We start from the raw sequence: 56,402 nt of genomic DNA, 5'->3' as shown, positions 1-56,402 counted from the left end.
CCCGAAACCAGGACGATAGAGTAACCTGGAAGATAGGGTTGCACTGTTTTCCGGCGACCGCGCGACCCTGCGCAACAGGGATGCATCTTTCTGGAAGACGAAGGACGTCCGCAAAACCCGACACGCGAGCGCAAGTTTTTGAAGGCATGTCGCCGCACATGTCGTTCCGGAGCTTGGTTCTCTGCGGGAACTGCATTATCTGAACCGGCAAACGCCTGGGAAAAAGGTCATGTCCGTCAGCAAGGAAACCGTTATCGAGCGCCTGAAGACGGTCAACGGACCGGATTTCACCGGCAATATCGTCGACCTCGGCCTGGTCTCGGAGATTTTCATCGCCGATTCCAAGGTGTTCTTCTCGATCACCGTTCCCGCCGCCCGCGCGCAGGAGATGGAGCCGCTGCGCGCCGCCGCCGAGCGCGTGGTGAAAGCCATCCCCGGCGTCGCCAGCGCCGTCGTCGCGCTGACGGCGGAAAAGAAGGGCGGCGGCATGGAAGCGCCGGTTCGGCCGCGCCCGGCTCCGCAGGCGGCGCCGCCGCGCCCAACTCCCCAGGTAGCGCCGCAGCGTCCAGCGCCCGCTTCGCACAGTCACGGCAAGCGCGGCGTGCCCGGCATCGATGCGATCATCGCGGTGGCCTCTGGCAAGGGCGGCGTCGGCAAGTCGACCACAGCCGTCAACCTGGCGCTCGGCCTTGCCGCCAACGGACTGAACGTCGGCGTGCTCGATGCCGATATATACGGGCCGTCGATGCCGAGGCTGCTCAACATCCATGGCCGGCCCCAGACCGTCGATGGCAAGGTCCTGAGGCCGATGCAGAATTACGGCCTCAAGGTGATGTCGATGGGCTTCCTCGTCGACGAGGAGACGCCGATGATCTGGCGCGGCCCGATGGTGATGTCGGCGCTCACCCAGATGTTGCGCGAGGTCGAGTGGGGACCGCTCGACGTGCTGGTTGTGGACATGCCGCCCGGCACCGGTGATGCCCAGCTCACCATGGCCCAGCAGGTACCTCTCGCCGGCGCCGTCATCGTCTCGACGCCGCAGGACCTCGCCCTGATCGATGCGCGCAAGGGCCTCAACATGTTCAAGAAGGTCGACGTGCCGCTGCTCGGCATCGTCGAGAACATGAGCTATTTCCTCGCGCCCGACACCGGCAAGCGCTACGACATCTTCGGTCATGGCGGCGCGCGCCGCGAGGCCGAGCGACTGGGTGTCACCTTCCTGGGCGAAGTGCCGCTCGAAATGGGTATCCGTGAAAGCTCGGACGCCGGCTCGCCGGTGGTGGTGGCCAAGCCGGACGGCGCCGAGGCGAAGATCTATCGCGACATCGCCAAAAAGGTCTGGGACAGGGTCCAGGAAGAGCGCGGTGCGTCGGAAGCTGCCGTGCCGTCGATAGTCTTCGAGTAACGCGGCTGTCCTCCCTCAAGGGGGGGAGGGTCAGCCCGCCACTTTCTCACCGAATGTCGAGAAGAACTGTCCGGCCAGCTTCTTTGATGTCGATTGGATCAGCCGGCTGCCGAGCTGGGCGATCTTGCCGCCGACATCAGCCTTGGCGGCATATTTGAGCACCGTCGTGTCCGCGCCGTCGGCGGTCAGCGTCACGTCGGCGCCGCCCTTCGCAAAGCCGGCGATGCCGCCCTTGCCTTCGCCCTGGATGGTATAGGAATGTGGCGGCTTGAGGTTCTTCAACGTCACCTCGCCGTTGAAGGTCGCCTTGATCGGCCCGATCTTCAACACCACGGTCGCGGCCATCTCGGTGTCCGATTTCTTTTCCAGGCTCTTGCAGCCGGGAATGGCCTCCCTGAGGATGTCCGGGTCGTTGAGGGCGTTCCAGACTTTCTCAACGGGTGCGGCGATCCGTTCCTCGCCTTCGATCACCAAAGCCATCAAGACCTCCGGATTGCTGATGCCGATTGGTCGTAGCGCGTGGCCCTTAATCTGTCTATCGCACCAAAGTGCGGGTCTGCGGCGCTCGTGCCTCTTGCTTGCGTGAGCGCGTTGTCATATCGATTTGTCATACAAATACGGAGACCACCATGGCAGGCGCCCCCACCAAGAAGAAGAAATTTCGCTCGCAGGAGTGGTTCGATAATCCCGACAATCCGGGCATGACGGCGCTCTATCTCGAGCGCTACCTCAATTACGGACTGACACGCGCCGAGCTGATGTCGGGCAAGCCGCTGATCGGCATCGCGCAGACGGGCTCCGATCTCTCGCCCTGCAATCGGCACCATCTCGAACTCGCCAAGCGTGTGCGCGAAGGCATCGTGTCGATGGGCGGCATCCCCTTCGAGTTCCCGTGCCATCCGATCCAGGAGACAGGCAAGCGCCCGACCGCGGCGCTCGACCGCAACCTTGCCTATCTCGGCCTCGTCGAGGTGCTCTACGGCTATCCGATCGACGGCGTGGTGCTCACCATAGGCTGCGACAAGACCACGCCCGCACTCTTGATGGCGGCGGCCACCGTCAATATTCCGGCGATCGCGTTTTCGGTCGGTCCGATGCTCAACGGCTGGCACAAGGGCAAGCGCACCGGTTCCGGCACCATCGTCTGGGAATCGCGCCAGCGGCTGTCGGCCGGCGAGATCGACTATGACGAATTCATGGACATCGTCGCCTCATCGGCGCCGTCGACCGGCTATTGCAACACCATGGGCACCGCCACCACGATGAACTCGCTGGCCGAGGCGCTCGGCATGCAGCTACCCGGCTCGGCCGCCATCCCCGCGCCCTATCGCGAGCGCGGCCAGATGGGCTACGAGACGGGCAGGCGCATCGTCGAGATGGTGCATGAGGACCTGAAGCCTTCCGACATCATGACCCGCAAGGCGTTCGAGAACGCCATCGTCGTCAACTCGGCCATCGGCGGTTCCACCAACGCGCCGATCCACCTCAACGCCATTGCCCGCCATCTCGGCGTGCCGCTCGACAACGACGACTGGCAGAACGTTGGCCTCAATATCCCGCTCCTCGTCAACCTGCAGCCGACGGGCGAGTATCTCGGCGAGGACTACCACCGTGCCGGCGGTGTGCCGGCGGTGGTGGCCGAGCTGATGAAGGGCGGCCTGCTGCCGCATCCCGATGCGATCACCGCCAACGGCAAGACCATGGGCGACAATTGCAGGGATGCCGTCAACGAGAACCCCGAGGTGATCAGCAGCGCCGCCAGGCCGCTCAAGGCCAATGCCGGCTTCATCAACCTCAAGGGCAATCTGTTCGATTCCGCGATCATGAAGACCAGCGGCATCTCGCCCGAATTCCGCGAGCGCTATCTCTCCAACCCGAACGATCCGGAGGCCTTCGAAGGCAACGCCATGGTCTTCGACGGTCCGGAAGATTACCACGCTCGCATCGACGATCCGGCGCAAGGGATCGACGAGCACACGATCCTGTTCATGCGCGGCGCCGGTCCGGTCGGCTATCCGGGCGGCGCAGAGGTGGTCAACATGCAGCCGCCGGCCTACCTCATCAAAAAAGGCATCCATTCGCTGGCCTGCATCGGCGATGGCCGTCAGTCCGGCACGTCCGGCTCGCCGTCGATCCTCAATGCCTCGCCGGAAGCCGCCGTCGGCGGCGGCCTCGCGCTGCTAAAGACCGGCGATCGCGTCCGCATCGATCTCAGGAAGGGCACTGCCAACATCCTGGTCAGCGACGAGGAGATCGCCAGGCGGCGGGCCGAGCTGCAGGGCAATGGCGGCTATCACTATCCCAAGCACCAGACGCCCTGGCAGGAGATCCAGCGCGGCATGGTCGACCAGTTCTCGGCCGGAATGGTGCTAAAGCCGGCGGTGAAGTACCAGGACGTAGCGCATACCAGTGGCGTGCCGCGCGACAATCACTGAGGTTTCCTGCTTAAAGCATGTCTCCCGAAAGTGGGAACCGGTTTGGGACAAAGACATGCGTAGAATCAAAAACCTAAAGCGCAGGGAGCGAATCTGAAAGATCGCGACGCGCTTTAGGGAATCGACGGGCGGCTTGCGAAGCGCGGGCCGCCCCTTTTCTTACGCCCTTGTTTCAGCCGCTTTGCCAATCCAGATAGGCGTCATCTCGGCTGGACAAGACCATCATGGCGAAACGGCGCTCTTCCCTCGGCTTCCTCGGCATGTTCGGTCGCTCGGGCGACCTGCGCCAGCTCGATGATGCTCTGCGCCAGGCGGACCTGCATCCCGCCTTGGTGCCAGAGGGCGTGAAACTCACCATCGTCAATCTGATGAACGACCGCTGGCCGGAAGAGCCGCCGCCGCAGGCCTATCAATCGGTGGCGCAACTCTGCGGCTATTGCATCGCCGGGCCTGAAACCTTTGAGCGCGCCAATGGCAGGGAACGCACGTTGGAGGCCGAGCACCGCATCGAGGCCGCGCTCGAAGCCGGCGACAGTTTCGATGCGCAGATCGTGCTGATGACGCTGCACGCGAAGCTTATCAGTGCCGAAGTCGTCGAGCGCTACGGACTGACTGCCGAGTGATCTGCGGGATAGAGCTTATCCGCCCATCTTGTTGCGCGGCAGTTTGATCATCTCGCCGAAGCGGGCGCGCAGCTTGTCGTCGACGAGCCGCGACACATGCCGCGGAAAACGCTCGGCAAGCACGCGCTTCTTCTCGGCGATCGCCCGTTGCAGGATGTCGGGCCGGCCCTTCTCGTTCCATTCCTTGGGCGAGAACCGGTCGCCGACCGCGGGATAGAAATATTCCGTCTGCATCAGCTTCAGCGTCTGCTCGTTGCCGAGATAGTGGCCAGGTCCCTTCAGGCAGACATCGGTAATGGTGTCGATCGACAGCGCGTTGTCGGTTACCTCGATGCCGCGCACGCAGCGCAGGCAGTGGCCAAGCATGTCGTTGTCGATGATCAGGCTTTCGAGGCAGAAGCCGAGCAGCGAGGCATGCATGCCGGCCGATTCATAGACGAGGTTGAGACCTGACAGCCCCGCCATCACATTGGTGATGCCCTTTTCGTAACCGGCCTGGATGTCGGGCAGCTTCGAGTCCGTCATGCCGGCAGCCGAGCCGCCGGGCAGGTCGTAATATTGCGCCATCTGCGCGCAGGCTGCGGTCAGCACCGACTGCTCGGCCGAGCCGCCGGACATAGCCCCGGTCCTGAGGTCGGAGACGAACGGCCAGGTGCCGAAGATCGCCGGATGGCCGGGTTTTATCGCGTTGACATAGACCAGGCCCATCAGCACTTCCGCCACTGCCTGCACGACAGCACCAGCGATGGCGGCGGGAGCCGTGGCGCCGGCCTGGCCGGCCGAGAGCAGCAGGATCGGGATGCCGCCCTCGACGCAGGCTTCGAGCACGCCGCAGGCGTCCTCGGCGAATTTCATTGGCGGCACGACGAAGCAGTTCGAGTTGGACACGAAAGGCCGCGCCCTGAAATTCTCCTCGCCGCCGGCGATCGCATAGAGCATTTCCAGAGCCGGCTTGACGTTCTCGCGCACCGTGAACGATGTGCCGACATGTTTCGATGTCCCCATCACGCAGGCATAGAGCGTGTTGAAATCCATCTCGAGCGGATCGGGGATGTCGCGCGGCACCATCGTGCGCTGGAAGAAATGGATGTTGTCGAGCCCGTCGACGAGGCGGGCGGCGTCGTAGATGTCCTGCAGCTGCGATTCGCGGTATTCGCGCTTCTCGACGTCGACGAGATGCACCGCCGCACCGGCCGTGCCGTAGTGCACGCGCTTACCCTGGATCACCATGTCGTGTCTGGGATCCTGGCCGTGAAGCGTGAAGTGGCGCGCCGCTTGTCTGATCGTGTCGAGCACCAGCGCCCGCGGCAGGCGGACGCGCCCGTCATCGCCATAGATTGCGCCGACCCTGGTCAGCGCTTCGATGCAGGAGGGAATGGCGTTGGCGAAGCCGACCGTCTCCAGAAGCGTCAGCACCGCCTCGTGGATGCGCTCGCAGTCGTTCTGGCTCAATGGGCCGTAGCTGCCGCCTTCGAGGCCGGGCCGCACCGGACGGATATCGTCTGCGAGCGGCGCTGCCCGCATCGCGCGGCGCGCTTCGCGCCCGCCGGACCGCCGCGAACGCTGGTCCGACGACGCTTCCTGCTTCTCAAGAGCCACTGACATGGAAAGCACTCCACCTTTGGTTTTTCAGGGGCAGGGTGTGTGGCGGTTGGTCCACCATCGGCCTGCCTCGTCCCCTATAGGCTGCGACTATGCCGCCGGCATTGGCACAGCCTATGGGCCAACCAACTCCGTCGAATATGCCAGAATGCTAAAGCGATGAAACGCGCCAAAATAAAGAGAGCCGGCGAAGCGCCGGCTCTCTTTTCGGTAGTTCGTAGCGATCAGGCGGCAGCAGGCCTGCGTCCGGCCGCGGTGGCGAGCTCCCGGATGCCCGGCTCGATGTGCTGCAGCGAGATCGAGGAGATGCCCAAGCGCATGAAACGCGAGGGCTTTTCGCTGCGTTCGAAGAAGCGGTCGCCGGGCTCGATGATGACGCTGCGCGATGCGGCGGCCTCCGCGAGACCACGTGAATCGGTGCCGCGCGGCCCCTCCAGCCAGAGCGATGTTCCGCCCGCCGAGTCGGTCGAACGCCACTCTGGCAAGAAAGCAGAAATCGCATGGACCAGGCGCTTGCGCCGCTCGTCGAAAGCGGCGGACAGCCGGCGCACCAGCGCCTCGTGGTGACCGAGCGAAAGGAACAGCGCCACCGCGCGCTGGTTGTTCGCCGGCGGGTGCCTGAGCATGAAGCGGCGAAGCGCGCGAAGCTCGGCGATCAGCCCGGCCGAGGCGACGATGTAGCCAAGCCGCAGGCCTGGCGCCAGCGTCTTCGACATCGAGCCGACATAGATGACGCGACCTGAGCGGTCGAGGCTCTTCAGCGCCTGCTGCGGCGCCTCGTCGAGGAGCTGGCTGTCGTAGCCGTCCTCGATGATGATCTGGTTGTTGCGGTTGGCCCGCGCCAACAGGTCCTGCCGCCGCTCCGCCGACAGCGGCACCATGGTCGGGCAATGATGGCTGGGAGTGACGAAGACGAAGCCTGAATCGCTGGGGATCGCCGAGGTCACGATGCCCGACTGGTCGACCGGTACCGGCTGGATGTCGGCGCCGGCGAGCCGGAAGATCGAGCGAGCGTCCGGATAGCCCGGGTCTTCCATCGCCACCTTCGAGCCCTTCGTCATCAGCAGCGAGGCGAGCATATAGAGTGCGTTCTGCGCGCCCAGCGTCACGATGATCTCGTCCGGATTGGCGAAGATGCCGCGGCGCGGCAAAAGCCGGGCCTGGATCTGCTCGATCAGCAGCGGATCGTCGCGGTCCACCATGTCGGATGCCCAGTTGCGGATCTCGAGCACCGCGAGCGCCATGCGGTTGCATTCGCGCCATTCGGCGGTCGGGAACAGCGCCGGATCGAACTGGCCGTAGACGAACGGATAGGAGGACTTGATCCAGTTGTCATGCTTGGCCGGCGGCGGCATGTCGCTGGCGGCGATCTGCCGGCGCGCCTTCCAGTCGATCTCGTTCTGCTGGTCGGGTGCCTTCTGGTGTGGCTTGGCGGGGGTGGCCAGCACGTCGGGGTTGACGAAATGGCCGCGCCGCTCGCGCGCCACCAAAAAGCCCTGGTCGACCAGCTGCTGGAAGGCAAGCACCACCGTGCCGCGGGCAACCCCAAGTTTTTCCGCCAGAATCCGGCAGGACGGCAGCGGCATCGAGGCGGCGATTTGTCGGTCGAGGATGGCTGCTACGATCGCCTGGCGGATCTGCGCCTGGAGGGTTTGTCCGGATTCGGCCGAAATCCGGAACAGGCCGGACCATATGGCCGTGTCATTGCGCTGTGGCATGGGAGATCTTCCTCGGATGGCCAGCTGTTTTCACTTGGCTGGACCAGTCGAGTGTAGGGGTGGCACAAGGGGTTGCGCCAATCAATTTTTCTGATCGCTGGGATTTATGCCAGTGATCCATTGGCCAGAAGTGGTCCGTCCATTGGCCGCAAAAAGGTGCTGCGGCGCATCATAAAAGCGTGATGCGGTGCGGCATAAAGGCGTGGCGCCTTGCCTCATCGAGGCGTGATGCCTTAGGTCATCGAAGCGTGACGCCTCGCGTCATCGAGACGTGACGCTTTGCGTCATCGGGGCGTGACCCTTAGGTCATCGAGGCGTGACCTTAGGTCATCGAGGCGTGACCTTTGGTCATCGCCGCCGCGCTTGAACGAAAAAAAGGAAATCGGCTCAATAGAATGTCGCGACGACACGCGCCGGAAACATCCAGCCTGTTAAAATCATTGTAAAAACCCGTCAGGAGCCCGCCAGTGGACCAGTCAGCCTTCGACAAGCAACTTGCCGCGTTGCGTGACCAGCGCGTTGCGGCCAAGGGCACCATGCGCGAAGCCTTCGCCGCCGATCCCAAGCGCTTCGAAAAATTCTCCGCCACCGATGGCGACCTTCTGCTCGACTGGTCGAAATGCGCGGTCGACGCCGACACGATGGCCATGCTGGAGAAGCTAGCCGGCGCCGCCGATCTCGAAGGCCGCCGCGCCGCGATGTTCGAAGGCAAGAAGATCAACGTCACCGAGGGCCGCGCCGTACTGCACACGGCGTTGCGCAATTTGACCGGCAAGGGCGTCGTGGTCGATGGCCAGGACACCAAGGCCGATGTGATTGCCGTGCTCGACGCCATGGGCGCCTTCGCCGATGCCATCCGCTCCGGCGAGGCGGCCGGCGCCACCGGAAAGAAGATCACCGACATCGTCAACATCGGCATCGGCGGCTCGGACCTTGGGCCGGCGATGGTCACGCTGGCGCTCGCCCCCTACCACGACGGCCCGCGCGCGCATTACGTCTCCAATGTCGACGGCGCCCACATCCACGACACGCTGAAGGGTTTGTCTCCCGAAACGACGCTGTTCATCGTCGCCTCCAAGACCTTCACCACGGTCGAGACGATGACCAACGCCGAGACGGCGCGCAAATGGGTGGAGAAGGCGCTGGGCAAGGAGGCGATCGGCAAGCATTTCGCCGCCGTCTCGACCGCGCTCGACCTGGTGGCGAAATTCGGCATCGAAAAGGACCGCGTCTTCGGCTTCTGGGACTGGGTCGGCGGCCGCTACTCGGTCTGGAGCGCCATCGGCCTGCCGGTGATGATCGCCATCGGTCCGCGCAACTTCCGCGCCTTCCTCGACGGCGCGCATGAGATGGACGAGCATTTCCGCTCAGCACCCCTGCGGAAGAATCTGCCGGCTCTGCTCGGGCTGATCGGCTGGTGGCACCGCGTCGTCTGCAAATATCCGGCGCGCGCCGTCATTCCCTACGATCAGCGCCTGTCGCGCCTGCCGGCCTACCTGCAGCAGCTCGATATGGAATCGAACGGCAAGGGTGTGACGCTGGATGGCGGCGCCGTCGCGACGCCGACCGGTCCCCTGGTTTGGGGCGAGCCCGGCACCAACGGCCAGCATGCCTTCTTCCAGCTTTTGCACCAGGGCACCGATTTCATCCCGGTCGAGTTCCTCGCTGCGGCCGTCGGCCACGAGCCGGAGCTGAAGACCCATCACGACCTGCTGCTCGCCAACTGCCTGGCTCAGTCGGAGGCCTTCATGAAGGGCCGCACGCTGGAAGAGGCGCGCGCGCAGATGCTGGCCAAAGGCATGAAGCCCGCCGATGTCGACCGCATCGCGCCGCACCGCGTGTTTTCGGGCAACCGCCCCTCGCTCACCATTCTTTATCGCAAGCTCGATCCACGCACGCTCGGCCGGCTGATCGCGCTATACGAGCATCGCGTCTTCGTCGAGGGCACGTTGTTCAACATCAATTCATTCGACCAATGGGGTGTCGAATTGGGCAAGGAACTGGCGACGGGCCTGCTGCCTGTCGTGGAAGGCAAGGAGACTGCCGCAAAACGCGACGCCTCGACTGCCGGACTGGTGGCTCATATCCACCAATTGCGCCGCGCGGAGTAAAAGGATTTGGCGGATATCAAGGGAATTCTGTTCGACAAGGACGGCACGCTTGTCGACTTCAACGCAACCTGGCTCGGCATCGCCGATTTCATGGCCATGGACGCCGCCGAGGGCGACCGCTGGAAGGCCGACAGGCTGCTCGCCGCCGCCGGCTTCGATTTCGTCAGCAAGCGCTTCAAGCCCGATTCGATCTTTGCTTCCGGCTCGAACATGGATGTCGTCGAGCTCTGGTTTCCACGCCTGTCGGACGAGGACCAACTGCTGGCCGTCTCCCGCTTCAACGAGATCACCTCCGTGCAGGGATCATCGATGGCGGTCGCCCTTCCCGGCATCATCGATTCGCTGAGGACGCTGCACAAGAAATCCTTCCGCATGGGCGTTGCCACCAACGATTCCACCAGTGGCGCCGAAAAGACGCTCGCCACGCTCGGCGTCGCGCAGCTCTTCGACGCTGCCTTCGGCTACGATGCCGTGGCCAACCCCAAGCCGGCGCCCGACACCGTCGTCGCGTTCTGCGACCTGACCGGGCTGAAGCCCAGCGAGATCGCCATGGTCGGCGACAACCGCCACGACCTCGAAATGGCGCGTGCCGGCGGCTGCGGGCTGGCGGTGGGCGTTCTTTCCGGCACCGGCACGCGCGACTCGCTGTCGCCGATGGCCGACGTCATCCTGGATTCGGTTGCCGACCTGCCGGATTTTCTGGCCGCGCGGGTGAGCGTGGCGGCAGGCTGAAGCAATTCCAGGAAAAGTGTGCGACGGTTTTCCGCTAGAGCAGGTCAGCGATTCCGCCAGAGATGAGTTGCCCTAACCGGCGCCCTCCGGCACAAACGCAAACACTCCGCTCGGATTCGGCTCGCCGCCCCCGTTTCCGCCGACATCAGGCACCAGATATTCGCCAAGCAGGCGAAGCCGCGGCCTGGGCAGCCAGGCGCGGCCCGGGTCGCCGACCAGCACGTCGATGCCGGCGGCAAGGCACCGGTCGAGGAATGGGATGACCCGCCGCGCGACCGCCCGTCCGTAAAAAACATCGCCGGCCAGCACCAGATCGACGCCGGGCGGCGGACCGTCGGTGATGTCCTCGCCGATTATGGTCATGGCGACGCCGTTGGCCGCGGCATTGAGACCCAGCGCGACAATGCCGTTGCGGTCGATTTCCGCCGCGACCACCTCGCTTGCTCCGGCCTTTGCCGCGGCGATGCCGACAAGGCCGGAACCGGCGCCGAAGTCGAGCACGCGGCGGCCCGCAACGCTCGAAGGCCGGTCGAGGATGTAGCGCGCCAGCACCGCGCCGCCCGCCCAGGCATAGGCCCAGTAGGGCGGCTGCGGCGCGGCGGCGTGTTCGCGCCTGCCGCCGTCCGGCTCCAGCAGCCGTCTCAGCCCGCCGCCGGGATGGGCTGTGTAGAGGCGAATTTCAGGCAACGACGGCACCGGCAAAAGCCGCATGTTCGCCTTGATGAATTCCGCCGGATCGAGGCCCGCGCGGCGCTCTGGTGTCACACCGGCGGCACTGTCGGCCAAGTTATTCCCGCAATGCGCGCCGCAAGATCTTGCCGACCGGCGTCTTCGGCAGCTCGCTGCGGAATTCGATGTATCTCGGCCGCTTGTAGCCGGTCAGGTTCTCGCGGCAATAGGCAGTAAGCGCCTCGAGGGTGAGCGCCGGGTCCTTCTTGACCACGAACAGCTTCGGCACCTCGCCGGAATGCTCGTCCGGCACACCGATCGCCGCCACTTCCAGCACGCCCGGGTGGTGCGCCACGACCTCTTCCAGCTCGTTCGGATAGACGTTGAAGCCGGAGACCAGGATCATGTCCTTCTTGCGGTCGACGATCTTGGTGTAGCCGCGCTCGTCCATGAAGCCCATGTCGCCCGACTTGAAGAAGCCGTCCTTGGTCATCACCTTGGCGGTCTCGTCCGGACGGTTCCAGTAACCGGCCATCACCTGCGGCCCGCGGATGCAGATCTCGCCGACTTCACCGAGCGGCACGTTGTTGCCGTCGTCGTCGCGGATGGCGATCTCGGTCGAAGGCAGCGGCAGACCGATCGTGCCGGTGAAGTCGCTTGAGCTGAACTTGTTGGCGGTGGCCACCGGCGAGGTCTCGGAAAGCCCGTAGCCCTCGCTCACCGGACAGCCGGTCAGCGCCTTCCAGCGCTCGGCCACGCCCTTCTGCACCGCCATGCCGCCGCCAAGCGTCAGGATCAGCGGCCTGAAGTCGAGCCTGCGGAAATCCTCATTGTTGAGCAGCGCGTTGAACAGCGTGTTGAGGCCGGGGAAGATGTGGGCCGGATATTTCTGCAGTTCCTTGACGAAGCCCGGAATATCGCGCGGGTTCGGAATGAGCACGTTCTGGGCGCCTTGCTGCATGCCCATCAGTGCGTTCACCGTCAGCGCGAAGATGTGGTAGAGCGGCAGCGCGCAGATGAAGTTGAGATGCGCCGGCTTCGGCTTGACCGTGTAGGCGTCCTCCACCCACAGCGAATTCTGCGCCACGTTGGACAAGACGTTCCGGTGCAGCAGCGTCGCACCCTTCGAGACGCCGGTCGTGCCGCCGGTATATTGCAGGAAGGCGATATCGTCACCCGACACCGCCGCGGGCTTGAAGGCGAGGTGCCCGCCGGCCTTCAGCGCGGCGTTGAATTTGACGTGGCCGGGCAGCGACCAGATGGGAACCATCTTCTTCACCCGCCGCACGACGAGGTTGACGATCGCTCCCTTCAGGCCGCCCAGCATGTCGCCCATCGCCGCGACCACCGCATGCTTGACCGCCGTCCGGGCGATCACCGCCTGCAGCGTGTTGGCGAAGTTTTCCAGGATGACGATGGCCTGCGCGCCGGAATCCTTGAGCTGGTGTTCCAGCTCGCGCGGCGTGTAGAGCGGGTTGACGTTCACCACCGTGAAGCCGGCGCGAAGCACCGCCATCATCGCCACCGGATATTGCAGCACATTCGGCATCATCAGCGCCACGCGCGCGCCCTTCTCCAGCCCTTTCGACTGCAGATAGGCGGCGAAGGCTGCCGAAAGCCGCTCGAGCTCGGCGTAGGAGATCGACTTGCCCATACAGACGAAGGCCGGCCGGCCGGCAAACTCCTTGCAGGCGCCGACAAGGAAGTCGCCGATCGAATTGTATGGTAGCGGGCCGATCTCGGCCGGCATGTTCTTCGGATAGTTCTTGAGCCACGGCTTTTCCGGCAGCCCGGCGGTGAGTTCCGTGATCGCCTTCGGCAGATGCTTGACCGGAGCGGATGCCGGCTTTGCGGTGCTCGCTGCCTTTGCGGCGGCGAGCTTGTTGGTTTTTGCGGTCTTAGCCTTGGTGATGGACTTGGGGCTCGTCTTTGCTTGAGCGGCAACTGGCTTCGCGGCGGCCTTGGGCTTGGAAGCCGTCTTTGCGGGTGAAGAAGTCTTGGCCGGTGAGGCCTTGGCCGACGAAGTCTTTGCAGGTGAAGCCTTGGGCGCGCCGGCATTGGTGGTCGCGGCCTTTGCCTTCGACGGGGGCGTCGTCTTTACTGCTTTTGCCACCAAATCCCTCCCTGGTGTGCCTTGTCTTGCTGCCTCGCGGCGCGTCCGCCTCCGATATCGGAAGCGTTCTCCGCTGCCGCCGATCGCGGATTCCCAAGAAATCCGGCATAGCGCCTATGTATTGCCTCTATCAGCGGCCGTGCAAGTCTTGCCCCAGCGGCAGCGGCGGAAAGATTTGCCGTCGAAATCTCTTCGCCCGATCGCTCCTCGAAGCGCATGCGGACGAGGACCGGGATTGCAAGCAGGGGCTCCTCGTTCTGATTTCGGGAAACGGTCGATCAATAAAAAAATGCGGTCGTTAACAATGTCGTGAGCGAAAAATTCTGCTCATTTTTTCCGCTATTTGAGGAGAATACGGATTCTTTTCCTGCTTACCATGGGGTACGCAAACGAGGTGTTCCAAAGCCCGAAAAACGGTGCTTATATGCGCGCTTCGCGAGCCTGATAGAGGGGCTTGGAAGAACATCAGGGAGTGCTCAATGAAAAAGACAATGACTTTTGCAGCCGCGTTGCTGGCTGCAAGCGTCCTGGGTGGCATGGCCAATGCAAAGACGCTTGTCTATTGCTCGGAAGCGTCGCCGGCCAATTTTGACCCGGGTACGACGACGGGCGGTAACGACTTCGACGCTTCGTCGCGCACGGTCTATTCGCGCCTCGTCGAGTTCAAGCATGGCGGCACCGAGATCGAGCCGGGCCTTGCCGACAAATGGGAAATCTCCGACGACGGCCTAGTCTATACTTTCCACCTGCATCCGGGCGTGAAGTTCCAGACCACCGACTATTTCAAGCCGACCCGCGACCTCAACGCCGACGACGTCATCTTCTCCTTCGACCGTCAGTTCAACAAGCAGAATCCGTGGAACGGTGACAAATATCTACCGAACCTGACCTGGGACTACTACACCGGCATGGACATGCCGAAATACGTCGCCAAGTGGGAAAAGGTCGACGACCTCACCGTCAAGCTGACGCTGACCGAGCCGAACGCGCCGATGCTGGCCAACCTCGGCATGGATTTCGCCTCGATCGTCTCGAAGGAATATGCCGACCAGCTCGAGAAGGATGGCAAGATGGCCGACTTCTCGACCAAGCCGATCGGCACCGGCCCGTTCCAGTTCGTCGATTATCAGCTGGATTCGGTCATCCGTTATGCGGCGAACCCCGACTACTTCAAGGGCAAGGAGAAGATCGACGATCTCGTCTTCGCCATCACGCCCGACGCGACCGCTCGTACCCAGAAGGTGCTGGCCGGCGAATGCGATATCGCACCCTACCCGAATCCGGCCGACCTCGCCACCATCAAGGCCAACAAGGACGTAACCCTGATGGATCAGGCCGGCCTCAACATCGGCTATATGAGCTACAACACGACGATCCCGCCGCTCGACAAGCCAGAGGTTCGTCATGCGCTCAACCAGGCGATCGACCGGGAAGCCCTGATCAAGGCGCTGTTCCAGGATGCAGGCGCCACGCCGGCCCAGAATTTGATCCCGCCGACCATGTGGTCGTGGAACAAGGACGTGAAGTTCGATTCCTATGATCCGGATGCGGCCAAGAAGGTGTTGGCCGATGCCGGTCTGAAGGAAATCCAGCTCTGGGCCTCCGACCGCGTGCGTCCGTACAACCCGAACTTCCAGCGCGCGGCTGAACTGATCCAGGCCGACTGGGCCAAGGTCGGCGTCAAGGCGGAGATCGTCAACTACGAGTGGACCAAGTATCGCGCGGAGGGCAAGAAGAAGGATCGTCCGGGCGCGTTCCAGGTCGGCTGGACCGGCGACAATGGCGATCCGGACAACTTCTTCGCCACCCTCTTCGCCTGCTCGGCCATCGGCGTCTCGAACTACTCCAGCTGGTGCGACAAGGACTTCGAGGACCTGATCCAGAAGGCCAAGAAGACCAGCGACCAGGGTGAGCGCGCCAAGCTGTACGAACAGGCGCAGGTGATCTTCCAAAAGCAGGCCCCCGCCTTCCTGCTGGCCCACAGCCAGGTCTACTCGATCGTTCGCAACAACGTCAGCGGCTACAAGATGGACCCGCTCGGCATTCATCGCTTCGACGGCGTTGACAAGGCCGAGTAATATTGCGAACGGGGCGGCGCAATTTTAGCGCCGCCCCATTCCATTCGACGATGCTCCGATATCTTCTCAACAAAATAGCACTTCTGATCCCGACCCTGGTCGGCATCACCATCTGCGCCTTCGCCTTCGTCCGGCTGCTGCCCGGCGATCCGATACTGGCCATGGCCGGTGAGCATGGCGTGTCGCCGGCGCGCTACGAAGAGCTCAAGGAACAGTTCGGCTATAACCTGCCGATCTGGGAGCAGTACGCGCGTTATGTCGGCGAGGTCGCCACCGGCGATTTCGGCGTTTCTATTTCATCCAAGCGCCCGGTAATGGAAGAGTTCAAGACGCTCTTCCCTGCGACGTTGGAACTCTCCTTCTTCGCCATGATCTTCGCCATGGTGATCGGCATCCCGGCCGGCATATTCGCCGCCGTCAAGCGCGGTTCCTGGTTCGACCAGTCGCTGATGGGCACAGCCCTCGTCGGCTATTCCATGCCGATCTTTTGGTGGGGCCTGCTGCTCATCATCTTCTTTTCCGGTTATCTCGGCTGGACGCCGGTGTCGGGCCGCATCGGCCTGCAATTCTTCCTGAAGCCGATCACCGGCTTCATGACCATCGACAGCATCCTCCACGGTAAGTGGGATGCGTTTCGTTCGGCACTCAGCCATCTCGTCCTGCCCGCGATCGTGCTCGGCACCATTCCGCTGGCGGTGATCGCTCGCCAGACGCGCTCGGCCATGCTCGAGGTGCTGGGCGAGGACTATGTCCGTACCGCTCGCGCCAAGGGGCTTTCGGCCGCCCGCGTCATCGGCGTGCACGCTTTGCGCAACGCGCTGATCCCGGTCGTCACCACCATCGGCCTGCAGGTCGGCACGCTGCTTGCCGGCGCCATTCTCACCGAAACCATCTTTGCCTGGCCGGGCATCGGCAAGTGGATGGTCGATTCCATCTTCAAGCGCGACTATGTCGTCGTGCAGTCAGGTCTGCTTTTGATCGCCCTCATCGTCATGGCCGTGAACCTCGTCGTCGACGTGCTCTATGCCGTCATCAACCCGCGCATCAGGGCGGCGTGATGAGTCAGTCGACCGAAATCGCCCCAATGGCCGCCGGCAGCCCGGACCGACTGACCGGCTTCAAGACCTTCTGGCACTATTTCTCGGTCAATCGCGGCGCTGTCATCGGCCTCTTCGTCTTCATCCTGTTGGTGCTGGCAGCACTCTTCGCGCCGCTTCTCGCGCCCTATGCGCCCGACATCCAGGACAAGACCGCGTTCCTCAGGCCTCCGGCCTGGCAGACGGGTGGCAGCACCCAATATCTGCTTGGCACCGATCCGGTCGGCCGAGACATCCTTTCGCGCCTGCTTTACGGCGCGCGCTTCTCGCTGCTGATCGGCGCGGTCGTGGTCACGCTGGCTCTCACCGGTGGTATCACGCTTGGCCTGCTCGCCGGCTATTTCCGCGGCTGGGTCGACGTCGCGATCATGCGCGTCATGGACCTCATTCTGGCGTTCCCGTCGCTGTTACTAGCGCTGGTGCTGGTCACCATCCTCGGCCCAGGCCTGTTCAATGCCATGCTGGCAATCTCGCTCGTCCTGCAGCCGCATTTCGCCCGGCTGGTGCGCGCGGCGGTAATGGCCGAGAAGAGCCGCGAATATGTCGTCGCCGCCAAGGTCGCCGGCGCCGGCCATCTGCGGCTGATGCTTCGCACGATCCTGCCCAATTGCTTGGCGCCGCTGATCGTCCAGGGCACGCTGTCATTCTCCAACGCTATCCTCGAAGCGGCCGCCCTCGGCTTCCTCGGCCTTGGCGCGCAGCCGCCGACGCCTGAATGGGGTACGATGCTCGCCTCGGCGCGCGAGTTCATCCTGCGCGCTTGGTGGGTGGTGACCTTCCCCGGTCTTGCCATCCTCATCACCGTGCTCGCCATCAACCTGATCGGCGACGGCCTGCGCGACGCGCTCGATCCGAAGCTCAGGAGGTCGTGATGGCATTGCTCGACATCCATAACCTCGTCGTCGAATTCCAGACTGCTTCGGGCCCGTTCCGCGCCGTCGACGGCGTTTCGCTCCATGTCGACGAGCGCGAGGTGCTTGCCATCGTCGGCGAATCCGGCTCAGGCAAGTCGGTGTCCATGCTGGCGGTGATGGGCCTTCTGCCGTGGACGGCCACCGTCACCGCCGACCGCATGACCTTCAACGGCCGCGATCTGCTCAAGATCAATCCGGCCGAGCGCCGCAAGATCATCGGCAAGGATATTGCCATGATCTTCCAGGAACCGATCGCCAGCCTCAATCCCTGCTTTACCGTCGGCTTCCAGATCGAGGAAGTGCTGCGCTTCCATCTCGGAATGGACCGCGCGCAGCGCCGGGCGCGCGCCATAGAGCTGTTGAAGCAGGTCGGCATTCCCGAGCCGGCAGAGCGGCTCAATTCCTTCCCGCATCAGATGTCGGGCGGCCAGTGCCAGCGCGTCATGATCGCGATGGCGATCGCCTGTAATCCGAAGCTCTTGATCGCCGACGAGCCGACCACCGCACTCGACGTCACCATCCAGAAGCAGATCCTCGATCTGCTCGTCTCGCTGCAGGCCAAATACGGCATGGGCCTGATCATGATCACCCACAATATGGGCGTGGTCGCCGAGACCGCCGATCGCGTCATCGTCCAGTACAAGGGCCGCAAGATGGAAGAGGCCGGCGTGTTGTCGCTCTTTGAATCGCCGAAGAGCAACTACACGCGCGCGCTGCTGTCGGCGCTGCCCGAGAACGCCGTCGGCGACCGGCTGCCGACCGTCTCCGACATGCTGTTCGAGCCGGCCCCCTCGGAAGCCGCTTCATGAGCACCAAAGTCGTCGAAGGCAAGAACATCAAACGCGACTATCATGTCGGCGGTGGCTTGTTCCGCCCCGCGCGCACCGTGCATGCGGTCAAAGGCGTCTCCTTCAGCGTCGAGAAGGGCAAGACGCTGGCAATCGTCGGCGAGTCCGGCTGCGGCAAGTCCACGCTCGCCCGCATCATCACTCTGATCGATCCGGCGACGGCCGGCGAGCTGCTCATCGACGGCAACAAGGTCGACATCGCCAGGGACGGACTGACCAAGGAGATGCGCCGCAAGGTGCAGATCGTCTTCCAGAACCCATATGGCTCGCTCAACCCGCGCCAGAAGATCGGCGACGTGCTCGGCGAGCCGCTCTTGATCAACACCGACAAGCCGGCCGAGGAACGCCGCGATCTTGCGATGAAGATGCTGAAGAAGGTCGGTCTCGGCCCGGAGCACTACAACCGCTATCCGCACATGTTCTCCGGCGGCCAGCGCCAGCGCATCGCGATCGCCCGCGCGCTGATGCTGAACCCGAGCCTGCTGGTGCTGGACGAGCCGGTCTCCGCGCTCGACCTTTCGGTGCAGGCGCAGGTGCTAAACCTCCTCGCCGACCTGCAGGACGAGTTCAAGCTGACCTACGTCTTCATCAGCCACGACCTGTCGGTGGTGCGCTACATCGCCGACGACGTGATGGTGATGTATTTCGGCGAAGCGGTCGAATACGGCTCGCGCGACGAGGTCTTCTCGGACCCCAAGCACAGCTACACCAAGACGCTCTTCGCCGCGACGCCGCGCGCCGACGTGGCTAGTATCAAGGCGCGGCTGGCGAAGAAGAAGGCGGCCTAGGCCTAGGAGATCGTCATCCTAGGGCGGAGCGACGCGAAGCGTCGCGCAGACCCTAGGATCCATTCCGTTTCCTCAGCCGAATAGTGCCGCGGAGCAGAATTCTGCACCGTTGCGACGCTCGTATGTCACGGAATGGATCCTCGGGTCTGCGCCGCGTCGCTTCGCTCCTTGCTTCGCCCGTGGATGACGAAGCGGAGCTTGCTACGCACCACTTCCCCCAAGAACGCTCGGTTGTTTCACGACAACTTCCCAATGATCGCCCGCAGCGCCTCGCCGAAGCGATGCACCTCCTCCACCGTGTTGTAGTGCACCAGTGAGGCGCGGATGGCGCCGCTGTCCATCGACAGGTTGAGCCGCTTCATCAGCCGTGGCGCGTACATGTGCCCGTCGCGGATGCCGATCTGCATGGCGGCCATCTCCTCGACGATCCTTTGCGGCGACAGCGTGCCGATGTTGAAGCAGAAGGTCGGCACACGCTCGTTGATGCGTGCTTCGTCGGCGACGCCGTAGATGGTCGCGCCGCAATCCTTCAGCACCTTCAGCATCTCGCGCGCCAGCATCAGCTCGTAGCCGCGGATGGCGTTCATGCCCGCGACGATGTTGTCGCGGCGCGAGCGGTTGTTCTGGGCTAGGAAATTGCGGCCGACCGATTCCAGATAGCGCACCGCCGCGTCCATGCCCGACACGTTCTCGTAGATGAAGGTGCCCGCCTCGACCTTGTAGGGCGGCTCGTCCGGAATGAAATCCTCGCGGAAGGTCGGCAGCCGCTTTAGCGTTTCGAAGCGGCCCCAGAGGAAGCCCATATGCGGCGAGAAATTCTTGTAGCCGGAGCAGACGAGGTAATCGCAGTCCCAGGCCTGCACGTCGATCAATCCGTGCGGTCCGTAATGCACGCAGTCGAGGAAGATTTCGCCGCCGGCCGCATGCGCGATCCTCGCCACCGAGGCGACGTCGACGATCGAGCCGATCGAATGCGCCGTCACCGTGCAGGCGACCAGCCGGGTACGCTCCGAGACCAGCGGCTTGAGGTCGTCGACATGGAGATTGCCGTCCTCGCGCATGCGCCACCATCTGAACTTGGCGCCGGCCTGCTCCAGCGCCAGCCAGGTGGCGATGTTGGCGTCATGGTCCATGTCGGTGACGACGATCTCGTCCCGTCCCCCATCTGTGTCTTTGGCAAGCATCTGGCCGATGCCGAGGCTGACCAGGCGGATGAACGAGGTGGCGTTCATGCCGAAGCAGATTTCGGATGGGCTGTAGGCGTTGATCAAAAGCGCAACGCTTTCGCGGGCGTCGGCGACCGACTGATCGACGGTGACGCTGCGGCCATAGCGGCCGCCGCGCTGGACGTTGTGCCCGACCAGATGGTTGGTCACGGCGTCGAGCACGCTTTGCGGGATCTGCGCGCCGGCGGCGTTGTCCATGAAGATGAAATCGCCGGCCTGCTTCAGCGCAGGGAACATGGCGCGGATCTTGTCGACCGGGAACGAAGCGGCCCCATCATGCACTTTCGAATTCGGCGCTTTCGAAACATGGTGCTGGTTCACGGGGAGTCTCCTTCAGTTCATCAAGGTCATTCGAGGGGAGGTTAGTGCGCACCGGACTGGGCCTTGCCGCGCTCTTCGAGGTAGCCGACCAGCCGCACCAGCGGCCACAGGAAGGCGAGGTAGATGATCGCGGCGCCGATCAGCGGCGTCGGGTTGGCCATCAGCGCCTGCGCATCGGTCGCCTGCTTCAAAAGGTCGGGCATCGCCACGACAGAGGCGAGCGCGGTGTCCTTGAACACCGAGACGCAGTTGCTGGTGAGCGGCGGAATGACGACGCGGATCGCCTGCGGCAGGATCACCTTGCGCATGGCGACCCAGAAGGGCAGGCCGAGTGCCGCGGCCGCCTCGAACTGGCCTTTCGGGATGTTCTGGATGCCGGCGCGGCAGACTTCCGCGGTGAAGGCCGCGAGCACCAGCGACAGCGCAAGCGCAGCCGACACGAAGGACGAGAGCCGGATGCCGATGAAGGGCAGGGCGTAGTAGATCAGGATCAGCACCACCAGGATCGGCAGCGCGCGGAACATGTCGATATAGAGCGTCGCCAGCCGCCTGAGCGGCCTCGGGGCATAGAGCCGCACCAGGCAGATCGCCAGCCCGGCAATGGTGCCGAAGACGATCGCGGCGCAGCCGAGCAGGATGGTGTTGCCGAGCCCGCGAATGAGGATCGGAAAGGATCGGACCAGGATGCCCCAGTTGAAGAAGGTATCGATCAGTTCCATCGGCGCTCACCGTCAGACAAGGCCCGCCATATTCGGCAAAGACCCGAATTGTCGAAGCGAGAGCGCCAGCTCTTGCCGCCGCTCTCGTCGAATATCGTGATTAGCCGGCTTATTGCGGGATCGGGCCTGGCGTAACGGTGCTGGTGCCGGCCTCCGGATCGACGCCGAACCACTTCTTGTGGATTGCGGCCATCGTGCCGTCCTTCTTCATTTCGCTGATGGCGTCGTTGACTTTTTCCAGAAGCGGATGGCCCTTCTTGGTCATCATCGCGAAACGCTCGCCGGTCGGGATGCGCACCAGGATCTTCAGCGCCGGCATCTGCTTGATGGCGAACAGGAAGCCGGCAAGCTCGCCGGCGCCGCCGTCGATGCGGCCGTTCTGCACGTCGAGCAAAAGGTCCTGCTGGGCATTGTAGCTCTTGGTCTCGGCGACGCCGAGCTTGGCGGCGTTTTCCTTCATGTACGCCTCGCCGGTGGAGCCGGCGATGACGCCGATGGTCTTGCCCTTGAGGTCGTCGAGCGACTTGATGGTGGAATCCGCCTTGCCGACGATGGTGCCGTCGCTGTCGTAATAGGCTTGCGTGAAGCCCTGGTTCTGCAGCCGCTCCTTGGTCACCGAGATCGAGGAGACGGCAAAGTCGATGCGGCCCGAAGCGGTTGCCGCAAACAGCGCCTGGAAGCCGAGATCCTGGAATTCGACCTCCGCGCCGATCCGCTTGGCGACATCGTTGGCGACGTCGATCTCGAAACCTTCGAAGCCGCCGGAATCGGTCTTGTATTCCCATGGCGGGTTGGCCGGGTAGGCGCCAACCATGATCTTGTCGGCAAAGGCAGGTGCCGCGAAGGCGACGCCTGCGGCGATAATCACCCCAATCAGTCCTAGACGTTTCAACATCTTGCTTCCCTCTGGTTCGATTACTCATCCGCCCCTTTCGGCGCCCAAACTCCCGGGCGCCGCAGGCGAGGCGGTGCCTGAATTCAGGATGCGCGGCGCCGCCGCGAACCGTGCTCATCGAGCCGCGCGACCAGCGCTTCGATCGCCGCCTCCATCGTGACCATGCCCGGCGACAGCCTCAGCGTCGTGCCGCGCGCGTCGCAGTAAAGCCGCTCCTTACGCAGCGAAGCGACGATCTTTGCCGGCTCGACGCCCTGCGGCAGGCCGAGCATGACGCTGCCGCCGCGCTCGCGAGCATCGAGCGGCGAACGGACCGCCCAGCCATTCTCCAGCGCGGCGTCGATGATGCGCTCGACGAGCGCGGCATTCTGCGCGCGGATCGTATCGATGCCGGTCTTCTCCACCCATTCCAGCCCGGGCAGCGAGGCCACGCTTGCGAGGATCGCCGGCGTGCCGTGGTCGAAGCGGCGCGCATCGTCGGCATAGGTGAAGGCGTCGAGATCCCAGGAGAACGGGTTCGGCTGGCTGAACCAGCCGCGCAGCTCCGGCCGACAGGTCGCGAGCAGGTCGGGGGTGACTTGCAGGATGCCGGCGCCGGAGGAACCGCACAGCCATTTCAGCGATGTCGAGACGACGAAATCGACCGGCGTCGCTGCCACGGAAAACGGCGCGACGCCGATGCCTTGCGTGACGTCGACGCCGACGATGCTGCCCATGGCGCGGCCATGCGCGGCGAGCCGCCCGACATCGCAGCGGTGAGAGGCCGTCGAGGTCACAAAGGTGATGAGCGCAAGCCCAACATCCGCCTGCCAACGGGCGATGAAATCCTCATCGCGAACCCAGCTTTCGCCCGGCCGCAGCGGCACCGTGTCGAGCGTGAAGCCGAAGCGCTCGGCGAGGCCGGCGAGCAGGAAATGCAGGCTCGGAAAACAGTCGCCGGCAACCAGCAGCCGCGTTCCCTTCAGACGCTCGGCCGGCAGGCCGCCGATCAGGCTGTAGAGCGCGGCGGTGACATTTTCCGCGGTGGTGAGCGTGCCCTGCGGCGCCTCGATCAGCCGCGTCCAGGCATCGATGAAGCGCTGCCGCGCGGCAAGCGCGGCCGGCCATTGGCCATCATCCTCCGCCGACCAGATGTTGGAAAACTCCGTCAGCGCGGCGGCCATCCGCTCGGCCTTGCCGGGGAAAGTGCCGATCGAATGGTAGAGAAAATAGCCGGACATTTGCTGTCTCTCGCTCCCTTGTGATCATGTGATCACAAAACCGAAGAGGGATCAATCGCCGCGGTCAGGAAAGACCGGTTGATGGCTGAAAATCATGCGATTGCTTTGGTCCAGACAGGGCCGCGATGGGTTTTGCAGGCCTTTCGATCACCTGACAATTGGCAGGTCAGGAAGCCTTGCCGAAGGCGGCGAAATCCACCGCACGGGGCTCGGGCACATCCGGGCAGATCGTGCGCAGGGTCTGTTGCGTCGCGGTGATGTCGGCCACCACTTCGTCGCGGGCTCGCGCGAAATCCTTGTCCTTCAGCGCAGCGATGATCGCGACGTGACGGCCCGAGGGTTCCATCGTGCCGGCGCGCATCAGCGGCGCGACATGGTTGGACAATAGCCGCATGTAAGGGCCGAAGCGCAGCCACAGCGTCTCGATCAGCTGGAATAGAACGTCGGAGCCGGAGGCGCGATAGATGGTGAAATGGAATTGCTGGTTCTTGGCGATCAGCTCGTAGATGCTGCCGTCGCGGCCGATCGCCTGCTGCTCGTCGGTGACCCTCTGCAGGGTGGCGATCTCGGCTGCGGTCAGGCGCGGCGCGCCAAGCTCGGCGGCGAGCCCCTCGACGGCGAGGCGGGCCCGGCAGAGGTCGTCGAGCCGCGCCCGCGTCACCACCGGCACGCAGGCCGAGCCGTTTTGCGAAATTTCCAGCGCATTCTCGGCAGCCAGCCGCCGCAACGCCTCGCGTACCGGCATGTTCGACGTGCCGAAAGCCTCGGCCAGCGAGGCGATGGTCAGCACCTGCCCGGGATCGAAGCTGCCGACCATCAAGGCATGGCGAAGCTGCTGATAGACGCCATCCTGGACGGTGATGCGTCCCGATACCGGTTCGAAGCCCAGAGCCACGCTTTTGCTTTCCTCCGATAATGCCTATGTGCGAAGACACATAAGCGGCCCACCGAAGCGGGTATGATCATCTGATCACAAATTGTGACGGGAGCCAAGCGGCTGCGAAATGCCCCCGGGCGATATGTCAAGGAACCGAACAGCATTTTGCTTGAGAAGTTGGCGCCGCCCCTCATTACCCTGCCGGGCATTTCTCCCCGTTACGGGAGAAAGAGGCTGGCCGCGACGCCAGCGTCTTTCCTGCAACCACGGAGATTGGCGAAACCGGCGATGACAGCGCCCTTCTCCCCGTTCACGGGGAGAAGGTGCCGGCAGGCGGATGAGGGGCAGCGCAAGCGTCGAAAATTGGCCGACTGAGAAACTGAGGTCCGGGCGTAGCTGTCGTTGAGGGAGCTAACCCAAGCCAAGCCGAAATCACTCCGGAATGACCGCCGTAGCCTGTATCTCGACCTTCGCCCGATCTTCGACCAGCGCCATCACCTGCATGGCGGCCATCGCCGGGAAATGCCGGCCGATGACGGCGCGGTAGGCTTCGCCGGTCCCCTTGAGGTTGGCGAGATATTCGGCCTTGTCGGTGAAATACCAGGTCATCGAGGTGATGTGCCGCGGCTCTCCGCCCGCCTCGGCCAGCACCGCGACGATGTTGGCGAGCGTCTGGCGCACCTGGCCGACGAAGTCGTCGGTTTCGAAACGGCATTCGGCATTCCAGCCGACCTGGCCGCCGACAAAGACAAGCCGGCCACGTGCGGCCACGCCATTGGCATAGCCGATCGGTTTGGCCCAGCCTTTCGGCTGCAGGATGGTGTGCATGGTCTAGCCTCCCCCTATTTCAGATGCGGTTGGCAAAGGTTTCACGCCGCACCCATCACCTGCCTGGCGATCACCACCTTCTGCACGTCCGATGCTCCCTCATAGATGCGCAGCGCCCGGATCTCGCGATAGAGTCTCTCGACGATGTGGCCCTTGCGCACGCCGTCGCCGCCATGCAGCTGCACCGCCTTGTCGATCACCTCCTGCGCCTTGTCGGTGGCGAAGAGCTTCGCCATCGCCGCCTCGCGTGTGACGCGCGCGGCGCCCATGTCCTTGGTCCAGGCGGCGCGATAGATGAGCAGGGCGGCGGCGTCGACATCCAGCGCCATGTCGGCGATGTGGCCCTGCACCATCTGCAGCTCTGCCATCGGCGCGCCGAACAGTTTTCGTTCGGCGGCCCGCTTGACGCTTTCGTCCAGCGCTCGGCGGGCGAAGCCGAGAGCCGCGGCGCCTACCGTCGAGCGGAACACGTCGAGCACCGACATGGCGATGCGGAAACCATCGCCAGGCTTGCCGATCATGGCGGACGTCGGAACGCGCACATTGTCGAACGAAAGCCGCGCCAGTGGATGCGGGGCAATCACTTCCAGCCGTTCGGCAACGCCGAGGCCCTTCGTGTTGGCGGGCACGACGAAAGCGGAAATCCCCTTGGCGCCCGGCGCCTCGCCGGTGCGGGCAAAGACAGTATAGACGTCGGCGATGCCGCCATTGGAGATCCAGGTTTTTTCGCCGGAAAGGACGTAGTTGTCCCCGTCGAGAACGGCCGTCATTTCCATGTTGGCGACGTCCGAACCGGATCGCGGCTCCGACAGCGCGAAGGCAGAGATCGACTCGCCGGCCCGCGTCTTTTCCAGCCAGCGCTGCTGGTCCGGCGTGCCGAAGAGCGAGATCGCACCGGTGCCCAGCCCCTGCATGGCAAAGGCGAAATCGGCGAGGCCATCGTGGCGCGCCAGGGTTTCGCGCGTGACGCAGAGCGCGCGCACATCGAGCGGCCCCGGTTTGCCTGGATCGATTGCCGTCGGCGTCAGCCAGCCGTCACTGCCGAGTTTAGCGACGAGTTCGCGGCAGGCGGCGTCGACATCGTGGTGGTCGAGAGGCAGGTTTTTTGCGCACCAGGCTTCGAGGGTTTCGGCAAGCGCGCGATGGCGATCTTCGAAGAAGGGCCAGTTAAGGAAGGAGCGGTCAGGCATGGAGAAAGTCTCCTGTGTCGCGTTCCTTCGCACCCCCCTCTGGCCTGCCGGACATCTCCCCCGCAAGGGGGGAGATTAGCAGTTCCATCGGCGGCGCACTTTCCGCCACGTTGATGATTGGCGAAAGCAGTCGCGACATCTGATCTCCCCCCTTGCGGGGGAGATGGCCGGCAGGCCAGAGGGGGGTGCCTTGGCAAAAACCGAACATCCTCAATTCCCCTCGAACACAGGCTTCTCTTTCGCCACGAACGCCTTGTACGCCCGCTCGAAATCGCCGGTCTGCATGCAGATCGCCTGCGCCTGCGCTTCCGCCTCGATCGCTTGATCGAGGCCCATCGACCATTCCTGGTTGAGCTGCGTCTTGGTGATGCCATGCGCGAAGGTAGGGCCGGAGACGATGCGCGCCGCCATGTCGAGCGCGTCCGCCTCGAGTGTGGCCGCATCGACAAGGCGGTTGTAGAACCCCCAGCGCTCGCCTTCGGCAGCGCTCATGGTGCGGCCTGTATAAAGCAGCTCGGCCGCGCGGCCCTGGCCGATGATGCGCGGCAGGATCGCGCAGGCGCCCATGTCGCAGCCGGCAAGCCCGACGCGGGTGAACAGGAAGGCGGTCTTTGCCTCAGGTGTCGCGATGCGGATATCGGAAGCCATGGCGATGATGGCGCCGGCGCCGACCGCCACGCCGTCGACTGCCGAGATGATCGGCTTGCCGCAGTTGAGCATCGCCTTGGCGAAATCGCCGGTCATGCGCGTGAAGGCGAGCAGCGCCTTCATGTCCATTTTGACCAGCGGGCCGATGATGTCGTGGACATCGCCGCCCGAGCAGAAATTGCCGCCATTGGGCAGGAACACCACGGCATCGACATCGTCGGCATAGACGAGCTCGCGAAACGTGTCGCGCAGCTCGGCATAGCTGTCGAAGGTCAGCGGGTTCTTGCGCTCCGGACGATCGAGCCTGATCCTTGCGACCCGGCCTTCGACGTCCCAGAGGAAGTGCTTCGGCTTGAGCTTGGCCATGGCGCTCATTCGCGTTCCTCCCAATTGCTGCGGAACGATTTCAGCATGCCGGTCAGGCTTCGCGCCTCGTCCTCGCTGACAGTGCCGAGCAGCTCGCCGACCCAGCTCTCATGCGCGGCGGCGATTGCCGCGAAAGACTTCGAGCCTGCCTCGGTCAGCCGCACCATCGACGTGCGGCGATCGCCGTTGCGGCGCGCCCGCGTCACCAGGCCTTCGGAGACAAGCCGGTCGACGATGCCGGTAACGTTGCCGTTCGAGACCAGAAGGAAGCGCGACAGGTCGCTCATCAGCATGCCTTCCGGCGACCGGTAGAGTGCCGCCATCACGTCGAAGCGCGGCAGCGTGGTGTCGAATTCCTTCTTCAGCCGCTCGCGCAGCTCGGCCTCGATGGTGCGCGAGGCGCGCAGCAGGCGTATCCATAGGCGCAGCCTGTCTTTACCCGGCCCGGTAGACGTCGGTCCCGCTACCATGTCTCGCCTCCCGAGACCGAGATCGCCTGTCCGGTGATCGATCGCGCCGCGTCGCTGCACAGCCACAGCACGGCTTCGGCGACTTCCTCGGGCTGGATGAAATGCCCTTGCGGGTTCGTCGCGGCAAGGCTCGCGCGCGCCTCGTCGACGGAGCGTCCGGTCCTTTCGACGATGCGCTGGATGGATTCTTCCAGCATGTCCGTCTCGATGAAGCCGGGGCAGACGGCATTCACGGTGACGCCCGACTTGGCGGTCTCAGCGGCCAAGGCCCTCATCAATCCTACGACGCCGTGCTTAGCCGCCACATAGGGCGCGACATAGGCGTAGCCCTTCAGGCCCGCGGTCGAGGCGACAAAGACGATGCGGCCCGTCTTCCGCGCCAGCATGCCGGCAAGCGCCGGCTTCACCGTCAGGAAGGCTCCCGTAAGATTGACGTCGAGCGTGCGCTGCCAGTCGGTCAGCGATGTCTTGTGCGCCGGCGCGCTGCCTGCCATGCCAGCATTGGCGACGACGATGTCGAACGGTCCGCGAGCGGCTTGCGCCTTCTCGTAGAGCACCGTTATTTCGGCTTCGTCGGTGACATCGGCGGCGATGCCGGAGATGCGGTCGTTCTGCTTCGCGACTTCCGCGAGTGCTTCTTCGCGCCGGCCGCAGATGGTGACGTCAACGCCCGCTTCCGCCAGCGCCAGCGCGATGGCGCGGCCGACGCCGGAACCGCCGCCGGTGACGAGGGCATGCCTGCCGGCGATTGCCGCAGCCGCGGTCATACCTTCAGCCCCGCCGCTGCTTCGCGTTCGGCCAGGCGATAGATCTGGTCGCGCCCGCGCAGATAGGGATCCGGCCATTTGACGCCACGGTCGCCGAGGGTCACCGCCGCATGCAACGTCCAATAGGGATCGGTGAGATGCGGCCTGGCCAGTGCCACCAGGTCGGCGCGGCCGGCCATCAGGATCGAATTGGCGTGGTCGGGCTCATAGATGTTGCCGACCGCCATCGTCGCCATGCCGACCTCGTTGCGGATGCGGTCGGAGAACGGCGTCTGGAACATGCGGCCATAGACAGGCTTGGCAGCGATCGTGGTCTGGCCGGCCGAGACGTCGCAGAGGTCGACGCCTGCATGATGCAGCAACTTTGCGATCTCGACCGCGTCGGCCGGCGTGACGCCCTCGATGCCCACCCAGTCATTGGCGGAGATGCGCATCGAGATCGGCTTCTCGGCCGGCCACGCCGCGCGCACCGCATGGAAGATCTCCAATGGATAGCGCATGCGGTTTTCAAGCGAGCCGCCATAGTCGTCGGTGCGCCTGTTGGTGAGAGGCGTGATGAAAGCGGAGAGCAGATAGCCATGCGCGGCATGGATCTCCAGCATGTCGAAGCCGCAGCGCTCGGCCATCTTAGCCGCAGCGACGAACTGGTCGCGCACGACGTCCATGTCGGCGCGGTCCATCGCCTTCGGCACCTGGTTCTGCGGCGACCATGGCACCGCCGACGGCGCCATGACCGGCCAGTTGCCGGAGGCGAGCGGCTCGTCGGTTCCTTCCCAGCCGAGGCGGGTCGAGCCCTTGGCGCCGGAATGGCCGATCTGGGCGCAGATTTTCGCCTCGGTCTCGGCATGGACGAAATCGACCAGGCGCTTCCAGGCGACCTCGTGCTCCGGCTTGTAGAAGCCGGGGCATCCGGGCGTGATGCGTCCTTCCGGGCTGACGCAGGTCATCTCGATATAAACCAGACCGGCGCCGCCCTTGGCGCGCTCGGCATAGTGGGCGAAATGCCAGTCGGTCGGGCAGCCGTCGACCGCCTTGTACTGCGCCATCGGCGAGACGACGATGCGGTTGGTGAGCGCCATGTCGCGCAGCCTGAACGGCGCGAACATCGGCGCCCGGCGTAAGCTGTTGCCGCCGGCGCCGGCCTTGCGCTGGAACCACTCTTCGGCGCCCGCCAGCCATTCGGCGTCGCGCAGCCGAAGGTTCTCGTGGCTGATGCGCTGCGAGCGGGTGAGCAGCGAATAGTTGAACTGCACCGGATTGAGGCCGAGATAGCGTTCCACCTCCTCGAACCATTCGAGTGAGTTGCGCGCCGCTGATTGCAGCTTCAGCACCTCGGTGCGCCGAGCGTCTTCGTATTTGCGGAAGGCGGCCTCGAGGTCGGGCTCGGACTCGACATAATCCGCGAGCGCTACCGCGCTTTCCAAAGCGAGCTTCGTGCCGGAGCCGATCGAGAAATGGGCGCTCGCCGCGGCATCGCCCATCAGCGCCAGGTTCTTGTGCGACCAGCGCTCGCACAGCACGCGCGGGAAGTTGATCCAGGCCGAACCGCGAATATGGTTGGCGTTGGTCATCAGCGGATGGCCGCCGAGATGTTTTTCGAAGATGCGCTCGCAGACCGCGATCGACTCCTGCTGCGTCATCGCGCCGAAGCCGAAGCGCTCCCACGTTTGCTGACTGCACTCGACGATGAATGTCGCGGTCTCGCTGTCGAACTGGTAGGCATGCGCCCACACCCAGCCATGCTCCGTTTTCTCGAAGATGAAGGTGAAGGCGTCGTCGAATTTCTGCGTCGTGCCGAGCCACACGAACTTGCACTTGCGGGTGTCGATGTCGGGCTTGAAGACGTCGGCGAAGACAGCGCGGGATTTCGAGTTCAACCCGTCCGCGGCGACCACCAGGTCATGCGTTTCCATGAATGGCCTCGGGTCGGAAATCTCCGTCTCGAACATCATCTTGATGCCGAGCTCACGCGCTCGCCGCTGCAGCAGGATCAGGAGCCGCTTGCGGCCGATGCCGCAGAAGCCGTGGCCGGTGGAGACGGTGCGCACGCCGGCATGGATGACGGCGATGTCGTCCCAATAGGCGAAATGCTTCTTGATCCAGACGGCGCTGACCGGGTCGTTCCTGGTCAGGTTCTCCAGCGTCTCGGCCGATAGCACTACACCCCAGCCGAAGGTGTCGTCCGGGCGGTTGCGTTCATAGACCGCCACCTCATGCGCGGCGTCGCGCAATTTCAGCGAGATGGCAAAGTAGAGTCCGGCCGGTCCGCCGCCGAGAACCGCAACCTTCATGTCTTGCGATCTCCTCTTCGCATAGGAGTCGCCGGCGAGGCCGGCGATCCCGATATCCAGTATTGCGCCAGCGATCAATTATTTCAAGCTTGAAGTTTCATAATTGAACAATTGCTCGACGCTCTAGTGGATCCGCTCACTTGGTCGGATCCTTCGGGCTCCACAGCACCGTCTCCGCGCCCTTCTCGTAGGCCATGCCTTGCGGGTAGCTGATCGCTTCGAGCTGCAATCCCCAGGGCGCCTGGAAATAGAGGATGGTTTGGCCGGCCGCCGGCCCTTCCTTGACCGGCAGCGGCCCTAGCCTGGTCTTCACGCCTTTGGCGTCGAGGTAGGTTTTCGCCGCGGCGACGTCGTCGACATAGAAGGCGATGTGGAAGCCGCCGATATCGCTGTTCTTCGGCTGCAGGTTCTTCTGGTCCGGTGCCGTATATTTGAACAACTCGATGTTCGATCCCGTGCCGCAGCGGACCATGGTGATCTCCTCGATCACCGCCTTCGGATCGACGCCGAGCAGGTCCTGCATGAAGGTGCCCTTGTCGTCGGCGAACGGACCGAACGACATCGCCTTCTTGCAGCCGACCACTCCGGTGAAGAAATCGACGGCTTGCTTCATGTCGGGCACGGTGATGCCGGTGTGGTCGTGGCCGCGCATGCCGGGGATCGTGTCGGCCGAAGCCGCTCCCATTGCGCCGAGCAGGATCGCGGCGACCATCGTGCCGCGGGTTGCGTAGTTCATGTCACCCTCCGTTCGCGGGCAGACTTGAAGACGCACATCCGAGGCCCGCTATTCGGCGTGCGGGTAGTCAAGCTCTCCTCACACAGGCGCCTTGGCAGGCGGCCGCAGCCAGTCCGCGTCGATCTCAGGCAGCGGAATGGCGGCGAGCAGGTCGCGCGTGTAGGCCTCCTGCGGATCGTCGAACAGCGCGTCGGTGGCGCTGGCCTCGACGATCCTGCCTTCGCGCATGACGATGACCTGCTGGCAGAGCCGCCGGATCACCGACAGGTCGTGGCTAATGAAGGCGACCGTCAGTCCCATCTCGGCCGCGAGTTTCTCCAGCAGCGTCAGGATCTGCGCTTGCGTCGAGACGTCGAGGCCGGAGACGATCTCGTCGGCCAGCACGAATTTCGGCGACAGCGCCAGCACCCTGGCGATGCCGACGCGCTGGCGCTGGCCGCCGGACAGCTCGTGGCGGTAGCGGCCGGCGAAATTCTGCGGCAGGCCGACACGCTGCAAGGCTTCCGCCACGCGCTCCTTGAGCCTGTCGCCAAGCCCGTTCTGCCTGAGCGGCGCGGCAATGATGTTGAAGATCGTGTGTCGCGGATTGAGCGAGGACATCGGATCCTGGAAGATCATCTGCAGATCGCGGCGAAGCGGCCGGAGTTCGGCTTCCGAAAGATGGCTGATGGCGCGTCCTTCGAAGTTGATGGCCCCCGCGCTCGGCTCGATCAGCCGCACCAGCGCGCGGCCGAGCGTCGACTTGCCCGAACCGGACTCGCCGACGATGCCGGTTACCGATCCCTTGGGCAGGTCGAAGTCCAGTCCCTTGAGGATCTCGGCCAGCGGCGCGCGGCCGATCAGCGGCTTGCGCGTCATGTCGGGCAGCGCCACCTTCAGCCCGCGCACGGAAAACAGCGGCTCAGCCATGGCTGGGCCTCCACGCTTTGTCGGCCGCCGCGATCTCGGCCGTGAGCCCGGCGAGCACCGTCTCGTCCACCTGCTTCAGCGACGCATACGGATCGGTATAGCGCGGCGTTGCCGCGATCAGCGCCCGTGTGTAGGGGTGCTGCGGCGACGCGAAGAGGGCCGCGGTCTCCGCTTCCTCCACAACCTTGCCGGCATAGAGCACCGACACCTTCTGGCTGATCTTGGCGACGACGCCGAGATCATGCGTCACGAACAGGATCGCCGTGCCGTGGTCGCGCTGCAGCTGTGCGATCAGCCGCAGGATCTGCTTCTGCACGGTCACATCCAGCGCTGTCGTCGGCTCATCCGCGACGATCAGCCTGGGTTCAGCGGCAAAGGCGGCAGCGATCAGCACGCGCTGGCGCATGCCGCCGGACAATTCATGCGGATAGCTTTTCAGCACGCGCTCGGGATCGCGGATCTGCACCTCGTCGAGCAGCTGGCGGATGCGTTTGTCCGCCCTCTCGCCGCTCCAGCCGAGGATGCGCACCAACCGGTCCGTCATCTGCGGGCCGATGCGGCGCGAAGGGTTGAGTGCGGTGAGCGGATCCTGCGGGATCAGCGCCGTGCGCGCGCCGATCAGGGTCCGTCGCGCTTTCGCATCGAGGCGGCCGAGATCCTCGCCCTCGATCAGCATCTCGCCTTCGACGATGCGCACGCTCTTCGGCAGGACGCCGAGCACCGCCTTGCCGATCATCGTCTTGCCGGCGCCGCTCTCGCCGACCAGCGCGCGAACCTCGCCGGGCTGGACGGCGAGCGAGACCGAGCGCAGCACGCGCTGGCCGTTCGGAAGCACGGCGCTCAAGCGACGAATATCGAGGCACGGGCTCATCGCAGCACCGGATCGAAGCGCGCCTTCAATCCCTCGCCGAACTGGCTGAAGGAAAGCACGGTGAGGATCAGCGTGACCAGTGGAAACACCAGCACCCACCAGGCCTGGTGGATCGACAGCCGTCCTTCGGCGATAATGCCGCCCCAGGTCGGATCATCGGTCGAGATCGACAAATTGACGAAGGACAGGATCGCCTCGACGATGACGGCGATGCCCATTTCGAGCGACAGCAACACGACCACGGAAGGCACCACGTTGGGCAGCACCTCCCGCAGCATGATGCCGATGCGGCCATAGCCGGCGATGCGCGCGCTTTCAACATAGTCCATGCGCGCCTGGCTCATCGCCTCGGCGCGGATCACCCGGCAGAAGCGCGTCCAATCGATGACTGCAATGGCTATGATGACGGAGCTTAAGCCCGTGCCCAGCACCGCGACCAAGAGGATCGCGAACAGCACAGGCGGGAAGGCCATCCAGACATCGACAACGCGCGAGATGACGCGGTCGGCCCAGCCGCCGAAATAGCCCGCGATCAGCCCGAGCGCCGAGCCGACGATGCAGGCGGCGGACGCTGCGGCAAAGGCGACGATGAAGGCGATACGGCCGCCGAAGATCAGCCGCGACAACAGATCCCGGCCGAGGCTGTCGGTGCCCAGCCAATAGCCGGGCTCGGCGCCGTCCAGCCAGAAGGGCGGCAGGCGCTCCAGCATCAGGTCCTGCGCCAGCGGATCCTGCGGCGCGATCAGCGGCGCGAAGATGGCTGCAAGCAGCGCAAGGAGCAGCCAACCGCCGGCCAGCCACAGCCGCGGACTCAGTCCGCGTCTTGAGATGCGCGCCTCATCCATGGCGCAGCCTCGGATTGAGCAGCGCATACATCATGTCGACGGCAAGGTTGATCAGCACGAAGAGCAGGGCGAAGACCAGTACGATGCCCTGGATCAGCGGCAGGTCGCGGTTGATGACGGCATCGATCGCCATGTTGCCGAGGCCCTCATAGGAGAACAGCCGCTCGACGATGACGGTGCCGCCGATCAGGAAGGTGAATTGCACGCCGACCAGCGTCAGCGTCGGCAGCGCCGCGTTCTTCAGCGCCTCGCGCAGGATGACCTGCGTTTCGGAAAAACCCTTCACCCGCGCCAGCACGACATAGTCGAGATCGAGCACCTCCTTCAGCGACTGTTTCAGGAGCTGCGCGATGATCGCCGCCAACGGGAGAGCCAGGGCAACTGCCGGCATCAGCATGTGCTTCAGCAAATCCCAGGTGAGATCGAAGCGGAGCCTGAGAATGCTTTCGGCAAGATAGAACTGGGTGACGAAGGGCAGGTCGAGCTGCGGCGACACGCGGCCGGAAATGTCGAACACGGGGATGAGCACGCCGAACAGCAGGATCAGCACCAGCCCCCAGAGGAAGTCGGGGATGGAGAGCGTCGCGCCGCTTGCGATATCGATGCCGGCCTCGACCGCGGTGCCGCGCGAGCGGGCGCCGAGGATCGCCGCGCTGACGCCGATCGTAATCGCCATCAGCAGCGCGATGGTTGCAAGTTCGAGCGTCGCCGGTAGCCGGTTGAACACCAGCCCCAGCACGTCCTGGCGCAGCGAGATCGAGGTGCCGAAATCGCCATGCAGCACGCCCGCGAGCCAGATGAAGAACTGCTGCACGATGCTCTTGTCCAGCCCATAGAGCGCGCGCAGCCGCGCGATGTCGTCGTCGCTGGCGCCGGGCGGCAGCATCATGGCGATCGGATCGCCGGGCGCCACGCGGATGACGACGAAGACGACGACGGCGACGCCGAACAGCGTGACCAGCATCGTCACAAGACGAACGAGGAATCTCTGCAGCAGCATGCTTGGCTTGGGCCTAGCGTATTTCAATACCAATTGAGCGAGGCTCCCCTTCATCCGGCCGCTTCGCGGCCACCTTCTCCCCGGTGGGGAGAAGAGGCTGGCTCAGCCGTCGGCGGCCTCTTCTCCCTCGGGGAGAGGTGGCCCGAAGGGCCGGATAAGGGGGCTGCGTCGTTGAAGGAGACACGCTACCGCGCCTCCTCATCTCGATCAGGCAGCCGGGGTCATCAGCGCCGGCAGCAGCGCTCCTGAGACATGCTGCACGACATTGACCTTCTTGGAATGCACGATCGGCTGCGCATATTGCATCAGCGGCAGCACATAGGCCTGCTCGGCGATGTATTTGTCGACGGCCTTCCAGCCGGCGATACGCTTGGCCTCGTCCTTCTCACCCCAAAGCGGGTTGATCTTGTCGATCAGGTCCTGGCTGTCCCACACCGAATGCGGGCTCGGGCCATACATGGCGAAACCGGTCGACGTGGTCGGGTCGCCGATGGCGTTGCCCCAATTGTAGAACGCGGCCGGCGCCAGCTTGTCGGCGGCGCGCAGCTCGTAATGCTTGGCGATCTCGTAGACCTCGATCTTGGCCTCGATGCCCACCTTGCGCCACATGCCGACGATCGCCTGGATCATCTCGTAGTCCTTGGGCTTGAAGCCTTTGGTCGTCTGTATCGTGAACTTGACCGGCTTCTTCGGCGAATAGCCGGAAGCGGCGAGCAGTTCCTTGGCCTTTTCTGGATTGTGCTCGACCTTGATCGACGGATCGAAGGCCGCGTATTCCGGCGTCTCCAGCGTCGCGATCGGCTGGCCGTAGCCGCGCAGCAGCCGCTTGACCAGGAGCTCCTTGTCCACCGCCATCACAGCGGCCTGGCGGACGTTCTTGTCCAGCATCGCCTCGATGTCGTTGAAGAAGATCATGCCGATATCGGAGACGTTCTTGATCGAGCCGGCGAGCCCGTCCTTGGCGATCAGCCGGTCATATTCCTCGTAAGGAATTTCGAGCGTCACCTGCGAGGAACCGGACTCGACCTCCGCGACCCGGCTCGCCGCGTCGGTGACGAACTTGATCGTCACATTCTTGAAGGCCGGCTTGTTGCCCCAGTAATTCGGATTGGCCTTGAGCCGCAGGAAGGCGTTGCGCTCGAACTTGTCGACCATATAGGGCCCGGTGCCGATCGGCGCCTTCTCGAAGCCCCCGGCGCCGACCTTCTCGTAATAGGCCTTCGGCATGATGTAGCCGGTCAGGAACGACATCCACTTGAAATAGACCGGGTCGAACTGCACCACGTCGCCGGTGATCTTGTTGCCGTCGATCTTGAAGTTGTTGACGTTCTTCCAGACGAACTGGATCGGATTGCCGGTCTTCTCGTCGCCCGCGCGCTGCAGCGACCACACGACGTCTTCCGCCGTGAAGGGCGAGCCGTCATGCCATTTCACGCCGTCGCGCACCGTCATCATCACCTGGGTGCGGTCGTCGTTCCAGCCCCATTCGGTGAGCAGGCCGGGCGTGAAGGAGAGGTCCGGCTTTTGCGGAATGAACTGGTCGAACACCGACTGGTAGAGCCCCTGGATGGTCGGGTTCACCGCCGAAGGTCCGGTCGTCGGGTCCCAGGAGGGCAGGTTGACGTTGTAAGCGATCGTCAGCTCGTCCGCCGCCTTCGCTGCCCTCGGCAGGCCGAGCGTGGCGGCGCCGATCGCCGCCGCGCCGTGTCCAAGCAAATCGCGTCTGTTGATGGTCATGGTCGTTCCCCTTGTTGGTTGTCCATCTTTGACTGTCATTGTCCGCGCGGTGTTTTTCATTCGCCAGGTTTGCTGGGCAACCGCGCCTTGTCCATCCTGGAATCCCGTCTGCTAGTTTCCTCCGAGCTGTTGGGCGAGCATGTAGCCGGAGCCCGCACCCGTGCCCGCGCCGGGCCAGGTCGCGGCGCCGGTGAGGTAGAGGTTCGAGACCGGCGTGTTCCAGCGCGCGAAGCCGCGCGCCGGACGGAAGAGAAAATTCTGGGCCAGATGGTGGCTGCCGCAGATCTGGTCGCCGCCGACGAGGTTCGGGTTCTCGCGCTCGAGATCGAGCGGCGAGAAGATCGCTCGGGCGAGGATCTTCTGCCTCAAACCCGGCGCATAGCTCTCGATGATGTCGAGCACGCGCTCGGCATAGGCATCCTTGACCGCGTCCCAGGAACCGGGCGCGATCTTGCCGGCCGCGTCACCAAGGATCTCAGCCGGCAGCATGCGCACCTGCACCCAGAGCACATGCTTGCCTGACGGTGCACGCGACGGATCGACGGCCGTCGGCTGGCCGACGACGAGCACGGGCTGCTCGGGCAGCATGCCGGCGATTGCTTGCTGGTAGACGCGCGACATCGCATCGAGCGAGGGCGCCAGATGCACATAGGCGAACCGGCGAAGCTCGGCGCCGGCGCTCCAGTGCGGCAGGTCGTCCAGCGCCAGATGGATCATCATCGTGCCCGGCGCATGGCGGAATTTTTTCAACGCCGTATCGAAGGCAGCGTCGCCGGAGCCATTGGGCAGAAGCTTGCCCGGAAGCGCTCCTGGCGCGACGCCGGCAATGACGGCCTTGCTCGCGACATGGGTTTCGCCGGATGCCAGACGCACGCCGGTCGCCCGGCCACCGGCAACCATTATCTCCGATACTTCCGCGCCGGTCGTGATCTCGCCACCGGCCGTTCTGACCATGCCGGCGAGCGCGCGGATGATGGTGTCGGCGCCGCCCTTGCCGAGCACCATGCCGAAACTCTGGTTGGCCATCGATTCCAGGTAGGGGAACACGGCGCCGCCGGCGATATCCGGAGCGAAGTCGAGATGCATGCCCCAGGCGGCGAGCGTCGTCCTGACATGCGGCGCCTCGAAATTTTCCTCCAGCCACGCGCGCGGCGAGGCGAGAAGCAGCCGGCCCGTGTCGAGCGCGCCGGCAAAGCCCTTCTTGCGCCACAGGTGCCAAGCCGTGCCGGCCAGGGCCCGCGCGCTCATCGGCGAACCCAGCAGGCGGAAGAGGTGCTCCGCTTCGCCTGGAAAAGCGCCGACCAGCCTGCGCCAGCTGGCGGCATCGGCGGCGGAGAAGACAGCGAGCCGCGAGACGGTCTTTTCGAGATCGTTGCTGACGCCGAACCATTTCCCGTCCGGGAAAGCGCTGGCGAAACAATCGGCGACGGGCGCGAATTCCAGCCCATGGCTTTTCAATTCATTTGCATATTTCCGGTGGAAGGCCGAGCCGGCGAACAGGCTCAGATTCATCGCGCCGAAATCGTGACGGAAACCGGGAAGCGTGTATTCGGCGGTCCGAACGGCGCCGCCAATCGCCTGGCTGCGCTCGAAAACCGCGGTTTTCCAGCCTTTGAGCGACAGATGCGCCGCGCAGGCCAGACTGTTGTGGCCCGCCCCGACAAAGATGGCGTCGAACTCGCTCACGCCCCTCCCCAAAATGCTTTATGCTTAAAGATAATTGCAGATGCATATGTTTTCGTCTAGTAGGATATTAAGGGCCGCAACGAGCCTTGAAGGTCACGAACAAGAGGGAACAGAACCATGGACACGCAGAAACTCCTCGGCGAGGTCGCCGGCCAGCTGCTTTCGGGCGCCATCAAGGTGGTCGACCTGTCGGCGCCGCTCGGGCCGGACACGCCGCTGATCAAGCTGCCGCCGGAACTCGCCGTCGACACGCCGAAGGTCGAGATCCACTCGATCTCCAAATATGACAAGAACGGGCCATGGTGGGCCTGGAACTGGCTGAAGCTCGGCGAGCATTCGGGCACGCATTTCGACGCGCCGCAGCACTGGATCACCGGCAAGGACTATCCGGACGGCGCCACCGACACCATTCCGGCGCAGAATTTCGTCGGGCCTGTCAACGTCATCGACTGCTCCAAGGAAGCCGCCGCCGACCACGACTTCCTGCTCACCGTCGACCACATCAAGGCGTGGGAAGCCAAGCACGGCGCGATCAACCCCGGCGAATGGGTGGTGATGCGCACCGACTGGTACAAGCGCAACGGTTCGGAGGCCGAGTTCCTCAACGCCAACGAGACCGGCCCGCACACGCCGGGACCGACGGCGGAAGCCATCCAGTTCCTGATCAGCAAGGGCATCAAGGGCTGGGGCTCGGAGACGATCGGCACCGATGCCGGCAAGGCCGGCGGCATGGAGCCGCCGTTTCCCGCGCACACGCTGATGCACAAGGCCAACCGCTACGGGCTGGCCAGCCTCTGCAACCTCGACCAACTGCCGCCGAAAGGGGCGATCCTGATCGCCGCTCCGCTCAAGATCGAGCACGGCACCGGCAGCCCGATCCGCGCGCTGGCGCTGGTGCCGGGCAAATAGTCGAGGTGGCGGTCTTCGGGAGAAGATCATGCTTGCGGGCGATGGAGTGACGGCGTTGGTGCGGATGCCCCCTAGGGCCGGTGCTCTACGGCGCCCCCCTCTGTCCTGCCCGTCCTCCGCAGCAGCTGCGCTGCAGCTGCGGAGGGTGGACCGGGCATCTCCCCCACAAGGGGGGAGATCGGCTGTCATCGCGGCTTTCGCCAATCTTCACGGTTGCAGGACGGAGTGGCGCGCCGAAGCTGCCAATTTCCCCCCTTGTGGGGGAGATGCCCGGCAGGGCAGAGGGGGGCGCGAAGGAACGCGGCTTTGCGCGATTGACCTTCAACTGCCAGCACCTGGGAGCATCCAATGACAGCCGCCGATCACATCATCGTCGGCAGCGGCATCAACGCCCTGGTCTGCGCGGCGATGCTCGGTGCCAAGGGCACCAAGGTGCTCGTGCTCGAGCGCAACGACCGCATCGGCGGCTGCATGCGCACCGAGGAGATCACGGCGCCGGGCTTCGTCCATGACGTGATGGCGACGACCTTCGTGCTGTTCATCACCTCGCCGGCCTATGCAGCACTTGGCAAGGACCTAGCGCGGCACGGGCTGGAGTTCTGCCACACCGCGACGCCCACCGGCGTGCTCAGGCCCGACGGCAGCCAGGCCGTGCTCACCACCGACCGCGCCGCCAACATCGCCGCGCTGAACGTTATTGCCCCCGGCGACGGCGACCGTCACGGTGGCGATGTCGGCGATATCGAGCGCAATGCCGGGCTGTTGTTCGGTCTGCTCGGCGGCGCGCTCTGGTCCTATCCGACGACCAAGCTCTTGGCCGGCGAGGCCTGGCGGCGCGGTCCGCGCGAGCTTGCCGCCTTCATGGGCGAGGCGCTGGTGCCGGCGCGCGGCTGGCTGGAGACCGCCTACAAGTCGGAAACCGTCCGCGCGCTCTGGGCGCCCTGGGTGCTGCATGCCGGGCTCGGACCGGAAGACGCTTTTTCCGGCCAGATCGCCAAGGTCATCGCTTTCGCGCTGGAGGCGGCCGGCGCGCCGATCGTCAAGGGCGGCGCCAAGAACCTGCTCGCCGCCTTCGAGGCGCTGATCAAGGAACGCGGCGGCGAAATCCGTGTCAATGCCGACGTCGCCTCGATCATCCAGGGCGGCGGCCGCGCCAGCGGCGTGCGCCTCGCCTCCGGCGAAACGCTGACGGCGGCGAGGAGCGTCATCTGCTCGGTCACGCCGACACAGCTTTACAGCCGCCTGCTCGGCAGGGACGCCCCTGCGGCGGCCACTGAGGCGACGCTGAAATACCGCTACGGCAAGGGCAATTTCCAAATTCACTATGCGATCGACAAGCCGCCGGCCTGGCGCGGCGAGGGCCTCGACAAGGTGGCGCTGCTGCACCTCACGCCGGGGCTCGACGGCGTCTCGAAAGCCTGCAACGAAGCGGTGCGCGGCCTGCTGCCGGAGGTGCCGACCATCTGCGTCGGCCAGCCGCACGCGCTCGACCCCTCGCGCTGTCCGGGAGGCAAGGCGATCCTGTGGCTGCAACTGCCGGAGGCACCACGCGTTATCAAGGGCGACGCGGCGAGCCGGTTGGAGACGCCGGCCGACGGACGGTGGAACGACGCGTTGCGCGAAGCCTTTGCCGACAGGGTCGAGGCGATCCTTGCTAGCCACATCGATGGCTTCAGCGAAAGTGTGATCGCGCGCCGCGCCTATTCGCCGGCCGATCTGGAGGCGATGAACATCAACCTTGTCGGCGGCGATCCTTACGGCGGCTCGTCGACCATCGATCAGTCCTTCCTGTGGCGACCGTTCAAGGCAAGCCGCAACCATGACACCGGCATCAAGGGCCTCTACCATATCGGCGCCTCGACCCATCCGGGCGCCGGCCTCGGCGGCGGCTCCGGCTTCCTCTTGGCAGGGAGGCTGTGATGGAACAGAAGCTTCCCGAAAAGCGTCAGCGCATCTCGACTCTCGGCCAGATCGGCCTGCAGCAATTCGCGCCCTATCTGATGAACCGCATTATGGGCCGCTACAACGCCACCTTGCGCGAGGATTTCCGCAAGCAGGGCCTGACCATTCCGCAGGTGCGCACGCTGGCCGTGCTCTCGGTCACCGACGGCGTCACCGTCAACGACCTCTCGGTCTATACGGTGATCGAGCAGTCGACCTTGAGCCGGACGCTCGACACGCTGGAAGGCCAGGGCCTGGTGCGGCGCGAGCAGGGCGTCACCGACAGCCGCTTCCGCCATGTGTTCCTGACCGATGACGGCCGCGCGCTGTTCACCCGCGCCTGGCCGGCCATGCACGACGCCTTCGAGGCGATGTTCGACGGTGTCGACGACGCCGAATATGCCGCGCTGATCGCGATTCTGCAGAAGATGCTGAAGAATATCCGCAAGCACGATATTTGAATTTGACCTACGCGCCGCCCGCCAAATGGCAACGGGCAGGCGGCAACGGAAGGAGGCAGAGATGGCCGAACGGTCTTTTGCCAAGGAAGTCGAAAAGCTGAGGCTCGGCGCCGGCCAGGAATTCGCCGGCGAGGGTATCCTCGCCATCACCAAGGCGCTGCTGCAATGCGGCGTCGGCTATGTCGGCGGCTACCAGGGCGCGCCGATCAGCCATCTGATGGACGTGCTCGCCGACGCGCAGGACATTCTCGGCGAGCTCGGCGTGCATTTCGAGGCGAGCGCCTCGGAAGCGACCGCCACCGCCATGCTTGCCGCCTCCGTGCACTACCCGATCCGGGGTGCTGCCACCTTCAAGTCGACGGTCGGCACCAACGTCGCTTCCGACGCGCTTGCCAACTTGGCATCCGGCGGCGTCACCGGCGGCGCGCTGATCGTCGTCGGCGAGGACTATGGCGAGGGCTCCTCGATCATGCAGGAGCGCAGCCACGCCTTCGCCATGAAGAGCCAGGTCTGGCTGCTCGATCCGCGCCCGAACCTGCCTTCCATCGTCAAGGCGGTCGAGGACGGCTTCGAACTGTCGGAGGCCTCCAACACACCGGTGATGCTGCAGGTGCGCATCCGCTGCTGCCACGTCCATGGCCACTTCATTGCCAAGGACAACAAGCGTCCGGCGATGTCGGTGGCCGATGCGCTTGCCGCGCCACGCCGCGACACCGGCCGCATCGTGCTGCCGCCGGCATCCTTCCTGCACGAGAAGGAGAAGGTCGCGAAACGCTGGCCAGCGGCGGTCGATTTCATTCGCGAGCGCAAGATCAACGAGATCTTCGGATCGGACCACGGCTCGGTCGGCATCGTCATGCAAGGCGGCATGTATAATTCCGTCGTCCGCGCGCTGCAGCGGCTCGGCCTTGCCGACACCTACGGCGACACCGACGTGCCGCTTTACGTCCTGAACGCCGTCTATCCGCTCATCGATGACGAGTTCCTCGCCTTCTGCGAAGGCAAGCAGGCGGTGCTGGTGGTCGAGGAAGGCCAGCCCAACTATATCGAGCAGGCTTTCGCGGCGATGCTGCACAAGGCCGGCCGCGGCACCAAGCTGGTCGGCAAGGAGCATCTGCCGATGGCCGGCGAATATACCGGCCAGGTGATGCTCGACGGCATCGGCTCCTTTCTGCGCGCCCATGCCGCGCATCTGCTGCCAGGCGAGGTTCGCGCGCCGAACAAGCTGGGCGAGGGCGTCGATACGGCCGATCTCATCAATGTCGTCCCTGGCCGTCCGCCGGGCTTCTGCGTCGGTTGCCCGGAGCGGCCGATCTTTGCCGCGACAAAACTGGTCGAGCAGGAGCTCGGCAAGCACCACATCGCATCCGACATAGGCTGCCATTTGTTCTCGATCATGCCGCCATTCGAGCTCGGCGCCACCACCATGGGCTACGGGTTGGGGCCGGCCTCGGCTTCCGCCTTCAATTCGCCGGAAGCCAAACGCCGCTCGATCTCTTTCGTCGGCGACGGCGGCTTCTGGCACAACGGCCTGACCTCCTCGATCGGCAACGCGGTCTTCAACAAGAATGACGGCGTCATCGTCATCGTCGACAATTTCTACTCCGCCGCCACCGGCGGCCAGGACATCCTGTCCTCGCGCGCCTCGAACCGGACGAAGTCGACGAAACATCCGATTACCGAAGCGGTGAAAGGCATGGGCGTCAAATGGCTGCGCCACATCGACCGCACCTATGACGTGGGCAAGATGCGCGATACGCTTCGTGAGGCGCTGACCACCGAGGAGAAGGGACCGAAGGTCATCGTCGCCTCCTCCGAATGCATGCTCAACCGCCAGCGTCGCGAGAGGCCGGGGATCGACAAGGCGATCAAGGTCGGCGAGCGCATCGTCAAGCCGAAATTCGGCGTTGACGAGGACATCTGCACCGGCGACCACGCCTGCATGCGGCTGTCGGGCTGCCCGTCGCTGTCTGTGAAGACGCTTGACGATCCGCTGCGCGACGATCCTGTCGCTTCGATCGATCAGAACTGCGTCGGCTGCGGCAATTGCGGCGAGGTGGCGGATGCCGCCGTGCTCTGCCCGTCCTTCTACCGGGCCGATGTCGTGCACAATCCAAGTCGCTGGGATCGTTTCCTGGAAAGCGCGCGCCGCGCCGCGATCGGCCTTTTGCAGCGCCGCCGCGAGAGCCGCCGCCTGATGTTCGCCGATGCTTGAGCAGGCTTCACCCTTGCGCCCGAAGACGGGCGCCTCTGATGACGAGCGGGTGATAAAACTCGCCGTGCTCGCGGTCGGCGGCCAGGGCGGCGGCGTGCTCGCCGACTGGATCACCGACGTCGCCGAGCGCAGCGGCTATATCGCGCAATCGACATCGGTCGCCGGCGTCGCCCAGCGCACCGGTGCGACGATCTATTACATCGAGATGGCTCGCGACACAGGCCGGCTGCCGATCTTCGCGCTGTCGCCCTCGCAGGGCGATGTGGACATCCTGATCGCAGCCGAGCTGATGGAAGCCGGCCGCGCCATCATCCGCGGCTTCGTCACGCCCGAGCGCACCACGCTGATCGCCTCCTCGCACCGCATCGCCGCCGTCTCGGAAAAGATCGAGCCGGGCGACGGCCGTGCTTCGTCGCAAAAGGTGCACTCGACGGCGCAGGCTGCAGCAAAACGCTTCATCGCCTTCGACATGGAAAAGATCGCTGCCGAGAACGGCACCATGATTTCGGCCAGCCTGCTCGGCGCCTTGGCCGGCTCCGATGCGCTGCCGTTTGCGCGCGAAAGCTATGAGGAGGCGATCGGCGCCGGCGGCCGTGGCGTCAAGGCGAGCCTTGCCGCCTTCGGCGCCGCCTACGATCGCGCTCGCGGCATCGCGGCCGCGCCGGCGGGCGACAAGGCACCGGCGACACCAGCCGCTGGCGAAGCCAAGTCAGCGGCCAGGATCAGTGGTCCCGAAACCCTGCTGGAGGGTTGGCGGGAGCTTGCTGCCCGCGTCGCGGCGCTGCCCGCGCCGGTGCGCCACATGGCCGAGCGCGGCCTGAAGAAGGTCGTCGACTTCCAGGACATCGCCTATGGCGGCGAATATCTCGACCGGCTGGCCAAGGCCGTCGCGCTGGACCAAGCGGAGCGCGGCTATGCGCTGTCGATGGCGGCGGCGAAACATCTCGCCAACGCCATGTGCTACGACGACATGATCCGCGTCGCGGACCTGAAGACGCGCTCGACCCGCGACCAGCGCGTGCGCAAGGAAGTCGGCGTCAGGGAGGGTTCGGTCCTGCAAGTGACCGAATATTTCCACCCGCGCATCGAGGAATTCTGCGGCACGCTTCCCGTGGGGCTAGGCAGCTATATCGAGAACCGTCCCAAGCTCGCAGCCTTCCTCGACCGTCGCATCAACCGCGGTCGCCACATCCGCACCGACAGTTTTACCGGCTTCGCCATGCTCTGGTTCATCGGCGGCCTGCGCCGCTGGCGCCGCCGCCTGCTGCGCCACAGGATAGAGATGGAGCATCTGGAGCGCTGGTACGACCTCGCGCTCGCCCATGCGCACGAAAGCTATGCGCTCGCCACCGAAATCCTGAACTGCCGACGCCTGATCAAGGGCTACAGCGACACCCATGCCCGCGCTCAGTCGAAATTCGACCGTGTGCTGTCGGCGCTGCCCATGCTCAAGGACAGGGACGATGCCGCCGACTGGATCCGCCGTCTGCGCGAGGCGGCGCTGAAGGACGAAAAGGGCGACATGCTCGACGGCGCGTTGAAGACGGTAGCGACGCTTGGCGACAGCCCGGCTTCATAGAAACCGGGGTTTTATAGAAGAGCGTTCTTGCAGGGCTTGATCGTTCGGCACGGATACGAAGTCCCTAACCGTGGAAAATTGATCCTAATCAAAGCGGAATTGACTCCAGAGCCATCTAATAGACCATCCTCTAATTAAAGGTGTGAGGAGGTAGAAGGTGACGTCATGGAAATCTCTTTCCGCGATCTTATGACAGTATTCCACGGCATGGGGTTTGGAGCGCTGTTTATGCTGGCGTTTTCCGCAGCGCTTGCCGAACTTTATCGAATGTCTGCGCCAGGAGCCCCTTCCATTCCGAGTGCCAGAGAACACAAGCTCCTTTTGCTTTATCTCTCGGCAATGGTCATCCTTGCTTGGGGGGCGGTGCTTTCGGGCGCATACATTGTATACCCGTGGTACCGAGCAGCGGTGCCCGCCGGCGTTACCGACTTGGCCGATTATCCGAAGTTCCTGCTCACCTCCAGTCCGAAAACTTCCGCGTGGCACAGCCTGGGCATGGAATGGAAGGAACACGTGGCCTGGCTTGCGCCGATCGCGATGACGATGGTCGCCTATGTCTTCGCCAAATACGGACCCGCTTTGGCAAAGCAGAAGCAAATTCGCACTGCCGTCATCGGTTTTGCAGTCGTCGCTTTCGTGGCGACGGGCGTCGCCGGGGCCTTTGGAGCGTTTCTCAACAAATACGCTCCGGTTCGTGGTGGTCCAATGATCGAAATCATCGCTGGTGAACAGGAGGGTGAATAGTCATGTCCAATAACAATCCTGCCAGGACTGTCGTGCTTCCCAACGGTCCAGGAGCGGCGGCTATCTTGGCGGCCGGAATTGGGTCCGCTGCGATGGGCATTTTCGCCCTGGGCGGGGATGCCTTCGTGTCACTCAATCACTTCTTCACGTTCTACAGGCCGACCGGTGCCTTATCCGGCGTCTCGACCAGTGCAATCATTGTCTGGCTGGTTGCCTGGTTTGTCCTTTCGCGCAGGTGGGCCGGGAAGAACGTGGAAATGGGAAAAGTGGTTTCTGTATCCTTCGCCTTGTTGGCGGTGGGTGTACTGCTGACCTTCCCGCCCGTAATGGATCTCATCCAGGGCAAGTAGTCTCATCCAGGGCAAGTAGGAAGAAACTTGCCTGAGTTCGGGCTCGGTCCGTCAAAGCCGGCCGAGCCCGTTCAAAGCTTCTTCCGGCGATCACGGGGAGTCAGTTATTAAAAACGGTCGACCCGGCACACTATTATGGGTACGCCACTTGATTACGGGTACGCCACTTGCCGCTTGCCGCTCGGCGCGCGTCGCACGGCGGAAACGGCCTATTCGCTTGCTTCCCGTCCCGAGACCTGCTCGACATGGATACGGAAAAAAATGTGCGGCAAGCTGTCTGAAATGGGAGGCATGACGGGCTTGAGCGCGCCAGGCTCCCACCAGTCCGTGTGCTTGCTCAGCACCGACCATGCATGGTCGCGCTGAACCCGGTGACCGATTTTGTCCGGCAGTTCCTCATAGCGGCCGTCGACAATCACGCTTCTCCAGCCGCGGCCCTGGGTGTGTTCGTCGACCTGGGCGCATACCAGGGGATTGGCCCGCATCCAGTCGATCTTCTTGCCCGGCAAGGAGAATGCATAGAGATGATTGTCGGCGTAGGCGTAGTTGAAGCACACGAGGTAAGGTTGTCCATCCTTCGCGCATGCCAGATGGCCGACGCGATTGGCTGCCAGTAATTTCGTGCATTCCAAAGTTGAGAGCGTTCGGATCAACATCGGTACGATCTCCTATTCATCCTTGTACGTAACGAACAAGTTGATCGATATTGAATTCACGGTCTGCGATTATGCTTTTCATGAGGTCGCCTATAGATATCAGCCCTACAAGACGTCCATCGCGCAGGACCGGGAGGTGCCTGATTCGTTTCTCGGTCATCAGGGCCATGCAAGCCTCGGTGCTTTGCCCCGGCTCCACATAGGTGACGTTCCGTTCCATAACGTCATGAATCCGTGTCTTCGGTGATGACCTGCCTTTCAGAAATACTTTCCTTGCATAATGTCGTTCAGTGAATATGCCGACGAGATTCTCGCCCGCTTTGACCAACACCGCCCCTACGTTTCTTCTTTCCATCAACTGGAGCGCGTGCAAAACCGTGTCATCGGGGCGGACGAAGTAGACATCGTGGCCCTTGGCGTCGAGGATTTGCTGAACCGTGGTCATAATAACCTCCGTCGATCAGTTCTCGTCATCAAGCACGCACCAATAAATCTAATGCGGGGCACGTCATGGCTCATTGACATGAATCAATTTTGCCATGCGGCACTGGGTTTGCCGCCCGCGCGAAAAGGCGTTGAAGGGAGAAGGGCGACATGCTGGAAGACGCGTTGAGACCGGTAGAGTCGCTCAGCGAAAATCATCTCTCGCTAACGAAGAGGTGATCCACCATGTTGCGACGGATATTCAGCCGGCGATCCGTTCAACCGTGATGGGGGTGAATCACGGAGACACGCATGTTCACAAGACATTTTCTGCCCATCGCATTGGCGGTCGGCACTTTGCTGTCCGCCGCCGGCGCGCAGGCGATGCCGATGGCCAAGCCAAGTGCCGCGCTGCTACCGGTCGAAACCGTCGGCTGGCGCTGCGGTCCCGGCTGGCACGTGAATCGCTGGGGCAGGTGTGTGCCGAACCGCCGCGTGATCATCCGGCCGGTGCGCCATTGGCATCCGGGCTTCTGGTATCACGGCCGTTGGCATCCCGGCTATTGGAGCTGATGGTCGCTTTTTGGGGACAGACGCCCGCTCCGGAAACGGCGCGGGCGTTTTTTGCTGAGTTCCCCCATGCAGGGGTTCATTCGGCGGACCTTCGCGCCAGCAATCGTGATTGGCCGAAGCCCCTCAGCCTCGTCATCCACGGGCGAAGCAAGGAGCGAAGCGACGCGGCGCAGACCCGAGGATCCATTCCGTCACGTTGAGGCGTTGCCCCGATGCAGAATTCTGCTCCGCTGCGCCCCTTCGATCAATGTAACGGAATGGATCCTCGGGTCTCCGCGTCCGCTTCGCTCCCGCTCCGCCCGTGGATGACGAACTGAGGGGCGCCGAAGCTCATCGCTGACGGGTATACTCAGAACTCACACCACCAAATCCCGCATCGGCTTCACCGCCGCCGACTCTGGAAACACCTTGTCGCCGAGCACTGCCGCCGAAAGCCCGAACCAGTCGGCAAGTAACCCCTTCAGCACCGCGCGCACATCGCTGGTCGGCGCCAGGTCGCGGCCTTCGTAAAGCTGAGCCGGCTTCAGGCCGGGCCAGTCGGCGATGACACGGCCGCCCTTGATCGCGCCGCCTGCGAGCAGCACCACCGTGCCGGTGCCGTGATCGGTGCCGACGGTGCCGTTGATGCGGGCGGTGCGGCCGAATTCGGTGATGGCGACGACCGCCGTGTCCTTCCAGCTGGAGCCAAGCCCCTTCTCGAATTCCTCGAAGGCGCCGTCGAGGCCGCCGAGCAGCTTGGCGAGCCGCCCCGTCGCGCCGCCTTCGTTGACATGCGTGTCCCAGCCGTCGAAGGCCAGCGCCGCGATGCGCGGCCCGTCGTCGGTCGCCATCAGCTTCGCCGCGCCCTGCGCCGACTGCCGCATGCCGGCGGCGTTGTCGAGGCCGCCTTTGGGCTTCATCGTCTTGCCATCGAGCTCGTCGCCCATCGCCAGCCGGTCGGCGTCAAGGCCTTTCTGCAGCGCCGCCGCCAGCACCGGGTCGCGATGGTTGTAGAGGTCGAGCACGCGCTCGGCCAGCGCATCGCCCGGCGTCGGCAGCGCCTGTGGCGCCCAGCCAAGCACGGGCGCGGAGCCTCGGATCACCAGCGGCGTCGAAGGACCAACCGCGAGCCCGCCGGCCTTCGCTATCCTATCGCCTGCCGGCAGGTTGGCCAGCGCCCGGTTGAGCCAGCCGGTGGTGGCGTTGCCGGGACCGGGCAAGCCGCTTTCCAGCACGTCCTGGCCGTCGAAATGCGAGCGGTCGCGATAGCCGGTCGCAGCCGCATGCACTACCGCCGCCTGGCCCGCCTTGAACAGCCGCGCGAACACCGGCATCGCCGGATTGAGCGCGAAGAAACCGTCCAGCGGCAGCGCCGGATTGGCGCCTGAGAGCGAGAGCGCGATGTCGCCATGCAGGCCGGCGTAGTCGGGATCGCCGACCGGGCCTACCGTCGACAGGCCGTCCAGCGCGCCACGCAGCACGATGACGATCAGGCGCGGATCGCGATTGTCGGCGGCGCGCGCGAAGCGCGGCAGGTAGGCCCAGGCAAACAGCGCGCCGCCGGTCATCAGCACGGCGCGGCGGGATGGATTAGGCGTTTCACATAGAAGGCTCATGGCCGCTTTTCCATTGCTGTTCACAGGCGCTGAAATCATCTTCTTTGGAATTCGGGCGCCATCAGCAGCAGCGCCAGGCCTTGCTGTTTGGATTCGGCGCGCGCGATCGCATCTCGCGTCTCGGCCGAAGCGGAGGCGCCGATCACGGTGGAAAGCATGGCGTCGGGATTGCCGACGTTGTCGGCCTGTCGCGCGGCTTGCCAGGCGATGTCGAGGCGCGTCTTCAGGCCCTCGGCCGAAGCCCAATTGTCGGTCCGGTCGGAAAAGCCGTTCGGCCCCGGCGGCTGCCAGAGCGGCTCGCCCAGCGCCCTTAGCCAGCGAAGCGTCCGTTGCGGCTCGTTGCCGGCGCTTGCGCCGATCGCACGCCGGACCGCCACCACATAGTCGAACGGCGAGCGCAGTTTTGTCAGCGGCATCGACCAGGCTTCGGGCAGATCGACCAGGGCGAGCGCCAGCGCGCGCAGGTCGCCGTCCGTCTTGGTGAAGACTTCGGCGAGATGCGCGACCGACTGAGGGGAAGGATCGTCGGCGAGGAAGTGGCGCGCGAGCTTGGTGGCGATGTGCCGCGCGGTCGCCGGCTGGCGGGCGATGTCGTTCAGCGCCGCCTCCGCCTGGCCCATGCCGCCGGCCGGATAGGTCTTGCCGAGCAGCACCGCCCCGCCAGGCTGATGCGCATTGGCGTTGAAGACGAAAGTGCCGGGTTCGCCGAGCCGCCCCTTCCGTCCCGCCATCGTCCAGCCGGTCAGCATGCCGGCGAAACTGGTGACGTCGGCTTGGGCATAGCCACTGCCGACGCCGAGGGTGTGCAGTTCCAGGATCTCGCGGGCGAGGTTCTCGTTGAGGCCGCGGCCGCGCCTTCTGCCGGCGCGGGAATCCGGCCCGATCGACTGCTGGTTGTCGAGATAGAACAGCATCGCCGGGTGATGCTCGACCGCCAGCAGCATGTCGGCGAAGCGGCCGAGCACGAAGGGACGGATCGCCTCGCGCTCGAAGGCGCCGGCGCAGGCCCGCACGATCTGGCCTTTGGCGACCGAGACGCAGAAATGGTTCGACCAGAAACCGACCAGCCGTTCGACAAAGCCGGGTGCGGCGCCGAGCGCCCTGTTGAAGCGGGCTTGGGCTTCATCCCTGTAGATATCGGCCTCGACCGGCGGCGCGACCGGCTTCTCCTTTGCGTCGGTCGGGTTGTTTGCAGTGTCGGTCGCGGGCTGCATGGCGGACACCGCCTTCGCATCCCGCGCCGCCTTGCGTTCCGCGGCGGCGGCCATGCTGGCCTGGATCGCGGCGGTGCTGTCCAACAGACCTGCATTCTTCGGATCGTCGGCCGGGATGAGCGCGATATCCTGCTGCTTGAGCTCCGCCTTGAGATAGCCGCGCGGGTCGGCCGCGATCTTGCCGAAATCGTCGTCGGGTCTCGCGCCGAGCCCGAAGCGATTGAGCGCGACAAGCGCCGGATCGGGCGGAGCGGGACTTGAAGCGGATAGGGCCAACGCAGCCTCCGTCGCGGGCCGACGCAGGTCGCGCCGGCCGCATGTCCTAATTGTCGAAGCGCCTCATGATGTCGGCACTGGCATCATGAGGCTGGCAGCGGTCTACCAGCGGCGCCAGTGGTGCCAGCGGTGATACGGATGCCAGGCCGGGCCGATGTAGACGCGCGGTCCGCCCCAATAGTAGTAGCCCGGATAGATCACGCGGCGATTGGGCACGCAGTGTCCCCACCGGTTGGGGTGCCAGCCGGGGCCGCAGCCCCAGGCGACATGCTCGACGATTGCCGGGGCTGCAACCGGCGCGATCGTCGTCGCCGAAGCGGCGCTTGCGGCAACCGCCCCGCCGACGGCGAGCGCGGCAGCGAGCGAATATTTCGTCAGACCGTTCATGGGATACTCCCGAAGTTTCTCGAGGTTGAAGAGAACCTGCCCGCATTCTCGCGGGCAGGCCTGTCCCTCTTCCCTTGAACGGCGGCGGCGGCGGTTTCCGTCGCTGGTCAGGGCGTATTTTTTGCCGGGATCGGCCGCTGCCTGCCGACATGCCGCAGCAAGGCGTCGGCCAGCAGCTTGCGGTCCTCCGGCGAGCTCGAAGCGGCGAATTCGACGATACGCTGTTCGAGCCGGCTGCGGATGGTGGCGTCGGCGTTGCGCGCCCGCTCCAGGGCGGCAGCCAGCGCGTTGGTGTCGAGCGTCGGCTGTTGCAAAAGGTTGGCCGCCTCGAGTCGTGCCTGCTGCCCGTCGAGGATGATCTGCCTCGACTCGCGGCGCACCTCGCGCAACGCCTGGCGGAACGCTTTGCGGTCGTTGGCGGGAAGCTGCCCGCCGGCCGATTCCAGCGAATAACCCACTCCCGAACGGCCGATCAGCCAGCCTGCACCGCCGGCGACGGCACCGATCAGAAAGACGTTAAGCACCAGCGATGCCACGAAAAGACGAGTGTTCATAGGTCCTCCGTGTCGGCGTCGGGACCGGCATCGCCGAACGACGTTGCGTTGGCATCCATCGCATAATGGTCTGACGGGGCGTCCGGAGCGACGACGGTGACCAGCGCCAGCCCGGCCACGGCGCCGGCGAGGCCGACGCCGGCCAGCCCGAAGCCCACCCACCAGAACCGGCGATGCCGTCCCTGCCTGACCTCGGTAGCCGCCTTGGCAACAATCGCAGCATGCAACGAATGGCTAGGGGCTTCAGTGCGATGCCTGTCGAGCATGGTGTCGAGCCTGCCGGCGCGCTTGAGGATGGCGCGGCCCTCCTCGCTATCGGCAAATAGCGTGGCGGCAGCCTGCTCGGCCCGCGGCCAGCGATGCAGGGCGCTGCCATAGGCGTCCGCCAGCGCGGCGAAGCGCAGGGCATCCATCTGCCGGTCTGGGGTCTTTCTTTGTTCAGCCATCTCGTTCCCCCTTCCACGGTTTTGACGTGGCCGCCCAAGTCGCAGTCCCAACCACTGCAAAGTGCTCAGTCATCGCCATCATCTCCGACGAGCATGGCCTGCAGCGAACGCCGGCCGCGCGCGAGCAGGCTTTCCAGCGCATCGACGCTGACCTGCATGGCGCCGGCGGCCTCAATGTTGGACATCTCCTGATAATAGACCAGCACGATCGCCTCGCGCTGGCGCGGCGCGATGCGCTGCAAGGCCTGCTGGACGCGCCGGCCTTCGTCTCCGGGAAGGGCATCGGGAAGCGGCGCCTCATCGGCCACCTCCGGCAGTTCGTCCGTCGTCCATTCGCGGCGGCGCCGCAGCCGGTCGTAACAGAGGTTGAGCGCCACCCGGTGGATCCAGGTGTCGAAACGCGCGCGCCCCCGGTGCCAGCCCGAGGCATGGCGCCAGATGCGCACGAAGGTCTCCTGGGCGACGTCCTCGGCCTCTGCGGCGTCGCCGAGCATGCGGGTGGCGAGCGAAAGCACGCGCGGCAGCTTGCGCGTCACCAACGCCTGCACGGCGGCTTGGTCGCCGGCGCCGATGCGCCGTAGCAGTTCCTCGTCCGGATCGGCGCCCATCAAGCTCGGCGCTCCCGATGATCATCGTGCTGCATAACCTCTCGGTCATTGCTCCTGATTGGGAGCGGTTTTGTGGCCCGGCCGCTCGTCGGCGCCGAGCACGCCGTCGCCGTTCTTGTCGATCCTGGCGAAGCGTTTGGCGAGGAAGGCGTCGAGCTCGGACTTGTCGACGAAGCCGTCCTTGTTCGTATCCATGCGCGCGAAGGCTTTGGCCGGATCGCCCTTGGCCTTGCGTTTCTCCTGGAACGCCGTCCACTCGGCGAGGCTGACCTTGCCGTCGCCGTCGGTGTCGGCAGCCATGAACGCCTTTTCCCGGCGCGCCTCGAACGTCTCCAGCGTGGTGCCGGGCTTGGCCGAGGCGGGAGTGCTCGGCGAGGGTTGTGCCGGCGCGGGGGCAGGCGTCGTTGTCTGGGCGGCCGCGGCGGCGGCCTGCAGGCCAAGGGCAACGACAAGGATAGTACGGCGGATCATGCTCTCGTCTCCGGTTGCGCGCGGCCATTGGCGGCCACGCTTCAACCGTTGAACGCGCTGACAGAGAAAATCCGTCGGTCGTTCCGCCAAACGAGATCGGCGGGTCCGGCAGCGCCGGCAAACAGCCCGTCGGGGGGCGAAAACCTATTTCCGTTCGTCGACCACCACCAGCTGGTCCGGCTTGAAGCCGGCGTGCTGCGGGGTCCAGACGTCGCCCTCGCGGTTGAACCAGTGGCAAAGAAAAGTGCCCGAGGCAGCGCCATCGCTCACCGTCATGTCCGGGCCTCCGGATTTCAGCCTGACGACGTCTCCAGTCTTGAAACTATTGGGCATTTTGACCTCCCATGCTGACATCGGGAGTTTCCCACCAACAACGATTCCCGACAATGGCCGAGATGCGTCGACAAAATGGTACAGTGCTGGAAATGCAAGGAAAACTGGTGCCGCTTGCGTGACTCGAACACGCGACCCCATCATTACGAATGATGTGCTCTACCAACTGAGCTAAAGCGGCCCGGGAAGCCGCTTGGCTTCCAAGATGCGCCGGTTGATAGACTCAACCGTCAGCTAATTCAAGATGGGTGGCGGCGAAATCCTGCGCTCATGCGCGGCAATCCCGCTCGGCTGCTGCCCCAAAAAGCCTCCGGCTCCTGTCGGCGCGGCTGAGCGGTCTGACGGCGAACTGGCGTTCCTTCGCCCTCGGCCGCTTCGGCAACGATGACAAAAATGTTGATTCTTCAACAAAAAACGACGAAATGGGCATGGGATGCGTCGGCAAGACAGCCGCTCGCCCGTTGATTGATTGGTCGCCTGCGGCTAACGATCGATGAACTGTGAGCGAACGCTAAGAGGGAGCTCGCTTGGACGCCATCGAGAAAGCGATCCGCAACGCCTTCGAGAAAGGCAACGCCGAGGACCGGGCGTTCCGCGAGAAGGTCTATCGCTCGGCCTTTGCCGCGCTGGACCGTGTCCTGCAGGCCAATCCGAATGTGACGGTGGAGGCCGCCATCAACCGCCGCAAGGCGGTGCAGGCCAAGATCGCCGAGATCGAATCCGAATTCCTGCCGGCCGTCCAGCCCGTCCCGGACGTGACGCTTCCGCTGGACGGCGGCCCGTCCGCAACCGACAGTGCCGAGGCTCCCGCGGTCGATACGCCGAGCCGGTCTTCCGTGCCGTCGGTGGATGTGCCGCAGAGTTCCGACCAAGCGATGCCATCGCCGTCGATCACGATCGACGGTCCGGTGCAGCCCGACGTTTCGGACGCGCCGCGCTCGCGCGTGCTGCCTCGCGTGCCCGACATCATGCCGGACGAAACCCTTCCCAACGCGCCGACCCTCGATGATTCTCCCGGAGCGTCGGTTGGCAACGGCGCCGAAGTGGCGCCGGATCGCGACGAACGGCGGATCCGGGGACGGCGCCTACCGCTCACCGCCATCTTCGTCGCGGCGACGCTTATCGCGGCCGCCGGCATCGGTCTCTACTTCGCCCAGCAGACCGGCGTCTTCAAGACTGCGGCCGAGCTCAACACCGGTCCGCCGGAGCCGGAGCCGACGCTGGAAGGGGAGGAGTCCTCGCAAGCCACCGAACCCGGCTCGCCGCAAAAGTCGGGCGAGGCGGATCAGTCGAAGAACTGGGTCAACGTCTTCTCGCCCAGCGATCCGACCCATGTCAGCACGCCATCGGATGCCGCCGCCGACGTGATGAAGGACGACACCGGCCAGTTCCTGCGCATCCGCTCCGGCGCGTCCGGCTCGGCGATCGCTTTCGACGTCGGCCAAGGCGTGCTGGAAAAGCTCGCCGGCAAGCACGCGATGTTCGACATCATCGCCCGCTCGGAGGAAGGCAAGGAGACGCAGATCTCGGTCGACTGCAATTTCGGCGAGTTCGGCGATTGCGGCCGCAAGCGCTACGCCGTCGGCCACGAGCGCAACGAGTACCTTTTCGACGTCCAGTTCCCGAACAAGCACCCGGGCGCGGCCGGCACCATTGCTGTCAATTCCGACTTCGACAAGCAGGGCAAGTCGGTCGACATCTACGAGATCCGCGTCTCGGTTGCGGAATAAGCCGTCTTACTCCGCGCCTCGTCTCGGTGCCACGCTTGCCGATGCCGGCGCCCCACCCGCGCCTGCGGCGCGACCTCCCATCAAGTGGAGGTTAGGCGTAGCGCCAACCCTTACCTCCCCTCGGCGGGCAGGGGAATCGCACATGAGTAGAAAAGGACTCTTGTGCGGTATGTGGAAATCGATTCTGAGAGACCTCTGGATG

Annotated in this window: 52 protein-coding genes and 1 tRNA gene; 19 read left to right on the top strand and 34 right to left on the bottom strand. The window is 64.4% G+C overall.

Going from position 1 to position 56,402, the window contains the following annotated elements; translation table 11 throughout:
• The first annotated feature begins 229 nt into the window (after nt 1–229).
• Entirely contained in the window at nt 230–1,405 is a 1,176-nt protein-coding gene (locus P9236_RS24985; protein WP_278077302.1) for an Mrp/NBP35 family ATP-binding protein, read from the top strand.
• Between the two features lie 30 nt (nt 1,406–1,435).
• Here P9236_RS24985 and P9236_RS24980 read toward each other — a convergent pair whose 3' ends face one another.
• The gene (locus P9236_RS24980) at nt 1,436–1,885 is read right to left on the bottom strand and encodes a carbon monoxide dehydrogenase subunit G (RefSeq protein WP_278077301.1); all 450 of its coding nucleotides are present in this window, start codon (nt 1,883–1,885) and stop codon (nt 1,436–1,438) included.
• 149 nt (nt 1,886–2,034) lie between these two features.
• Here P9236_RS24980 and P9236_RS24975 point away from each other — a divergent pair, with 149 nt between their 5' ends.
• Complete coding sequence (locus P9236_RS24975) at nt 2,035–3,840, top strand: IlvD/Edd family dehydratase (protein ID WP_278077299.1); 1,806 nt, start codon at nt 2,035–2,037, stop codon at nt 3,838–3,840.
• Between the two features lie 224 nt (nt 3,841–4,064).
• Nucleotides 4,065–4,463, top strand: a complete 399-nt coding sequence (locus P9236_RS24970) for a hypothetical protein (protein WP_278077297.1) — start codon at nt 4,065–4,067, stop codon at nt 4,461–4,463.
• Between the two features lie 15 nt (nt 4,464–4,478).
• Here the strand turns inward: P9236_RS24970 and P9236_RS24965 are convergent, their stop codons facing one another.
• Nucleotides 4,479–6,068: a trimethylamine methyltransferase family protein gene (locus tag P9236_RS24965; protein WP_278077295.1), complete on the bottom strand. Its 1,590-nt coding sequence runs from the start codon at nt 6,066–6,068 to the stop codon at nt 4,479–4,481.
• A gap of 221 nt (nt 6,069–6,289) precedes the next feature.
• On the bottom strand, nt 6,290–7,783 hold the full coding sequence (locus tag P9236_RS24960) for a PLP-dependent aminotransferase family protein (protein ID WP_278077293.1): 1,494 nt from the start codon (nt 7,781–7,783) through the stop codon (nt 6,290–6,292).
• A 503-nt stretch (nt 7,784–8,286) separates the two neighbouring features.
• On the opposite strand from P9236_RS24960, the gene pgi reads away from it, so the two are divergent.
• Nucleotides 8,287–9,894, top strand: coding sequence for a glucose-6-phosphate isomerase (gene pgi / locus P9236_RS24955; RefSeq protein WP_278077349.1), 1,608 nt, complete (start codon nt 8,287–8,289; stop codon nt 9,892–9,894).
• Nucleotides 9,895–9,900: 6 nt separating this feature from the next.
• A complete protein-coding gene (locus tag P9236_RS24950; protein ID WP_278077292.1) occupies nt 9,901–10,626 on the top strand; it encodes an HAD family hydrolase in 726 nt (241 codons plus the stop codon).
• A 72-nt stretch (nt 10,627–10,698) separates the two neighbouring features.
• Here P9236_RS24950 and P9236_RS24945 read toward each other — a convergent pair whose 3' ends face one another.
• Entirely contained in the window at nt 10,699–11,337 is a 639-nt protein-coding gene (locus P9236_RS24945) for a 50S ribosomal protein L11 methyltransferase (RefSeq protein WP_278077347.1), read from the bottom strand.
• Between the two features lie 76 nt (nt 11,338–11,413).
• The gene (locus P9236_RS24940; RefSeq protein WP_278077290.1) at nt 11,414–13,408 is read right to left on the bottom strand and encodes a long-chain-fatty-acid--CoA ligase; all 1,995 of its coding nucleotides are present in this window, start codon (nt 13,406–13,408) and stop codon (nt 11,414–11,416) included.
• A 479-nt stretch (nt 13,409–13,887) separates the two neighbouring features.
• Here P9236_RS24940 and P9236_RS24935 point away from each other — a divergent pair, with 479 nt between their 5' ends.
• From P9236_RS24935 to P9236_RS24915, 5 genes are read left to right on the top strand one after another with little or no spacing between them, the layout of a single operon-like run.
• Entirely contained in the window at nt 13,888–15,486 is a 1,599-nt protein-coding gene (locus P9236_RS24935) for an ABC transporter substrate-binding protein (RefSeq protein WP_278077288.1), read from the top strand.
• A 50-nt stretch (nt 15,487–15,536) separates the two neighbouring features.
• Entirely contained in the window at nt 15,537–16,544 is a 1,008-nt protein-coding gene (locus P9236_RS24930; RefSeq protein WP_278077287.1) for an ABC transporter permease subunit, read from the top strand.
• A 26-nt stretch (nt 16,545–16,570) separates the two neighbouring features.
• Complete coding sequence (locus P9236_RS24925; RefSeq protein WP_278077346.1) at nt 16,571–17,455, top strand: ABC transporter permease subunit; 885 nt, start codon at nt 16,571–16,573, stop codon at nt 17,453–17,455.
• The gene (locus P9236_RS24920) at nt 17,455–18,306 is read left to right on the top strand and encodes an ABC transporter ATP-binding protein (protein ID WP_278077285.1); all 852 of its coding nucleotides are present in this window, start codon (nt 17,455–17,457) and stop codon (nt 18,304–18,306) included. The genes P9236_RS24925 and P9236_RS24920 overlap by 1 nt, the downstream gene beginning before the upstream one ends.
• On the top strand, nt 18,303–19,133 hold the full coding sequence (locus P9236_RS24915) for a dipeptide ABC transporter ATP-binding protein (RefSeq protein ID WP_278077284.1): 831 nt from the start codon (nt 18,303–18,305) through the stop codon (nt 19,131–19,133). The genes P9236_RS24920 and P9236_RS24915 overlap by 4 nt, the downstream gene beginning before the upstream one ends.
• 236 nt (nt 19,134–19,369) lie before the next feature.
• Here P9236_RS24915 and P9236_RS24910 read toward each other — a convergent pair whose 3' ends face one another.
• The 18 genes from P9236_RS24910 to P9236_RS24825 form a co-directional block, all read right to left on the bottom strand.
• A complete protein-coding gene (locus tag P9236_RS24910; RefSeq protein ID WP_278077283.1) occupies nt 19,370–20,680 on the bottom strand; it encodes a cysteine desulfurase-like protein in 1,311 nt (436 codons plus the stop codon).
• Between the two features lie 41 nt (nt 20,681–20,721).
• Entirely contained in the window at nt 20,722–21,399 is a 678-nt protein-coding gene (locus P9236_RS24905; protein ID WP_278077279.1) for an amino acid ABC transporter permease, read from the bottom strand.
• A 109-nt stretch (nt 21,400–21,508) separates the two neighbouring features.
• Nucleotides 21,509–22,294, bottom strand: coding sequence for an ABC transporter substrate-binding protein (locus tag P9236_RS24900; RefSeq protein WP_059189761.1), 786 nt, complete (start codon nt 22,292–22,294; stop codon nt 21,509–21,511).
• Between the two features lie 83 nt (nt 22,295–22,377).
• Nucleotides 22,378–23,514, bottom strand: a complete 1,137-nt coding sequence (locus tag P9236_RS24895; RefSeq protein ID WP_278077278.1) for an aminotransferase class V-fold PLP-dependent enzyme — start codon at nt 23,512–23,514, stop codon at nt 22,378–22,380.
• Between the two features lie 166 nt (nt 23,515–23,680).
• A complete protein-coding gene (locus P9236_RS24890; protein ID WP_278077277.1) occupies nt 23,681–24,409 on the bottom strand; it encodes a GntR family transcriptional regulator in 729 nt (242 codons plus the stop codon).
• A 414-nt stretch (nt 24,410–24,823) separates the two neighbouring features.
• Complete coding sequence (locus P9236_RS24885) at nt 24,824–25,219, bottom strand: RidA family protein (RefSeq protein WP_278077276.1); 396 nt, start codon at nt 25,217–25,219, stop codon at nt 24,824–24,826.
• A 41-nt stretch (nt 25,220–25,260) separates the two neighbouring features.
• Complete coding sequence (locus P9236_RS24880; protein ID WP_278077274.1) at nt 25,261–26,409, bottom strand: acyl-CoA dehydrogenase family protein; 1,149 nt, start codon at nt 26,407–26,409, stop codon at nt 25,261–25,263.
• Nucleotides 26,410–26,619: 210 nt separating this feature from the next.
• Entirely contained in the window at nt 26,620–27,432 is an 813-nt protein-coding gene (locus P9236_RS24875; protein ID WP_278077273.1) for an enoyl-CoA hydratase family protein, read from the bottom strand.
• Nucleotides 27,429–27,893 (bottom strand): MarR family transcriptional regulator, encoded by a 465-nt coding sequence (locus P9236_RS24870; RefSeq protein ID WP_278077272.1) that lies wholly within the window; start codon nt 27,891–27,893, stop codon nt 27,429–27,431. The genes P9236_RS24875 and P9236_RS24870 overlap by 4 nt, the downstream gene beginning before the upstream one ends.
• Nucleotides 27,887–28,660, bottom strand: coding sequence for an SDR family NAD(P)-dependent oxidoreductase (locus tag P9236_RS24865; RefSeq protein WP_278077271.1), 774 nt, complete (start codon nt 28,658–28,660; stop codon nt 27,887–27,889). Before P9236_RS24865 ends, P9236_RS24870 begins: the two co-directional genes overlap by 7 nt.
• Nucleotides 28,657–30,951, bottom strand: a complete 2,295-nt coding sequence (locus P9236_RS24860; RefSeq protein WP_278077270.1) for a bifunctional salicylyl-CoA 5-hydroxylase/oxidoreductase — start codon at nt 30,949–30,951, stop codon at nt 28,657–28,659. The genes P9236_RS24865 and P9236_RS24860 overlap by 4 nt, the downstream gene beginning before the upstream one ends.
• Before the next feature lie 136 nt (nt 30,952–31,087).
• Nucleotides 31,088–31,687 carry a VOC family protein gene (locus P9236_RS24855; RefSeq protein ID WP_278077269.1) on the bottom strand — a complete coding sequence of 200 codons (600 nt, stop codon included), beginning with the start codon at nt 31,685–31,687 and terminating at the stop codon, nt 31,088–31,090.
• Nucleotides 31,688–31,765: 78 nt separating this feature from the next.
• The gene (locus P9236_RS24850; RefSeq protein WP_278077268.1) at nt 31,766–32,596 is read right to left on the bottom strand and encodes an ATP-binding cassette domain-containing protein; all 831 of its coding nucleotides are present in this window, start codon (nt 32,594–32,596) and stop codon (nt 31,766–31,768) included.
• The gene (locus P9236_RS24845) at nt 32,589–33,467 is read right to left on the bottom strand and encodes an ABC transporter ATP-binding protein (protein ID WP_278077267.1); all 879 of its coding nucleotides are present in this window, start codon (nt 33,465–33,467) and stop codon (nt 32,589–32,591) included. Before P9236_RS24845 ends, P9236_RS24850 begins: the two co-directional genes overlap by 8 nt.
• Nucleotides 33,464–34,312 (bottom strand): ABC transporter permease, encoded by an 849-nt coding sequence (locus P9236_RS24840; protein WP_278077266.1) that lies wholly within the window; start codon nt 34,310–34,312, stop codon nt 33,464–33,466. Before P9236_RS24840 ends, P9236_RS24845 begins: the two co-directional genes overlap by 4 nt.
• Nucleotides 34,305–35,312 carry an ABC transporter permease gene (locus tag P9236_RS24835; protein ID WP_278077265.1) on the bottom strand — a complete coding sequence of 336 codons (1,008 nt, stop codon included), beginning with the start codon at nt 35,310–35,312 and terminating at the stop codon, nt 34,305–34,307. The genes P9236_RS24840 and P9236_RS24835 overlap by 8 nt, the downstream gene beginning before the upstream one ends.
• A 207-nt stretch (nt 35,313–35,519) precedes the next feature.
• A complete protein-coding gene (locus P9236_RS24830; protein WP_278077264.1) occupies nt 35,520–37,049 on the bottom strand; it encodes an ABC transporter substrate-binding protein in 1,530 nt (509 codons plus the stop codon).
• A 111-nt stretch (nt 37,050–37,160) separates the two neighbouring features.
• Nucleotides 37,161–38,735 (bottom strand): NAD(P)/FAD-dependent oxidoreductase, encoded by a 1,575-nt coding sequence (locus tag P9236_RS24825; RefSeq protein ID WP_278077263.1) that lies wholly within the window; start codon nt 38,733–38,735, stop codon nt 37,161–37,163.
• A gap of 117 nt (nt 38,736–38,852) precedes the next feature.
• On the opposite strand from P9236_RS24825, the gene P9236_RS24820 reads away from it, so the two are divergent.
• The 7 genes from P9236_RS24820 to P9236_RS24790 all read left to right on the top strand — a co-directional run bounded on the left by P9236_RS24820 (nt 38,853) and on the right by P9236_RS24790 (nt 46,934).
• The gene (locus tag P9236_RS24820) at nt 38,853–39,644 is read left to right on the top strand and encodes a cyclase family protein (RefSeq protein WP_278077262.1); all 792 of its coding nucleotides are present in this window, start codon (nt 38,853–38,855) and stop codon (nt 39,642–39,644) included.
• Between the two features lie 348 nt (nt 39,645–39,992).
• Nucleotides 39,993–41,564 (top strand): NAD(P)/FAD-dependent oxidoreductase, encoded by a 1,572-nt coding sequence (locus P9236_RS24815; protein WP_278077260.1) that lies wholly within the window; start codon nt 39,993–39,995, stop codon nt 41,562–41,564.
• The gene (locus P9236_RS24810; RefSeq protein WP_040993909.1) at nt 41,564–42,046 is read left to right on the top strand and encodes a MarR family transcriptional regulator; all 483 of its coding nucleotides are present in this window, start codon (nt 41,564–41,566) and stop codon (nt 42,044–42,046) included. Before P9236_RS24815 ends, P9236_RS24810 begins: the two co-directional genes overlap by 1 nt.
• A 61-nt stretch (nt 42,047–42,107) precedes the next feature.
• Entirely contained in the window at nt 42,108–44,261 is a 2,154-nt protein-coding gene (locus tag P9236_RS24805; RefSeq protein WP_278077259.1) for an indolepyruvate ferredoxin oxidoreductase subunit alpha, read from the top strand.
• Complete coding sequence (locus P9236_RS24800; protein WP_278077258.1) at nt 44,254–45,840, top strand: indolepyruvate oxidoreductase subunit beta family protein; 1,587 nt, start codon at nt 44,254–44,256, stop codon at nt 45,838–45,840. The genes P9236_RS24805 and P9236_RS24800 overlap by 8 nt, the downstream gene beginning before the upstream one ends.
• A 165-nt stretch (nt 45,841–46,005) precedes the next feature.
• Nucleotides 46,006–46,584 carry a hypothetical protein gene (locus P9236_RS24795; protein ID WP_278077257.1) on the top strand — a complete coding sequence of 193 codons (579 nt, stop codon included), beginning with the start codon at nt 46,006–46,008 and terminating at the stop codon, nt 46,582–46,584.
• Between the two features lie 2 nt (nt 46,585–46,586).
• A complete protein-coding gene (locus tag P9236_RS24790; RefSeq protein WP_278077256.1) occupies nt 46,587–46,934 on the top strand; it encodes a hypothetical protein in 348 nt (115 codons plus the stop codon).
• Between the two features lie 209 nt (nt 46,935–47,143).
• Here P9236_RS24790 and P9236_RS24785 read toward each other — a convergent pair whose 3' ends face one another.
• Both P9236_RS24785 and P9236_RS24780 read right to left on the bottom strand, forming a co-directional pair.
• Nucleotides 47,144–47,590 carry a pyridoxamine 5'-phosphate oxidase family protein gene (locus tag P9236_RS24785; RefSeq protein WP_278077255.1) on the bottom strand — a complete coding sequence of 149 codons (447 nt, stop codon included), beginning with the start codon at nt 47,588–47,590 and terminating at the stop codon, nt 47,144–47,146.
• A 16-nt stretch (nt 47,591–47,606) separates the two neighbouring features.
• Nucleotides 47,607–48,035, bottom strand: coding sequence for a CBS domain-containing protein (locus P9236_RS24780; RefSeq protein ID WP_278077253.1), 429 nt, complete (start codon nt 48,033–48,035; stop codon nt 47,607–47,609).
• 290 nt (nt 48,036–48,325) lie between these two features.
• On the opposite strand from P9236_RS24780, the gene P9236_RS24775 reads away from it, so the two are divergent.
• The gene (locus P9236_RS24775; protein WP_278077252.1) at nt 48,326–48,586 is read left to right on the top strand and encodes a hypothetical protein; all 261 of its coding nucleotides are present in this window, start codon (nt 48,326–48,328) and stop codon (nt 48,584–48,586) included.
• Nucleotides 48,587–48,942: 356 nt separating this feature from the next.
• Here the strand turns inward: P9236_RS24775 and P9236_RS24770 are convergent, their stop codons facing one another.
• From P9236_RS24770 to P9236_RS24730, 9 genes are all read right to left on the bottom strand, one after another.
• On the bottom strand, nt 48,943–50,181 hold the full coding sequence (locus P9236_RS24770; protein ID WP_278077251.1) for a DUF1501 domain-containing protein: 1,239 nt from the start codon (nt 50,179–50,181) through the stop codon (nt 48,943–48,945).
• Between the two features lie 35 nt (nt 50,182–50,216).
• Nucleotides 50,217–51,671, bottom strand: coding sequence for a DUF1800 family protein (locus P9236_RS24765; RefSeq protein WP_278077250.1), 1,455 nt, complete (start codon nt 51,669–51,671; stop codon nt 50,217–50,219).
• A 102-nt stretch (nt 51,672–51,773) separates the two neighbouring features.
• Entirely contained in the window at nt 51,774–52,058 is a 285-nt protein-coding gene (locus P9236_RS24760; RefSeq protein WP_278077249.1) for a hypothetical protein, read from the bottom strand.
• A gap of 107 nt (nt 52,059–52,165) precedes the next feature.
• Nucleotides 52,166–52,612: a periplasmic heavy metal sensor gene (locus tag P9236_RS24755; RefSeq protein ID WP_278077248.1), complete on the bottom strand. Its 447-nt coding sequence runs from the start codon at nt 52,610–52,612 to the stop codon at nt 52,166–52,168.
• Complete coding sequence (locus tag P9236_RS24750; RefSeq protein ID WP_278077247.1) at nt 52,609–53,058, bottom strand: hypothetical protein; 450 nt, start codon at nt 53,056–53,058, stop codon at nt 52,609–52,611. Before P9236_RS24750 ends, P9236_RS24755 begins: the two co-directional genes overlap by 4 nt.
• Nucleotides 53,059–53,123: 65 nt before the next feature.
• On the bottom strand, nt 53,124–53,666 hold the full coding sequence (locus P9236_RS24745) for an RNA polymerase sigma factor (protein WP_278077246.1): 543 nt from the start codon (nt 53,664–53,666) through the stop codon (nt 53,124–53,126).
• A gap of 45 nt (nt 53,667–53,711) precedes the next feature.
• Nucleotides 53,712–54,137, bottom strand: coding sequence for an EF-hand domain-containing protein (locus P9236_RS24740; protein WP_278077245.1), 426 nt, complete (start codon nt 54,135–54,137; stop codon nt 53,712–53,714).
• 144 nt (nt 54,138–54,281) lie between these two features.
• Nucleotides 54,282–54,470, bottom strand: a complete 189-nt coding sequence (locus P9236_RS24735) for a DUF2158 domain-containing protein (RefSeq protein WP_278077244.1) — start codon at nt 54,468–54,470, stop codon at nt 54,282–54,284.
• Nucleotides 54,471–54,575: 105 nt separating this feature from the next.
• Nucleotides 54,576–54,651: transfer RNA gene (locus tag P9236_RS24730), tRNA-Thr, on the bottom strand.
• Between the two features lie 346 nt (nt 54,652–54,997).
• On the opposite strand from P9236_RS24730, the gene P9236_RS24725 reads away from it, so the two are divergent.
• Complete coding sequence (locus P9236_RS24725; RefSeq protein ID WP_278077243.1) at nt 54,998–56,200, top strand: hypothetical protein; 1,203 nt, start codon at nt 54,998–55,000, stop codon at nt 56,198–56,200.
• Nucleotides 56,201–56,402: the final 202 nt, after the last annotated feature.

It is taken from the genome of Mesorhizobium sp. WSM4884 (assembly GCF_029625675.1).
In the GTDB taxonomy this organism is placed as follows: Bacteria; Pseudomonadota; Alphaproteobacteria; order Rhizobiales; family Rhizobiaceae; genus Mesorhizobium.
Note: the sequence above shows the minus strand (reverse complement) of the source record. Positions and strands in the feature narration are given on the sequence as shown.

What these genes read in the sequence shown, in the direction of transcription:
- P9236_RS24970 (WP_278077297.1), top strand. Translation starts at nt 4,065, where the DNA reads ATGGCGAAACGGCGCTCTTCCCTCGGCTTCCTCGGCATGTTCGGTCGC.
- P9236_RS24795 (WP_278077257.1), top strand. Translation starts at nt 46,006, where the DNA reads ATGGAAATCTCTTTCCGCGATCTTATGACAGTATTCCACGGCATGGGG.
- P9236_RS24775 (WP_278077252.1), top strand. Translation starts at nt 48,326, where the DNA reads ATGTTCACAAGACATTTTCTGCCCATCGCATTGGCGGTCGGCACTTTG.
- P9236_RS24920 (WP_278077285.1), top strand. Translation starts at nt 17,455, where the DNA reads ATGGCATTGCTCGACATCCATAACCTCGTCGTCGAATTCCAGACTGCT.
- P9236_RS24835 (WP_278077265.1), bottom strand. Translation starts at nt 35,312, where the DNA reads ATGCTGCTGCAGAGATTCCTCGTTCGTCTTGTGACGATGCTGGTCACG.
- P9236_RS24805 (WP_278077259.1), top strand. Translation starts at nt 42,108, where the DNA reads ATGGCCGAACGGTCTTTTGCCAAGGAAGTCGAAAAGCTGAGGCTCGGC.
- P9236_RS24780 (WP_278077253.1), bottom strand. Translation starts at nt 48,035, where the DNA reads ATGACCACGGTTCAGCAAATCCTCGACGCCAAGGGCCACGATGTCTAC.
- P9236_RS24875 (WP_278077273.1), bottom strand. Translation starts at nt 27,432, where the DNA reads ATGAGCGCCATGGCCAAGCTCAAGCCGAAGCACTTCCTCTGGGACGTC.
- P9236_RS24760 (WP_278077249.1), bottom strand. Translation starts at nt 52,058, where the DNA reads ATGAACGGTCTGACGAAATATTCGCTCGCTGCCGCGCTCGCCGTCGGC.
- P9236_RS24790 (WP_278077256.1), top strand. Translation starts at nt 46,587, where the DNA reads ATGTCCAATAACAATCCTGCCAGGACTGTCGTGCTTCCCAACGGTCCA.
- P9236_RS24960 (WP_278077293.1), bottom strand. Translation starts at nt 7,783, where the DNA reads ATGCCACAGCGCAATGACACGGCCATATGGTCCGGCCTGTTCCGGATT.
- P9236_RS24935 (WP_278077288.1), top strand. Translation starts at nt 13,888, where the DNA reads ATGAAAAAGACAATGACTTTTGCAGCCGCGTTGCTGGCTGCAAGCGTC.
- P9236_RS24885 (WP_278077276.1), bottom strand. Translation starts at nt 25,219, where the DNA reads ATGCACACCATCCTGCAGCCGAAAGGCTGGGCCAAACCGATCGGCTAT.
- P9236_RS24915 (WP_278077284.1), top strand. Translation starts at nt 18,303, where the DNA reads ATGAGCACCAAAGTCGTCGAAGGCAAGAACATCAAACGCGACTATCAT.
- P9236_RS24750 (WP_278077247.1), bottom strand. Translation starts at nt 53,058, where the DNA reads ATGGCTGAACAAAGAAAGACCCCAGACCGGCAGATGGATGCCCTGCGC.
- P9236_RS24925 (WP_278077346.1), top strand. Translation starts at nt 16,571, where the DNA reads ATGGCCGCCGGCAGCCCGGACCGACTGACCGGCTTCAAGACCTTCTGG.
- P9236_RS24905 (WP_278077279.1), bottom strand. Translation starts at nt 21,399, where the DNA reads ATGGAACTGATCGATACCTTCTTCAACTGGGGCATCCTGGTCCGATCC.
- P9236_RS24745 (WP_278077246.1), bottom strand. Translation starts at nt 53,666, where the DNA reads ATGGGCGCCGATCCGGACGAGGAACTGCTACGGCGCATCGGCGCCGGC.
- P9236_RS24895 (WP_278077278.1), bottom strand. Translation starts at nt 23,514, where the DNA reads ATGTCCGGCTATTTTCTCTACCATTCGATCGGCACTTTCCCCGGCAAG.
- P9236_RS24900 (WP_059189761.1), bottom strand. Translation starts at nt 22,294, where the DNA reads ATGTTGAAACGTCTAGGACTGATTGGGGTGATTATCGCCGCAGGCGTC.
- P9236_RS24965 (WP_278077295.1), bottom strand. Translation starts at nt 6,068, where the DNA reads ATGTCAGTGGCTCTTGAGAAGCAGGAAGCGTCGTCGGACCAGCGTTCG.
- P9236_RS24855 (WP_278077269.1), bottom strand. Translation starts at nt 31,687, where the DNA reads ATGAACTACGCAACCCGCGGCACGATGGTCGCCGCGATCCTGCTCGGC.
- P9236_RS24840 (WP_278077266.1), bottom strand. Translation starts at nt 34,312, where the DNA reads ATGGATGAGGCGCGCATCTCAAGACGCGGACTGAGTCCGCGGCTGTGG.
- P9236_RS24945 (WP_278077347.1), bottom strand. Translation starts at nt 11,337, where the DNA reads ATGCGGCTTTTGCCGGTGCCGTCGTTGCCTGAAATTCGCCTCTACACA.
- P9236_RS24870 (WP_278077272.1), bottom strand. Translation starts at nt 27,893, where the DNA reads ATGGTAGCGGGACCGACGTCTACCGGGCCGGGTAAAGACAGGCTGCGC.
- P9236_RS24880 (WP_278077274.1), bottom strand. Translation starts at nt 26,409, where the DNA reads ATGCCTGACCGCTCCTTCCTTAACTGGCCCTTCTTCGAAGATCGCCAT.
- P9236_RS24755 (WP_278077248.1), bottom strand. Translation starts at nt 52,612, where the DNA reads ATGAACACTCGTCTTTTCGTGGCATCGCTGGTGCTTAACGTCTTTCTG.
- P9236_RS24975 (WP_278077299.1), top strand. Translation starts at nt 2,035, where the DNA reads ATGGCAGGCGCCCCCACCAAGAAGAAGAAATTTCGCTCGCAGGAGTGG.
- P9236_RS24815 (WP_278077260.1), top strand. Translation starts at nt 39,993, where the DNA reads ATGACAGCCGCCGATCACATCATCGTCGGCAGCGGCATCAACGCCCTG.
- P9236_RS24770 (WP_278077251.1), bottom strand. Translation starts at nt 50,181, where the DNA reads ATGAGCCTTCTATGTGAAACGCCTAATCCATCCCGCCGCGCCGTGCTG.
- P9236_RS24800 (WP_278077258.1), top strand. Translation starts at nt 44,254, where the DNA reads ATGCTTGAGCAGGCTTCACCCTTGCGCCCGAAGACGGGCGCCTCTGAT.
- P9236_RS24845 (WP_278077267.1), bottom strand. Translation starts at nt 33,467, where the DNA reads ATGAGCCCGTGCCTCGATATTCGTCGCTTGAGCGCCGTGCTTCCGAAC.
- P9236_RS24740 (WP_278077245.1), bottom strand. Translation starts at nt 54,137, where the DNA reads ATGATCCGCCGTACTATCCTTGTCGTTGCCCTTGGCCTGCAGGCCGCC.
- P9236_RS24735 (WP_278077244.1), bottom strand. Translation starts at nt 54,470, where the DNA reads ATGCCCAATAGTTTCAAGACTGGAGACGTCGTCAGGCTGAAATCCGGA.
- P9236_RS24980 (WP_278077301.1), bottom strand. Translation starts at nt 1,885, where the DNA reads ATGGCTTTGGTGATCGAAGGCGAGGAACGGATCGCCGCACCCGTTGAG.
- P9236_RS24860 (WP_278077270.1), bottom strand. Translation starts at nt 30,951, where the DNA reads ATGAAGGTTGCGGTTCTCGGCGGCGGACCGGCCGGACTCTACTTTGCC.
- P9236_RS24810 (WP_040993909.1), top strand. Translation starts at nt 41,564, where the DNA reads ATGGAACAGAAGCTTCCCGAAAAGCGTCAGCGCATCTCGACTCTCGGC.
- P9236_RS24865 (WP_278077271.1), bottom strand. Translation starts at nt 28,660, where the DNA reads ATGACCGCGGCTGCGGCAATCGCCGGCAGGCATGCCCTCGTCACCGGC.
- P9236_RS24930 (WP_278077287.1), top strand. Translation starts at nt 15,537, where the DNA reads ATGCTCCGATATCTTCTCAACAAAATAGCACTTCTGATCCCGACCCTG.
- P9236_RS24850 (WP_278077268.1), bottom strand. Translation starts at nt 32,596, where the DNA reads ATGGCTGAGCCGCTGTTTTCCGTGCGCGGGCTGAAGGTGGCGCTGCCC.
- P9236_RS24985 (WP_278077302.1), top strand. Translation starts at nt 230, where the DNA reads ATGTCCGTCAGCAAGGAAACCGTTATCGAGCGCCTGAAGACGGTCAAC.
- P9236_RS24820 (WP_278077262.1), top strand. Translation starts at nt 38,853, where the DNA reads ATGGACACGCAGAAACTCCTCGGCGAGGTCGCCGGCCAGCTGCTTTCG.
- P9236_RS24830 (WP_278077264.1), bottom strand. Translation starts at nt 37,049, where the DNA reads ATGACCATCAACAGACGCGATTTGCTTGGACACGGCGCGGCGGCGATC.
- P9236_RS24785 (WP_278077255.1), bottom strand. Translation starts at nt 47,590, where the DNA reads ATGTTGATCCGAACGCTCTCAACTTTGGAATGCACGAAATTACTGGCA.